The 57671-nt window shown below is 41.0% G+C and carries 55 protein-coding genes and 1 riboswitch (2 of these 56 cut by a window edge); of the genes, 18 read left to right on the forward strand and 37 right to left on the reverse strand.

What is annotated here, in order from left to right; all coding sequences use genetic code 11:
• The 5 genes from J4G36_RS13310 to J4G36_RS13330 form a co-directional block, all read left to right on the forward strand.
• Window positions 1-1145 carry the 3' portion of an FAD-dependent oxidoreductase gene (locus J4G36_RS13310; RefSeq protein ID WP_210470890.1) on the forward strand. The gene continues 229 nt to the left of window position 1, outside the view, so only the last 1145 of its 1374 coding nucleotides appear in the window; its start codon lies beyond the left edge, outside the window; the stop codon is at window positions 1143-1145.
• A 48-nt stretch (window positions 1146-1193) separates the two neighbouring features.
• A complete protein-coding gene (locus tag J4G36_RS13315) occupies window positions 1194-1979 on the forward strand; it encodes an AAA family ATPase (protein WP_210470891.1) in 786 nt (261 codons plus the stop codon).
• Between the two features lie 537 nt (window positions 1980-2516).
• Entirely contained in the window at window positions 2517-4229 is a 1713-nt protein-coding gene (locus tag J4G36_RS13320) for a serine hydrolase domain-containing protein (RefSeq protein ID WP_210470892.1), read from the forward strand.
• A gap of 56 nt (window positions 4230-4285) precedes the next feature.
• Window positions 4286-6334, forward strand: a complete 2049-nt coding sequence (locus J4G36_RS13325) for a glycoside hydrolase family 3 protein (RefSeq protein WP_210471093.1) — start codon at window positions 4286-4288, stop codon at window positions 6332-6334.
• Window positions 6335-6352: 18 nt separating this feature from the next.
• On the forward strand, window positions 6353-7621 hold the full coding sequence (locus J4G36_RS13330; protein ID WP_210470893.1) for an exo-beta-N-acetylmuramidase NamZ family protein: 1269 nt from the start codon (window positions 6353-6355) through the stop codon (window positions 7619-7621).
• A gap of 52 nt (window positions 7622-7673) precedes the next feature.
• Here J4G36_RS13330 and J4G36_RS13335 read toward each other — a convergent pair whose 3' ends face one another.
• The gene (locus J4G36_RS13335) at window positions 7674-8603 is read right to left on the reverse strand and encodes a manganese-dependent inorganic pyrophosphatase (RefSeq protein WP_210470894.1); all 930 of its coding nucleotides are present in this window, start codon (window positions 8601-8603) and stop codon (window positions 7674-7676) included.
• 99 nt (window positions 8604-8702) lie between these two features.
• Window positions 8703-9137, reverse strand: a complete 435-nt coding sequence (locus tag J4G36_RS13340) for an Rrf2 family transcriptional regulator (RefSeq protein ID WP_210470895.1) — start codon at window positions 9135-9137, stop codon at window positions 8703-8705.
• A gap of 163 nt (window positions 9138-9300) precedes the next feature.
• On the opposite strand from J4G36_RS13340, the gene hmpA reads away from it, so the two are divergent.
• Window positions 9301-10488, forward strand: a complete 1188-nt coding sequence (hmpA, locus tag J4G36_RS13345) for an NO-inducible flavohemoprotein (RefSeq protein WP_210470896.1) — start codon at window positions 9301-9303, stop codon at window positions 10486-10488.
• Between the two features lie 348 nt (window positions 10489-10836).
• Here the strand turns inward: hmpA and J4G36_RS13350 are convergent, their stop codons facing one another.
• From J4G36_RS13350 to J4G36_RS13365, 4 genes are all read right to left on the reverse strand, one after another.
• Window positions 10837-11028, reverse strand: a complete 192-nt coding sequence (locus J4G36_RS13350; protein WP_210470897.1) for a hypothetical protein — start codon at window positions 11026-11028, stop codon at window positions 10837-10839.
• Window positions 11029-11339: 311 nt separating this feature from the next.
• Window positions 11340-12134, reverse strand: coding sequence for an alpha/beta fold hydrolase (locus J4G36_RS13355; RefSeq protein ID WP_210470898.1), 795 nt, complete (start codon window positions 12132-12134; stop codon window positions 11340-11342).
• A 164-nt stretch (window positions 12135-12298) separates the two neighbouring features.
• A complete protein-coding gene (locus J4G36_RS13360; RefSeq protein WP_210470899.1) occupies window positions 12299-12811 on the reverse strand; it encodes a type 1 glutamine amidotransferase domain-containing protein in 513 nt (170 codons plus the stop codon).
• A gap of 61 nt (window positions 12812-12872) precedes the next feature.
• The gene (locus J4G36_RS13365; protein ID WP_210470900.1) at window positions 12873-13463 is read right to left on the reverse strand and encodes a DNA-3-methyladenine glycosylase; all 591 of its coding nucleotides are present in this window, start codon (window positions 13461-13463) and stop codon (window positions 12873-12875) included.
• A 93-nt stretch (window positions 13464-13556) separates the two neighbouring features.
• Between J4G36_RS13365 and J4G36_RS13370 the strand changes: the two genes are divergently transcribed.
• Window positions 13557-13847 carry a nucleotide pyrophosphohydrolase gene (locus J4G36_RS13370; RefSeq protein ID WP_210470901.1) on the forward strand — a complete coding sequence of 97 codons (291 nt, stop codon included), beginning with the start codon at window positions 13557-13559 and terminating at the stop codon, window positions 13845-13847.
• 195 nt (window positions 13848-14042) lie between these two features.
• On the opposite strand, the gene J4G36_RS13375 is transcribed toward J4G36_RS13370, so the two are convergent.
• The 11 genes from J4G36_RS13375 to J4G36_RS13425 form a co-directional block, all read right to left on the reverse strand.
• Window positions 14043-14933 (reverse strand): glycine betaine ABC transporter substrate-binding protein, encoded by an 891-nt coding sequence (locus tag J4G36_RS13375; RefSeq protein ID WP_210470902.1) that lies wholly within the window; start codon window positions 14931-14933, stop codon window positions 14043-14045.
• A gap of 16 nt (window positions 14934-14949) precedes the next feature.
• On the reverse strand, window positions 14950-15591 hold the full coding sequence (locus J4G36_RS13380; RefSeq protein WP_210470903.1) for an ABC transporter permease: 642 nt from the start codon (window positions 15589-15591) through the stop codon (window positions 14950-14952).
• Window positions 15588-16559 (reverse strand): ABC transporter ATP-binding protein, encoded by a 972-nt coding sequence (locus tag J4G36_RS13385; protein ID WP_210470904.1) that lies wholly within the window; start codon window positions 16557-16559, stop codon window positions 15588-15590. Before J4G36_RS13385 ends, J4G36_RS13380 begins: the two co-directional genes overlap by 4 nt.
• Before the next feature lie 23 nt (window positions 16560-16582).
• A complete protein-coding gene (locus J4G36_RS13390; RefSeq protein WP_210470905.1) occupies window positions 16583-18322 on the reverse strand; it encodes an ABC transporter ATP-binding protein in 1740 nt (579 codons plus the stop codon).
• A gap of 41 nt (window positions 18323-18363) precedes the next feature.
• Window positions 18364-19011 (reverse strand): uracil-DNA glycosylase, encoded by a 648-nt coding sequence (locus tag J4G36_RS13395; protein ID WP_210470906.1) that lies wholly within the window; start codon window positions 19009-19011, stop codon window positions 18364-18366.
• 72 nt (window positions 19012-19083) lie between these two features.
• A complete protein-coding gene (locus J4G36_RS13400) occupies window positions 19084-19419 on the reverse strand; it encodes a DUF6054 family protein (protein ID WP_210470907.1) in 336 nt (111 codons plus the stop codon).
• Window positions 19420-19547: 128 nt separating this feature from the next.
• Window positions 19548-20774, reverse strand: coding sequence for an MFS transporter (locus J4G36_RS13405; RefSeq protein WP_305792228.1), 1227 nt, complete (start codon window positions 20772-20774; stop codon window positions 19548-19550).
• Window positions 20775-20980: 206 nt separating this feature from the next.
• Window positions 20981-21937: a siderophore ABC transporter substrate-binding protein gene (locus J4G36_RS13410; protein ID WP_210470909.1), complete on the reverse strand. Its 957-nt coding sequence runs from the start codon at window positions 21935-21937 to the stop codon at window positions 20981-20983.
• Between the two features lie 15 nt (window positions 21938-21952).
• Window positions 21953-22717, reverse strand: coding sequence for an iron ABC transporter ATP-binding protein (locus J4G36_RS13415; RefSeq protein WP_210470910.1), 765 nt, complete (start codon window positions 22715-22717; stop codon window positions 21953-21955).
• On the reverse strand, window positions 22714-23664 hold the full coding sequence (locus J4G36_RS13420; protein WP_210470911.1) for an iron chelate uptake ABC transporter family permease subunit: 951 nt from the start codon (window positions 23662-23664) through the stop codon (window positions 22714-22716). Before J4G36_RS13420 ends, J4G36_RS13415 begins: the two co-directional genes overlap by 4 nt.
• Entirely contained in the window at window positions 23657-24607 is a 951-nt protein-coding gene (locus J4G36_RS13425) for an ABC transporter permease (protein ID WP_210470912.1), read from the reverse strand. Before J4G36_RS13425 ends, J4G36_RS13420 begins: the two co-directional genes overlap by 8 nt.
• 276 nt (window positions 24608-24883) lie before the next feature.
• Between J4G36_RS13425 and J4G36_RS13430 the strand changes: the two genes are divergently transcribed.
• Window positions 24884-26602, forward strand: a complete 1719-nt coding sequence (locus J4G36_RS13430; RefSeq protein WP_210470913.1) for an ABC transporter ATP-binding protein — start codon at window positions 24884-24886, stop codon at window positions 26600-26602.
• Window positions 26603-26694: 92 nt separating this feature from the next.
• On the opposite strand, the gene hflX is transcribed toward J4G36_RS13430, so the two are convergent.
• The 3 genes from hflX to putP all read right to left on the reverse strand — a co-directional run bounded on the left by hflX (window position 26695) and on the right by putP (window position 30258).
• Window positions 26695-27966, reverse strand: a complete 1272-nt coding sequence (gene hflX / locus J4G36_RS13435; protein ID WP_210470914.1) for a GTPase HflX — start codon at window positions 27964-27966, stop codon at window positions 26695-26697.
• Between the two features lie 87 nt (window positions 27967-28053).
• Window positions 28054-28752: a VOC family protein gene (locus tag J4G36_RS13440; RefSeq protein WP_210470915.1), complete on the reverse strand. Its 699-nt coding sequence runs from the start codon at window positions 28750-28752 to the stop codon at window positions 28054-28056.
• Window positions 28753-28773: 21 nt separating this feature from the next.
• Window positions 28774-30258, reverse strand: coding sequence for a sodium/proline symporter PutP (gene putP, locus J4G36_RS13445; RefSeq protein ID WP_210470916.1), 1485 nt, complete (start codon window positions 30256-30258; stop codon window positions 28774-28776).
• A 172-nt stretch (window positions 30259-30430) separates the two neighbouring features.
• On the opposite strand from putP, the gene J4G36_RS13450 reads away from it, so the two are divergent.
• Window positions 30431-30901: a nucleoside deaminase gene (locus J4G36_RS13450; protein WP_210470917.1), complete on the forward strand. Its 471-nt coding sequence runs from the start codon at window positions 30431-30433 to the stop codon at window positions 30899-30901.
• A gap of 51 nt (window positions 30902-30952) precedes the next feature.
• Window positions 30953-31318 carry a DUF2188 domain-containing protein gene (locus J4G36_RS13455; RefSeq protein ID WP_210470918.1) on the forward strand — a complete coding sequence of 122 codons (366 nt, stop codon included), beginning with the start codon at window positions 30953-30955 and terminating at the stop codon, window positions 31316-31318.
• Between the two features lie 42 nt (window positions 31319-31360).
• Here the strand turns inward: J4G36_RS13455 and J4G36_RS13460 are convergent, their stop codons facing one another.
• The gene (locus J4G36_RS13460) at window positions 31361-32989 is read right to left on the reverse strand and encodes an AMP-binding protein (RefSeq protein ID WP_210470919.1); all 1629 of its coding nucleotides are present in this window, start codon (window positions 32987-32989) and stop codon (window positions 31361-31363) included.
• 129 nt (window positions 32990-33118) lie between these two features.
• The gene (locus J4G36_RS13465; protein ID WP_210470920.1) at window positions 33119-34681 is read right to left on the reverse strand and encodes an FMN-binding glutamate synthase family protein; all 1563 of its coding nucleotides are present in this window, start codon (window positions 34679-34681) and stop codon (window positions 33119-33121) included.
• 91 nt (window positions 34682-34772) lie between these two features.
• On the opposite strand from J4G36_RS13465, the gene nfsA reads away from it, so the two are divergent.
• The 4 genes from nfsA (at window position 34773) to J4G36_RS13485 (ending at window position 38261) form a co-directional block, all read left to right on the forward strand.
• On the forward strand, window positions 34773-35504 hold the full coding sequence (gene nfsA, locus J4G36_RS13470) for an oxygen-insensitive NADPH nitroreductase (protein ID WP_210470921.1): 732 nt from the start codon (window positions 34773-34775) through the stop codon (window positions 35502-35504).
• 87 nt (window positions 35505-35591) lie between these two features.
• Window positions 35592-36755, forward strand: a complete 1164-nt coding sequence (locus J4G36_RS13475) for a class I SAM-dependent methyltransferase (RefSeq protein ID WP_210470922.1) — start codon at window positions 35592-35594, stop codon at window positions 36753-36755.
• Window positions 36756-37062: 307 nt separating this feature from the next.
• Complete coding sequence (locus J4G36_RS13480; protein ID WP_210471094.1) at window positions 37063-37389, forward strand: nucleoside triphosphate pyrophosphohydrolase; 327 nt, start codon at window positions 37063-37065, stop codon at window positions 37387-37389.
• A gap of 260 nt (window positions 37390-37649) precedes the next feature.
• Window positions 37650-38261 carry a class I SAM-dependent methyltransferase gene (locus J4G36_RS13485; protein ID WP_210470923.1) on the forward strand — a complete coding sequence of 204 codons (612 nt, stop codon included), beginning with the start codon at window positions 37650-37652 and terminating at the stop codon, window positions 38259-38261.
• A gap of 37 nt (window positions 38262-38298) precedes the next feature.
• Here the strand turns inward: J4G36_RS13485 and J4G36_RS13490 are convergent, their stop codons facing one another.
• The 15 genes from J4G36_RS13490 to J4G36_RS13560 all read right to left on the reverse strand — a co-directional run bounded on the left by J4G36_RS13490 (window position 38299) and on the right by J4G36_RS13560 (window position 54190).
• Entirely contained in the window at window positions 38299-40239 is a 1941-nt protein-coding gene (locus tag J4G36_RS13490; RefSeq protein WP_210470924.1) for a GTP-binding protein, read from the reverse strand.
• 117 nt (window positions 40240-40356) lie between these two features.
• Window positions 40357-41514, reverse strand: a complete 1158-nt coding sequence (locus tag J4G36_RS13495) for a PLP-dependent transferase (RefSeq protein WP_210470925.1) — start codon at window positions 41512-41514, stop codon at window positions 40357-40359.
• 85 nt (window positions 41515-41599) lie between these two features.
• Window positions 41600-41708: riboswitch (SAM riboswitch) on the reverse strand.
• 127 nt (window positions 41709-41835) lie between these two features.
• A complete protein-coding gene (locus tag J4G36_RS13500) occupies window positions 41836-42384 on the reverse strand; it encodes a hypothetical protein (RefSeq protein ID WP_210470926.1) in 549 nt (182 codons plus the stop codon).
• Window positions 42385-42423: 39 nt separating this feature from the next.
• Window positions 42424-43080 carry a Dph6-related ATP pyrophosphatase gene (locus J4G36_RS13505; protein ID WP_210470927.1) on the reverse strand — a complete coding sequence of 219 codons (657 nt, stop codon included), beginning with the start codon at window positions 43078-43080 and terminating at the stop codon, window positions 42424-42426.
• 79 nt (window positions 43081-43159) lie between these two features.
• Window positions 43160-43660: a PCYCGC motif-containing (lipo)protein gene (locus J4G36_RS13510; protein WP_210470928.1), complete on the reverse strand. Its 501-nt coding sequence runs from the start codon at window positions 43658-43660 to the stop codon at window positions 43160-43162.
• 63 nt (window positions 43661-43723) lie between these two features.
• Window positions 43724-44296, reverse strand: coding sequence for a 5' nucleotidase, NT5C type (locus J4G36_RS13515; protein ID WP_210470929.1), 573 nt, complete (start codon window positions 44294-44296; stop codon window positions 43724-43726).
• Between the two features lie 11 nt (window positions 44297-44307).
• The gene (gene ribD, locus J4G36_RS13520) at window positions 44308-45405 is read right to left on the reverse strand and encodes a bifunctional diaminohydroxyphosphoribosylaminopyrimidine deaminase/5-amino-6-(5-phosphoribosylamino)uracil reductase RibD (protein ID WP_210470930.1); all 1098 of its coding nucleotides are present in this window, start codon (window positions 45403-45405) and stop codon (window positions 44308-44310) included.
• Entirely contained in the window at window positions 45398-46153 is a 756-nt protein-coding gene (locus J4G36_RS13525; RefSeq protein WP_210470931.1) for a GTP cyclohydrolase II, read from the reverse strand. Before J4G36_RS13525 ends, ribD begins: the two co-directional genes overlap by 8 nt.
• Before the next feature lie 151 nt (window positions 46154-46304).
• On the reverse strand, window positions 46305-46883 hold the full coding sequence (locus J4G36_RS13530; RefSeq protein ID WP_210470932.1) for a nitroreductase family protein: 579 nt from the start codon (window positions 46881-46883) through the stop codon (window positions 46305-46307).
• Window positions 46884-47209: 326 nt separating this feature from the next.
• Complete coding sequence (fumC, locus tag J4G36_RS13535; RefSeq protein WP_210470933.1) at window positions 47210-48595, reverse strand: class II fumarate hydratase; 1386 nt, start codon at window positions 48593-48595, stop codon at window positions 47210-47212.
• A gap of 176 nt (window positions 48596-48771) precedes the next feature.
• Window positions 48772-49698, reverse strand: a complete 927-nt coding sequence (locus J4G36_RS13540; protein WP_246880616.1) for an HD-GYP domain-containing protein — start codon at window positions 49696-49698, stop codon at window positions 48772-48774.
• A gap of 133 nt (window positions 49699-49831) precedes the next feature.
• Window positions 49832-51142, reverse strand: a complete 1311-nt coding sequence (locus J4G36_RS13545) for an ABC transporter permease (RefSeq protein WP_210470935.1) — start codon at window positions 51140-51142, stop codon at window positions 49832-49834.
• On the reverse strand, window positions 51132-51830 hold the full coding sequence (locus J4G36_RS13550) for an ABC transporter ATP-binding protein (RefSeq protein ID WP_210470936.1): 699 nt from the start codon (window positions 51828-51830) through the stop codon (window positions 51132-51134). The genes J4G36_RS13545 and J4G36_RS13550 overlap by 11 nt, the downstream gene beginning before the upstream one ends.
• A 263-nt stretch (window positions 51831-52093) precedes the next feature.
• Window positions 52094-53632: a flotillin lipid rafts scaffold protein FloT gene (locus J4G36_RS13555; RefSeq protein ID WP_210470937.1), complete on the reverse strand. Its 1539-nt coding sequence runs from the start codon at window positions 53630-53632 to the stop codon at window positions 52094-52096.
• Window positions 53633-53653: 21 nt separating this feature from the next.
• Window positions 53654-54190, reverse strand: coding sequence for an NfeD family membrane protein (locus J4G36_RS13560; protein ID WP_210470938.1), 537 nt, complete (start codon window positions 54188-54190; stop codon window positions 53654-53656).
• 181 nt (window positions 54191-54371) lie between these two features.
• Between J4G36_RS13560 and J4G36_RS13565 the strand changes: the two genes are divergently transcribed.
• The 4 genes from J4G36_RS13565 to J4G36_RS13580 all read left to right on the forward strand — a co-directional run.
• Window positions 54372-54992, forward strand: a complete 621-nt coding sequence (locus tag J4G36_RS13565; protein ID WP_210470939.1) for a DUF47 domain-containing protein — start codon at window positions 54372-54374, stop codon at window positions 54990-54992.
• Window positions 54993-55003: 11 nt separating this feature from the next.
• On the forward strand, window positions 55004-56002 hold the full coding sequence (locus J4G36_RS13570; RefSeq protein ID WP_210470940.1) for an inorganic phosphate transporter: 999 nt from the start codon (window positions 55004-55006) through the stop codon (window positions 56000-56002).
• A gap of 162 nt (window positions 56003-56164) precedes the next feature.
• Window positions 56165-56365, forward strand: a complete 201-nt coding sequence (locus J4G36_RS13575) for a cold-shock protein (protein ID WP_172370628.1) — start codon at window positions 56165-56167, stop codon at window positions 56363-56365.
• Between the two features lie 177 nt (window positions 56366-56542).
• Window positions 56543-57671: the 5' portion of an MMPL family transporter gene (locus J4G36_RS13580; RefSeq protein ID WP_210471095.1), read on the forward strand. It continues 995 nt past the right edge of the window; 1129 of the gene's 2124 nt are visible here — the first part of the coding sequence; the start codon lies at window positions 56543-56545; its stop codon lies beyond the right edge, outside the window.

Below are 57671 nucleotides of genomic sequence, written 5' to 3' on the forward strand. Positions count from 1 at the left end.
TTTATGCGAGTTTATTGAAAAAGTTTGGGTTGGATGGTGCAAAACTCTATTACGAAGTGAATAAAGAAGCACTTCATCTTGGACAATCCATCGCCACAGATGACGAATTAAGGACCGCAGATTCCATTCTCTATTCTCAATCGAATTTCGGAACCCAGGAACTTCGAAGAGAATTTGACGCTTATCAAGAAATCGGGATTCCCGGGGAACTCGGTAGAAATTCAGAACTTCCCGTTCCCTTTGATGCAACGCTGACTTTGAAAAACGAAAGCCAAATACATCCAGTACGATTTGGACAAAAACTAGCGCGATTGGCAGTCGAAGCCGGTGCACGAATTTTTGAAAATACGGCTGTTATCCATATGGATTTCGACAATAAATATTTATCGACTAAACATGAGCATACCGTCCATTTTAGTGAACTTGTTTTATGTACGCATTATCCCATTGAAGCGTTGCGGGGTATTCAAGTTATGAAGTTAGCGGTTGATCGTTCTTATATTGTTTCTGCAGAAGCCGATATGGCGTTACAAGGACAGTATATTTCAGTTGATTCGCCGAAAAGATCTGTTCGAACTGCGAAAGTCGATGGGAAAACTTATATTCTATTATCCGGCGCGAGCCATCCAGCGGGAATGAAAGAAAACACGGAAGCGCATTACACGCGTTTATACGATGACATGGCGGATACTTTTAAACTTTCTAGATCAAAAATCGGTTGGTCAGCGCAAGATCCCGAGACACCTGACATTATTCCCTACGCTGGAATCATTTCTTCAAGTATGCCTCATATCTATATAAGTACAGGGTACAGTAAATGGGGTCTTTCAAACTCGCTGGCTTGCGCGCGAATAATTAGCGATCAAATTGTTGGGAAAAAGAACCGTGCAACTCCACTTTTTGCACCAAGTCGTACTGGATTTGGAGCATTTGCACGCCAAGCGTTAAAATTATCGGGGCTAGTCGCAAGAGAGTTTACGATTGGCCATATGTCAAGGCGGGAAGCACCTATCTGCACACATATGGGATGCCGAACGAGATGGAATAACGCCGAGGAAACATGGGACTGTCCGTGTCATGGCTCACGCTTTAGAAAAGATGGTACCGTTCTTGAAGGCCCTGCCACAAGACCGCTAAAACGATGATTTTAATATTCCCCCTTTACGGTATACTAGTAAAAAGGGGTGTTTCAAATGACATTACGAGAAATAAGGCGTATTCGCTGGTCGAAAGAAGACCGGTATCCGTTCAATCCTGAAGTTGTTAAAAACTTTGACGCACTACATTTGACGGCACCCGTGACGATTATTGCAGGCGATAATGGAAGCGGCAAAACGACGCTTCTTGAAGGAATCGCTGCTGCTGCGGGTAGTATATTAATCAGCGGTGAGCATATGGAAATGGATCGTTCTTTTTCACCGGCATTTGAATTAGCGGACGAATTAAAACTAATTTGGTCTGTGAAAACAGGCAACGGGTTCTTCTTCAGAGCATCCGATTTCATTACATACACACGCAGTCTCGCAAACATTCGAGAAGAAGCACGAATTACAATGGAAGAAATTAAAAAACGTGATCCAAACTCACTAGAAGTATTGCCCTATGCACGTACTTATTATGAGCTTCGTCACTTGTACGGCGAAGGTCTGGATAAAAGATCTCACGGTGAAAGCTTTCTTGATTTATTTCAAGCGCGGTTTAAACCCGATGGCTTCTACATACTTGACGAGCCCGAGGCACCGTTGTCGCCGAACAGGCAACTTAGTTTGCTGGCCATGTTGCATGATATGGCCAACGAAGGGGCGAAGTTTCTAATCTCGACTCACTCCCCGATTCTCATGGCCTATCCCGGCGCGGATTTGTATGAGATCCAGGATGGCGAACTTGTTAATCGCTCGTTTGATGAGATTGAACATGTTCAGTTAACGCGAAACTTTTTGAATGAACCTGGGAGATATTTACGGCATTTGTTGGATTGATAAAGGTAAACCGAGTATGATCATTGAAATTAGCTTTGGCGCTAGGGAAAGATTGAACTATATTTTTCTGCACTTGGTGGATGCTTCCAAGGCGCCATCGCTAGTAAGTTTTGGTAGATTGGTTAGTTTTCTTTAAAAGGATGTTTAGATGGAAAAATGAATGTGAAACTAAATAGATAAGTCCTTTTGTTTACTCTGGTATATTTCAGGCGTAAACTTTTTTATTACGCCCTCTCTGAAGTTTTATATGGTGTGAAATTTTGTTTCACTATTTTTATTATATTGTGCAACCTTACTTTATTTAACTTACATAGATAATACTTCCCTCAAACCCTTGAGAGGACAAACTTCTCAGCTACTTCCCCAACTTGTACATGTGTCGTTTCTCCCGGTACTTTTAAATCATAATTTCATTTTTTATTGAAAATTACAGTTCTCAAGTGGCATAGACAGTTTTTTTACTATCCTATATCTTTGAGTTGTTGGAAGTTTTTAATTCTTTTGTTTATTCCACTAAAACTTATTAGGAGGAGACGTATGCGACGCAATGCAATGTACTTTTCGATGGCTGCGGTCTTAACCACTACATTACTATTCAATACAGGGGCCGCTACGAATGCTGCAAATGGAAAGATTCATAGTCCTACTAGCGAAAAGCATGACAGTAAGATCCTAACCTCAAAACCGCATCCTAAATTTACTTGGGGTAATTCTGGTCCATCATCCCCGGTTCTTCATCCCGGATCAGTTAAAGGTGCCGGCATGATGGAAGGACCATTACTGGAGATTGATTCAGTTATGGATGGACTGATTGAAAATGGCACAATGCCAGGTGCGGTAACGTTTGTCGCAAGACGCGGACACATTGTACAACATGAAGCCTATGGGCACGCTGTATTGTATCAAGATGACACCGGAACAGAGGTGGATAACCCCATTTCTATGGACAAGGATACAATATTCGATCTTGCTTCTATCAGTAAAATCTTTACAACTACTGCCGCAATGATTCTTTATGAAGACGGCCACTTTAATTTGGATGATTCGGTGGCAACCCATATACCCGAGTTTGCACAAAATGGAAAAGGCGATGTAACAATCCGTCAATTGATGACACATACTTCAGGTTTTACTGCTTGGGTTCCCTTGCACACGATTGGAGATAGCCGGGAAGATCGCCTACAGTACGTGTTTCAATATCCATTGGCAAATTCACCAGGAACGAAATACACATATAGCGATTTGAACATGATTACTTTAGGAGAAATTATTGAACGAATTTCCGGCAAACGTCTGGATGAATACGTTAAAGAAAATATTACCAAGCCTCTCAATATGAAGGATACGATGTACAACCCTTCTGAAAAACTGAAAAAACGTATTGCCGCAACAGAATATCAGCCAGAGATAAACAGAGGACTTGTCTGGGGCGAAGTTCATGATGAAAATGCATGGTCACTTGATGGCGTTGCGGGACATGCCGGGGTTTTCTCTACCGCAAATGATTTGGCAAAACTTGCACATATGTATGTAAATGATGGGCGCTACGGAAGCAAACAGCTGCTTAAGCCTGAAACAGTTCAATTGTTGGTTGAAAATCAAATACCTGAATTCCCTGGAAATGAACACGGCTTAGGATGGGAACTTTCTCAAATCTGGTATATGGATGGATTATCAGAAGCCTCAACACTTGGACATACTGGCTATACGGGAACATCAATTGTCATTAATAAAAACAATGACACAATTGCTATATTATTGACCAATCGCGTTCACCCGACTCGTTCAACTGTTTCAACCAACCCTGCCAGACGGCAGTTCGCTAGGCAAGTTGCTGATGCCATCCCTGTTTCTATGCCGAACAAAAAAGATGGCGCATGGTTCTCGGGATATGGTGGTCTATTGGATAGAAGCCTAACTGCAGAAGTCAATCTGGATACGGACGCTACACTTTCATTTGACACTTGGTATCGAACAGAACGTGGCTATGACTTTGGAGTTGTTGAGGTGTCGAGTGATGGTGTGAATTGGGATACTGTAGTGGATCCATTTACAGGTAGCAGCGGTGATTGGCAATCCGCTGAAGCACGAATCCCTGCAGGCACTACCCACATCCGCTTCCGATATGATACAGACACTTATAATAATGGGCGCGGCTGGTATGTAGCCAATCTCAAGCTAACAGGACTAGGTAACAAAAACTTGCTACTTGATGTAAGCGGTGATGGCTGGACAAAACGTAATTATTAAAAATTAGAGGAGGAAAAGAATTGACTTTTTTTCGAAAAGGGCCATTTATTTTAGTAATGATATTCGCCTTGTTGATGAGCTCTATTAGTCTCATGGGGAATGTTGTTAAAGCGCAAGCTAACGATAATATTAAGGACCTGATTATTTTTCAAAACATCCCTGAATCAACGATTGAAGTGGAAAATAATCAAATTGAACTTAAGGCCGTGCATCTATATGATGATGGACATTTTACAAAGACTTCCGAAAATTTGACGTGGCATTCCAAAAACAAAAATGTGGCATCTGTGAATGAAAATGGTGTCGTAACATTCACAGGACAAAACGGTCGCTCATTTATCACTGTGACGGATGGCAATTTTAGAGACGAAATCGCCGTTCACCACAAAGCAAATAAACCAATTAAACAGCAAGTGATTAGAGAAAAAGGTGATCGCTACAATGTAATCGATCGAGCAATCAATGGTATGACATTAAATGAAAAAATTGGCCAGATGCTTATGCCTGATTTCAGAAACTGGAAAGGTCAAAACGTGACGAAAATGCTTCCAGAGATTGAACAGTTGATCCAAGAGTACCATCTTGGCGGGGTTATATTATTCCGAGAGAATGTTGTTACAACCGAGCAAACAGCAAGACTTGTAGCAGATTATCAAGAAGCTACTGAAAAATATGGGCTGCTGATGACAATTGACCAGGAAGGCGGAATTGTAACACGTCTTCAATCAGGGACGGACATGCCTGGAAATATGGCACTTGGAGCAACACGCTCCCCTGAAATTGCACATGATGTTGGACGGGTCATCGGGGAAGAATTAAATGCACTTGGAATAAATATGAATCTTGCACCTGTTTTGGATGTCAATAACAATTCAGATAATCCGGTAATCGGTGTCCGATCCATTGGTGAATCACCGGATTTGGTGGCGGAAATAGGTGTCGCCTATACGAAAGGTCTACAAAGTACAGGTGTTGCGGCTACTGCAAAGCACTTCCCAGGCCATGGCGATACGGCAGTCGATTCGCATCTTGGGTTACCTGAGGTGCCACATGATAAAGAACGATTGATGGAAGTAGAGCTTTATCCATTCCAAAAGGCAATGGAAGCAAAGATTGATGCAATCATGACTGCGCATGTTACGTTTCCGAAAATTGATGATACGAAAGTGATTTCTAAAAAAGACGGAACGGAAATTTCTTTGCCAGCCACACTGTCATATAAGGTTCTAACCGAATTGATGCGCGAAGAAATGGGCTATGAAGGAGTCATTATTACTGATGCATTGAATATGAACGCGATATCCGATCACTTCGGTTCGGTTGATGCGGTTATCCGTACTGTTAAAGCAGGGACAGACATCATATTAATGCCTGTAGACCTAGAAGCCGTTGTCGATGGTTTGCTTGACGCAGTTGTGACAGGTGAAATCAGCGAGGAACGCATTGAAGCTTCGGTAAAACGAATCTTGACATTAAAAATAGGGCGCGGCATTCTGAAGACTGAAAATCCGCAGCCTATCGAAGATGTCGTGGCCAATGCCGAAGCTGTTGTTGGATCCGATGCACATAAACGAGTCGAAGCAGTAGCAGCTAATCGCTCGATCACACTTGTTAAAAATGAAAATGTACTTCCTTTGAATGTTGCGAACGACGAACAAGTTATTGTTGTAGGGAATTCCTATATTGAGAGTTTGTATAACTCAGTCAAGATTCATCATGAAAACACAGTGCTTATTAAGGCTTCAGGCCCGTTAACTGATGCACAGCTCCAGCAGTTACGGGGTGCAAGTGTAGTCATTGTCGGAACGACTACGTCAACTGTTAGCGCCCGTGATCCTAATAGTGCACAAATGCGAATGGTGAATCAGCTGATTGAACTAGCAGATGCACCTGTCATCGGCGTAGGAATACGTAATCCATATGACATAATGGCATTCCCTGAAATTGATGCTTATCTGGCACAGTATGGATTCAGGGATGCAAGTTTCAAGGCTGCGGCTGCAACGCTTTTTGGGGAAAATAATCCTACAGGACAGCTTCCAGTAACCATACCGGGTCATAACGGTGGCGTTTTATATGATTATGGTCATGGACTTTCATATTAAAAAGGGGTGGAATAAGATATGAAGAAAACGTTTGTAACACTGTTTGCCTTTCTATTGGTACTCAGTTCCCTTACTGTAGCTTTTGCGGATAAAGGGGATATTGCCAAAGGGAAAGATAAAGGCAAGCCTAATAAATTTAAAATCGGTGTCGAGGTTCTACTTGATGAACAAAAGGATTTGATCAAAGGGAAACGTGTTGGTTTGATTACAAATCCAACAGGCGTCGATCAAAACCTGAACAGTATTGTTGACCTATTATACAATGATCCCGATGTTGAGTTAACCGCATTATACGGTCCCGAACATGGTGTCCGCGGGGATGCGCAGGCCGGGTCGTATGTCGACTATTACATTGATGAAGCAACAGGCTTACCCGTTTACAGTTTATATGGAAAAACTAGAAAGCCAACACCTGAAATGCTTGAAAATATTGATGTTCTTCTGTTTGATATTCAGGATGTAGGAACGCGCTTCTACACCTACATCTACACGATGGCATATGCGATGGAAGCAGCCCAGGAAAACGGTATTTCAGTTATTGTACTTGATCGCCCGAACCCATTGGGCGGGCAAAAAGTTGAAGGACCTGTGCTGGATCCCGACTACGCATCATTTGTGGGGAATTATCCAATCCCACTGCGTCACGGCATGACCGTTGGTGAACTGGCGACATTATTTAATGAAGAATTTAAAATTGGCGCAGATTTGACTGTCGTTCAAATGAATGGCTGGAAACGCAATATGTATTACCATGACACACCATTGCAATTTGTCATGCCTTCACCAAATATGCCAACATTTGAGACAGCGTTGGTCTATCCTGGCGCTGCTCTAATCGAAGGGACAAACGTTTCAGAAGGACGTGGAACGACTAAACCGTTTGAATTAATCGGCGCTCCTTTTGTTAATAGCACTGAGTTCGCTAAAGCATTAAATGATTTGAATATGCCCGGTGTTATGTTCCGTGCAGCCTCCTTTACACCGACATTTTCAAAGCACAGCGGGAAGTTAAGCCACGGCGTTCAAATTCACATTACGAACAAGCAACCATTTGATCCGATTGTAACAGGACTGCATATCGTAAAAACACTTCACGATATGTATCCGAATGACTTTGAATTCAGAGCTAGAAACAGTGAAGGCATTTCATTTTTCGATAACCTTATCGGAAATGGCTGGGTCATGGATGCCATTGAAAATGGAGAATCAATCAAATCAATCGAGAAACAATGGAAAAATGACTTAAAAGAGTTTGAAAAATTACGTAGAGGTTTTTTGCTCTATTGAAATAGGAAAAGAGACAACCACACGGGTTGTCTCTTTCTTATCTAAAATGACCTTATTTCAATGCGTCCGTCAACACCGGAACAATTTGCTTCTTCCGTGATACGACACCTTTTAACGTTGCCGTATTATTCATTGGTGAGACGTTGAATGCTGCGCATGCACGGTTAGCTTCGTTGCCTAGTGCTAAAATAATGGAATCATTGTTGATGATGTCGGTTACGACAAATAGGAATAATCCAAGATCTTTCGCCGCGATTACTGCATCGATTGCCGCTTCCAACTCTGGTTGTTTTTGCATGACTTCTTCAATGTCTACTGCATTCACTTGTGCAATTTCGATTTTTAAGCCGTCTTCCAATGTGAATTCTTTGGCGTCAAGCGATATGAGATCTGCAATTGTTTTATCACTTAGATCTGCACCGGCTTTCAGCATTTCAAGACCGTATATTTGCGCGTCAACCTCTGCGATTGCAGTTAATTCTTCGACTGCCAAACGATCCTCTTCAGTAAATGTCGGTGATTTAAACAATAGTGAATCTGAAATTAGTGCGGAAAGCATAAGTCCCGCAATATTTTTAGGCACTTCCACGCCGTTTTCTTTAAATAATTTATTCAAAATTGTAGCTGTGCAGCCTACTGGTTCAGCGCGGTAATAGAGGGGATCACTCGTTTCAAAGTTTGCAATGCGGTGGTGATCGACAACTTCGATGACTTGAACTTCGTCAAGGTCATCCACGCTTTGTTGTTTTTCGTTATGATCGACTAATATTACTTTTGACGCTTCTGGAGCCGCTTGTTTGATTAAACGCGGTGCTTCAAAACCAAAATACTCTAGCGCATAAGCCGTCTCGCCTGTAATATCGCCAAGGCGAACTGCTTCTGCATTCATGCCCAATTGCTTTTTTAAATAGGCATAGCTAATTGCCGAAGTGATTGAATCCGTATCCGGGTTTTTATGTCCAAAAACTAACACTTTTTCCATGCAAATATTCCTCCTGGTTATCTATCGTCACATATATATTACCACATTGGGGTATCCTGTAGAATGATATTTTGTTTCACAGCTGAATTCTGTATGCACTTACCTAAAAAGAATCGCTCTTAGTCCATCGTTGTTTTCCACAAAGTCCGCCAATGTGTAACTATCCAGCACTTTAAAATAGGCAGCGAGTGCTTCATGTAACACGCCTTTTAATCTGCAAGCGGGCGTTATTACGCAGTTATTCAATTCGCAGTTAAAACACTCGACAAGATGAAAATCATCTTCTGTTTTTCGGACAACTTCTCCAATATTTATATCGCTTGGCGCCAACTTTAATCGAATGCCCCCACCGCGACCACGTACCGTTTCAATTAAACCATGCTTGCCCAATTCATGAGCAACTTTCGTTAAATGATTTTTTGAAATGCCATACGCATCTGATATTTCTTGAACAGTCGACAACTCATCTTTACCCTTAACACCTATATATAAAAGAACACGTAAGGAAAAATCCGTGTACATCGTTAAACGCACTTTTTTATTTCACCGCACTTTCCACATTAATTATACCTTTTGTGTCAGTCACGTGAAAGAAATGTGACTGAAATCGCAACACTTTCTAAAGTTATATATTTTATATAGCTTTAGAATTCAATCTGCGTTATTCTTAACTTATCAACTGAAAGGACGTGTTACCATGCTTTCACAAGAAACGATTAACATTATTAAATCTACGGTTCCCGTACTGGAGGAACACGGAAAATCAATCACAACTGTCTTTTACAAAAATATGTTCGAAGCTCACCCAGAGCTTTTAAATGTTTTCAATCACGTGAACCAATCTCAAGGTCGTCAACAAACTGCTTTGGCAAATGCTGTTTATGCAGCAGCGGCAAATATCGATAATCTCGGCGCGATTTTACCGGCGGTTGTTCAAATAGCACATAAACATAAATCACTTGGAATTACAGAAGATCAGTATCCGATTGTCGGCCATCATCTATTAGGCGCGATTAAAGAAGTTCTTGGCGATGCGGCTACACCTGAAATCATCGAGGCGTGGGGAGAAGCATATGGCGTGATCGCGGATGCCTTTATCGGAATCGAAAAACAAATGTATGACGAAGCTGAACAACTGGACGGCGGTTGGAGAACTTTTAAAGACTTCACGATTGTAAATAAAGTCGTTGAAAGTGATGTCATCACGTCATTTTACTTGGAGCCGGCGGACGGTAAAAAACTTCCTACTTACAAACCAGGTCAATACTTAACCATTCGCGTCAATATTCCAGGCGAAACGAATACATTTAACCGTCAATACAGCCTATCTCAAGCATCAACTGGCGATGTGTATCGAATTTCAGTTAAACGAGAAGATGAAATTGAGCCAAACGGAAAAGTATCAGTATTCCTTCATAACCATGTGAACATTGGAGATACAGTTGAAATTAGCGTACCTGCTGGGGATTTCTATCTGGATATAGAAAGCACAACTCCTGTTACACTAATTAGTGGCGGTGTTGGAATTACACCGATGATGAGCATGTTTGAAACAATCGCAAAAGATTCACCAGAACGCCCTGTGACGTTTCTTCATTCAGCTCGAACTCGAAAACACCAAGCCTTCCATGAGCGCTTAGTTGAATTAAATGCATCTATGCCGAATTCAGCTTATAAGGCTTTGTATTCTGAAGAAGGAGATGGCTTCATCAACCGTGAATTCCTAGCTAAGCATGTACTGGAAGGCAGCGATATTTATGTGTGCGGACCCGTTCCTTTCCTACAAGCCGTCATTAGCGGTTTACATGACCTCGGAATTTCTGAAGAGAAAATTCACTTCGAATTCTTCGGACCAGCTGTAGAACTAGAACTCGTTAATGCTTAAAAAAGTAAATTAAACACAAAAAGAATCCAAATTCGAATATGAATTGGATTCTTTTTATTTTTCTATATAACAACCTTAAGGATCGGTTAGCATTGAATTGCTGAGGTTCACACCAAAAGGATTTCGGATTAAATGTTAGAGAATATAAAATATTGTTCTCGCAACATAGTATGCGCCTAAAAATATTAACAAAGGTTTTATAAAGTCTTTATTTTCCTTTTTATAAACAACAATTATGGAAATTGAAAATATAAGAGGTAACCATACAAACCAAAACAGAAAGTTGGTAAAAATAACTTCTAGAATTATAATCATTCCTTTGAACATCAGATTAGTTAATAGTACAGTTTATCGAAGTTGCTTATCTTTCTGTTGTTCATTTCTAGCTGCTTTTATATTTAGAAAAATAGTATACCCAACAGCTATGAACAGAAGTATAATCCCATAGCCAATCTCTAAATCCAACCAATACGTAGATATAATTATCGTGATAGAAACAATAATAATTAACAGTAAGCTAGACCGATGATATTTTTTCATTGTGTTTCCCCCTAACCCTAAATTGATTCTAATAATCTGGCACAGTTTATCTCACAACTGCTTTTTTTATTTATTAACCCTCATCTAAAATCTTAAGTAATGCACTAACAGCAAACAATAGAAATGCAATTTGAGTTATGACCTCTCTCAAATAGCCCGTTTAATGAATACTAACTCTACTGTAACCATAGCAGAATTACCACAAAAATCCTTTTTAAAATATAAAAAAGCACCGCTAATTGCGATGCTGATTGTTGTTCTAATTTGCTTGTTATTTTAACTTTTTTACCACTCAACTGAGCGGGTTATCATCACTGAGGAACGGCTTTCATTTGTTCGATTTTTGAAATGTAGTCAATTGAAAGTTTGTTGAAGATTTCGGGCTGTTCGATATTGCAGACATGTCCACTGTTTTTAATCTTGATGAATTCAAAAGCGTCACTTTTTTGAACCGCCTCTTCAATCGGAGGGATGAATAAGTAATCTTCCTCACCCATGAGAAATAATGTCGGTATGTCCGTCGTTGATGTCTGAAGTCGTGTTAGATAAGGATTGATGAGTTTCGTGAGAGAGAACCATTTAATGAATTCTTTCTGATACATTTTTTTTGCTTCATTGACGAAAGCTAGACGTGATTCTTCATGTTGCTTTCGTGGCATGATTATATAGGCGAATAATTTATAGAGTAACATATAAGGCACAAAACGTTTTGTGGCACGGCCAATCCATAATAATAGTTTCGTTCGAATATCAAAACGGATAATCGCGCCGCCTAGGATTAGTGACTTTACACGATCCGGATAATTATCCGCCATCGTTTGGGCAACAATCGTTCCTAGCGACATGCCGATCACATGCGTTTTTTCTACTTTTAATTCATCTAATACATCGATAACTTCTTTTGAAATATCTAAAAAGGTGTCGCCTTTTTCCCAACGACCGCCTTCAGATTTTCCATGTCCACGCAAATCGATCAGAAGGACGTTATGTTCTTTTCTAAATTCACGAATTTGTTTAAACCAAGTCGAAGAGCTGCCTCCCGCGCCGTGCACAAAAGTAACCCATGGTGCTTCTTGGCCAACTTCGTAAGTTCGATAATGAAGCATAATTTCCTCCCCTAGTCTATTAAAGATATTCTATATAAATTAATTCGTTTAAAATTTAATAATTATTTTCAGATGACACTCTATAATTTATCATATCTTAGGGGTTTATTCAAACTGAAAGAAGGCCAGTATCCTGACCTTCTTCTAACTATTTTTTGATAAAGTTATTTTTCTAGTAATTTTAAAGCTTCACGATTAAATGCTGGTATATCGTCGGGTGTTCGGCTAGTTACCAGTTGGTTTTGGCAAACAACTACTTCTTGATCTAGGTAGTGGGCGCCTGCGTATTCCATATCGACTTTAATGGATTTGTATCCTGTTGCATGTCTTCCTTCTAGGGATTTTGTCGTGATTAATAATTGAGGACCGTGGCAGATTGCGAATACAGGTTTTTCATCATCCATGAACGCTTTTGTAAATTCCACGAAACGGTCATCTGCACGTAAGATGTCTGGGGAAAATCCACCGGGTAAAAGTAACGCATCGAAGTCTTCAGGCTTCACATCATCAATTCCTTGATCTACTGTTAATGATTCGCCTTTTTTACCGGTAATCTCCACGCCTGATTCCTTCTCAATTGTTACAACTTCATGACCAGCTTCTTCAAATGCCTTTTTAGGCGCCGTAAACTCCGAGTCCTCAAATTCATTTGTGATTAATGTAGCGATTTTAGCCATGTAAATGTGACACTCCTTTGTTCGTTATACTACTGTTTACCCGATTTACATATTGGGAAACTTATCGATATTTGGAAACGTACGGATTATCTTTTTCAAAAAATCGCCACGGGTAATGAACTGCTTCGCCAGAATTCCCGATCCCGACTCTTGGTCCAGCTACAATTTCCTCAACCTTCACCCCTTCGGCAATGAAAAGCGGTTCATGTGACCAATGATGGCCATAATATTCCATGGATATGTTCATGGCCTTTGTCAATTTACCCGGACCGTTTGTCCAATCGATTTCCTTCATGTGCTCTCCGCGATTTTTACGCATCACTTCATGGCCGAGTACTGGTTCAACTGCACGGATTAGAATTGCATGCGGTGTACCAACTGGGCCGGCAACGACGTTGATAAGTGTATGGGTATGCATTTGATAGGAGTAGACAAGCCCCGGACTGCCGAACATGATTTCCGTTCTTTTGGTTCTTCGATTGTTGAAACTGTGCGCAGCTTGATCTGCTGGTCCTTGATAAGCTTCTGTTTCTACGATTTTCCCTACTAACAGGCCCGAAGGTTGTTCGTGGACGATATATTGTCCCAATAATTCTTTCGCAAGTTCTAATCCAGGTGATTCGAAAAATGATTTGTCGACTGGTTTATACATACAGAATCGCCCCCTTCTACACGCTATTATTCCCTTCATTTTGACTTACTAACACGATATAATTAAGTAAAAAGAATTGTGGGTGAGGTCATCATGGAAAAACTGCAAAAGGATATTATAAAATTCACGAAAGCCCGTAACTGGGACGGGAATCACGATGCACGAAATCTCGCGATATCCATTTCACTCGAAGCCAGTGAATTACTTGAACATTTTCAGTGGCAATCAGCAGAGGAGGCACTCGCGAAGAATAAGCAGGAAATTGCTGAAGAAGCGGCAGACGTTTTTATTTATTTGTTGCAGTTCGCTGATTTGCTAGGGATTGATCTTAAAGAGGAAGCGCGAAAGAAGATTGAGAAGAACGAAGAACGGTTTCCTGTTTGATTGCAGGTATAAAAGGTTTGCTTGCACTAAAGCAGCGTTTGCTTGCACACTTACGACATTTGCTTGCACTTAAATGACTTTGCTTGCAAGTCGGGACTTTTCTCCTAACCATCTTGGACAGCAAGTAAATCAATGATACAAAAAAGGAGTACTTGAATAGCGAACGCTTCAAGTACTCCTTTAAAACTTTGTTATTTATTCCTTAATCAAACCTTTTTCAATCAAAAATTCTCTCGCGACGTCTTCAGGTTTATCTTTATCCAAATCCACACGGGAATTCATTTTCAACATATCTTCTTCTGTAATTTTTCCTGCTAAGCTGTTTAATACTTTTTCAAGCTCAGGGAATTTTTTCAGCGTGTCTTGACGAACGACCGGTGCTGCGTCGTATTTCGGGAAAAAGCCCAAGTCATCTTTTGTTGTTGCCAAGTCGAATAGTTGAATTCTGCTATCCGTTGTAAAAGCAGGAATCACATCAACATCACCGTTTTTCACCGCTTCATACATCACATTCGGATCTAAACTTTTGGCATCTGCAAATGAAAATGGGTACGCCTTATTTAAATCTTCATACCCGTCACCTTTACGCTCGTAAAAAGCATGTGGTGCTCCAAATACGATATCTTCTTTTGACGATTTTTCCGCAAGCTCCGAGTAAGTAGCTGAGTCATAGGATTTGTCTTTTGCATAGGCAAGCGTATAGCCATTTTCAAATCCTAATGGTGCTAACCAAGTCACCTTAAATTTGTCTTCGTACCCTTTTTTCACACGGTCAAATACGCTTTCAGAACTCTCTCCAGCCTTTGACTCTTCCTTTAATACATCTTTAAGGCCCGTCCCTGTGTACTCAACATATAAATCGATTTCGCCTTTTTCTATGGCGGGTGTCAGTATCGCTACTTCACCAAGACCGTCTTCATATTTCACCTTATAATCCGTTTCAGACTCAATATAGAGACCTAGTATGTGAGGCAAGATATATTGTTCCGTCCATGGCTTTCCGCCGATGATTATTTCATCTTTCGAGCCGCAAGCACTTAGTAAAAGCACAAGTGCAAGAACGATAACTCCTGTAATTTTCTTCACATGAATCCCCCCTTAACTATTGGTTGTTGATACCTTTAGGCGTAACTCTTTTCTCCACCCACTTCAACATTAAATCAAACGCAATTGCCAACAATGCAACAGGTAGCGCCCCTGCCAGAACTAAAGCATTGTTATACGATTGGAGACCTCTGTAAATAACGTCGCCTAAACCGCCCGCACCCACAAAGGTCGCTAGCGTTGCAATACCGACAGTCAAAACCGTCGCTGTTCGAATCCCCGCCATTATGACGGGCAATGCAATCGGCAGCTCAATTTTTTTCAATATTTGGTTTGGGGTCATGCCCATTCCACGACCCGCTTCGATAATCGAATCATCGGCACCAGTCAAACCGGCATATGTATTACGAACAATTGGTAATAAAGCATAAATAACGAGTGCAATAAGTGCTGTTTTTGAACCGATTCCGATAAGCGGAACTAAAAATCCAAATAATGCAAGACTAGGTATTGTTTGCAGCACCGCTGTCACGCCAATAATCGGTTCTGCAAAACGGCGATACCTGGCGACCAATATTCCAGTAGGTAGCGCAATTAGAATTCCAATTGCAAGCGCTACAAAAGATAAATAGATATGTTGCAGAAATGCTTCCGTTATTAAATCTGAACGGCTGCTAATCGTATCGAAGAAATTACTCATACTGAAAGCGCCCCTTCCTGGTCTTTCATGGCAGCCTTCAGGAGCGTATGGTGTCCGAGATATCCGACGATCCTGTCTTGACTTGTAATGGCAAGACGCCCATTTGAATGATTATCCAGAATTTCAATTGCTTCCTGAACTGTTATCAACGCGTCGACCTTTACGCTATCTCCTGCCCAGGTTTCATCCAGTATGTCAGAGAATTCCACGAGTTTTCTTTGCGCAAAATCGCGTCTACGTGCAATTCGTTTTTGACCGATGAAATCACGAACAAAATCTGTCGCTTGGTGTTCTATTAACTCATTTGGTGAAGACATCTGTTCAATTTGACCTTCGCGCATAATGATGATTTCATCAGCAATTTCGAGTGCCTCATCCATATCATGCGTGACAAACACAATCGTTTTCCTAATCTGTTTTTGGAGCTTCCGTAACTCGACTTGAAGTTGCTCTCGGCTAATCGGGTCAAGCGCTGAAAAGGGCTCGTCCATCAATATAATATTAGGGTCGCTTGCTAGAGCACGACTTACCCCAACACGCTGTTGTTGGCCACCAGACAATTCAAAAGGATAACGACTTCTATACGTTTTTGGATCCAAATCGACTAATTCCAATAATTCATCGACCCTCGCTGAAATTCGGTCTTCTTCCCATCTCAACATTTCGGGAACCATCGCAATGTTTTCTTCAATTGTCATATGTGGAATCAAACCGATTCGTTGAATCACGTAGCCAATCGAACGTCGAAGTTCAACTTCATCTCTTTCCAAGATTGGTTGTTCATCGATATATACTTCTCCCGATGTCGGAAGTTCTAATCGATTGATCATCCGCATCAGTGTTGTTTTTCCACACCCACTCGGACCAATAATCGCAGTTAATTTATGTGTCGGGATTGTTACTGTAACCCCGTTTAAAGCTTTCGTTCCATCTGGAAACACTTTCGTTACATTATCAAATCGAATCACATCTTCACTCCTATAGACTATCGTTAGAATAGTCCTTGTCCTTGTGCAAACTCACGGTACAAATCATGTGTCGCAATGAGTTCCTCATGTTTTCCTTTACCAGTAATCTTTCCTTTTTCCAGGAAGATTAACTGATCTGCATGAATAACCGTCGCCAATCTATGTGCGATAATGAGCGTTGTTCGACCTTCCATAAGCCGTACCAGCGCTTCTTGAACATGAGTTTCTGAACCACTGTCTAAATTCGACGTAGCTTCATCAAGAAGCAATATTTCAGGATTATAAAGTAACGCCCTAGCAATCGCAATGCGCTGGCGCTGTCCACCCGATAATTTCATTCCACGTTCACCGACAAGCGTTTCAAACTGTTCCGGCATTTCTTCGATGAAATCGAGTGCATTCGCCGCTTCTGCAGCACGCTTCACTTCTTCAGTCGTCGGTCTACTATCAAGCCCATACGCAATATTATCCATGATTGAACCACTTAATAAAGGGCTTTCCTGCGAAACATACCCAATTTTCCCCCGCCACTCGGCCAGAGCAATTGTATAAATCGATTTTCCTCCTATTGACACTTCCCCATTTGTAGGCATATAAAACCTTTCCAACAAAGAAAATACAGTCGTCTTGCCGCCACCACTTGGACCTACCAAGGCGGTTACTGTTCCAGGATTCGCTTCAAACGAGATTCCACTGAGGACTTCCTTTCCGGATTCATAGGAAAAATGAACATCATCAAATTTGATTATTCCCTCTGGAACAACTTTTTCTCCCGTTGACACTTCACTTTCCATTTCAATAATATGTTGAATACGCTCAGTCGCCCCAACCGCTTTTTGAAATGAAGTGAAAAATGATGCCATCTGCGCAAACGGTACGATAATTTGAAACATGAAAAAGATAATGGCAACGAGCGTCCCCGCCGATAAAATTCCCCTGGATACTTGAGAGCCGCCATATCCTAAAATTACGACGAGAATACTCATCATCGTTAACGTCATGATGGGCGATATCACAGCTTGTATTTTCGCTTCTTTCAAACCGAAGCCAAATAATGAACGAATTGCTTTTTGTCCTTGTTCTGCTTCCGTCTTCTCCGCACGGGATGCTTTTACTAATCTTATATCGCCAAGGACACGCCCTAGATGACCTGAAAACTTTGCCATCTCAGCTTGCGTCGCCTTTGCCACTTTATGCATTATACGACCGAGCGGTATGATTATCGCCATGCTGATTGGAATACTAATGAGCATGATTAATGTCATTTGCCACGACAGGAAAAATAAAATAATAATCGATCCAACAATCGATATGACTCCGGATACAAAAGTCACAAGATGATTCGTCACCAATTCCTTCAACGTTGTTGTATCTTGTGTAATCCGGCTCATCGTTTCGCCGGTTTCATTCGCATCATAATACGAAACCGGTAGACGGAGCACTTTGTTCCACAACTTCCCGCGCAAATCTGCGACAACCGTTTCCCCTATATATGTCAATAGATAGTGGGATACGCCGCCGGTCAATGCTTGTACGATGAAAATCACAAACAAAAGTGCCGCCGTTTTCCAATTAAATAATGCATCCGCTAACGTATCCACAAGCGTTTTCGTAATAAGCGGTATGACAAGCCCAGCTATCGTCGTCGTTAGCGAAAGAATTAGTGCAAGGACTGTGACGCCAATTGGCCATTTCAACTTTTTTAGTAAAGCAAAAAAGTTTTTCGTAGAGGATTCTTTACGAGTTTTGAGTTGTTCCGACATGCTAACACTTCCCCTTTTGGCGTTTATTTTTATAATTATATCTAGGAGTTGTTATTCAATAGCCGCCCGATTTCTAACCAGTCCGCATCTAAAGACGGCCGGTGTGAAGGACGATAAAATATGGAGGCCGGATGAAAAGTCGGGACGATTGTAAATGTTTCATTCGTCCAGCTAAATTTTGTATCGTCGAGTTCTTTCAAATATTGAACTGGTCTTTCCAACAGTTGCCCGTGCAATTCGGTGACTTTCGACTCTCTCCCTAATAAACGCTGCAAACCAACATTTCCAAGCGTGACAATCAACTTCGGTTTCACAGTCAATAACTCATAGTCGAGTACCGGCGCGTGTGCCAAAATCTCTTTTTGCGTAGGTGGCCGGTTGTATTTCCGCTCTGTTAAAGTACCATCACGATTTCTTTTCGTTCCCCATCTGTAAGGTCTACTTCGCACAGCACTCGTTATATAAACATCTTCCCGCGATAAACCAATCGTAGCCAATGATTTCATCAATTCTTTTCCAGCACGCCCAATGAACGGGATGCCGTCCACGAGTTCGAATTCTCCGGGTGCTTCACCGATTAGCATAAGTTCAGGATCTATCGGGCCTTCACCGTAAATAAAACCTTCTACTGGAAATCCTTCGATGCGGTCTTTTCCAAGTTGTGCAATCGATTCTGGTATGCGGAACATCGAAACACCCTTTCCTTTTATTTTACTGTAACAAAAATAACCTCTCCACATAAAGGAAAGGTACTGGACTACTTAGATTATGAACGGATTCAGTGCATTTTCTACACTGTTAGAAAAATTCTTTCCGGCACCCCAGTCAAAACGTAAAATACCTTCAGAAGTTCCTGCAGCTACTGCATGAACATTCGTTTCACCATCAAAGTTATCGATTGTCACCGTAAGTGAAGCGCGGTTACTCGTACGCATATAATACTTTTCCAGAATAACAACATGGATAACTTTATCTTCAAACTTCCTTTCATATTGATCAACCAGTACCCCACTCACATTTCTCCCAAGCACCCAATCTTTAATTTTCTCCGTTGCCTCTGTCGGTGTTAATTTCACACGGAAATTTCGTACAGTCATTTTTATTCCTCCCGTTACTTTTAACTCTTTATACGTTTGACCATTGAAGAGGTTTCATTCGTAAAGATGCATGTGCAAAACAAAAAAGTGCCTGAACAATGAAGCGTTCAAGCACTTTATAAATGATTTTATTCTAACTCCAACTGCTTTGTCTCTGTTCCCAAGAAGACGACTGCTAAGACACCGATAATAATGGCTCCGCAGAAAATCCCGAAAATTAAACCGAAACCATATCCCGCCGCCAATAAAGAACCGACAAGCAATGGACCGAAAATACCGCCGACTCGACCAACTGCCGCGGCCATACCTGAACCTGTCGCGCGAATAGACGTTGGATATTGCTCAGGTGAATACGCATATAAGGCGCCCCATGCGCCTAAATTAAAGAATGATAACAGTGCACCTGAAACGAGTAATAAGCCAAGTGTTTCCGCATTTCCAAATATGATAGCACTTGTCGCTGTTCCAAGAAGATACGTTGCCAAGACGAATTTTCGTCCTGCTCGTTCTATTAACCAGGCCGCTGTGAAATACCCAGGAAGCTGTGCGAGTGTCATTAAAAGTACATAGCCAAAACTTTTGATCATACTAAAACCTTTCATCACCATCACACTCGGCAACCATAGGAACATTCCGTAATAAGAGAATACGACCATGAACCAAACAATCCATAACATAACTGTGCGCTTCGCGTATTTTTTCGACAACAAAAGCTTGATCTTCGCACCAGCGGATTGCTTCGGTTTACCGTCTTCTACATATTTTGGAGAGTCAGGCAAGTTTCTTCGAAGATAAATCGCGTAAAATGCAGGTAGTGCAGTAATAATCAAAGCAACACGCCAGCCAAACGATGGAATCACAAAATAGGCAATTAATGCAGCGATCAACCATCCAGCCGCCCAAAAACTTTCTAATAACACAACAACTCGTCCACGTTCATTCGCGTCTACGCTTTCAGATACCAGTGTCGATGCCACTGGCAGTTCCCCACCTAGGCCAGCCCCAACAAAGAAACGTAGTATTAAAAAAGCAGTTAGCGTCATCGTTAATGCAGACAAACCACTTGCGACTGAGAATAAAACAAGCGTGATCATAAATACATTCTTTCGCCCAATCCGATCCGCTAATAAACCGAATCCGAATGCACCAACTGCCATTCCAATGGAGTTAACACTTCCGATCCAGCCCATTTCAACAGATGTTAAATTCCATTCAAGCGCAACGGCTGCAATCACAAAGGATAGGATTCCGACATCCATTGCATCGAACATCCATCCTGTTCCAGCCAAGCCGAGCAAGCGGTTACGTGATATTTCTTTTTTCTGCTTCAAAATCCCTCTACTCCCCGTGTTCATATTCAGGTGTCATGACACATGTCATTTTACGCCACTTATTAAACTAACACAAAGGTTTTTTAAAATAATAAGTACTAGACTTTCCGCCGAGCCTGTAAATAGGGTTCACACAAATCGGAAAACTATACGCAGATCTTCATTGCCATGAGTTTTCCATATAAAAAAGAATCGGCCTATAGAAGACCGATTCCCCATTCTTATTAATATTAAAACGCTTCTTCCATTTCATTAATCATTTCTTTCATTGAAAGAAGACCGCCGCCTGATAGATACCAGTAATCAGCGTTTAAATAAATTACTTTGCCATTTTTATAAGCATTTGTTTTCTTAACAAGATCATTTTCGATTGAATCTTTAACACTTGACTCTGTGCCAATTGCCGCATCACGGTCTACAACAAATAGAATATCTGGGTTTGTTTCAAGAATGTATTCAAACGTAATGTTTTGACCATGTGTCGATACTTCTATTTTTTCATCGGCTGCTTTGAAACCAAACACATCATGTATTAAACCGAAACGTGAATTAGGTCCATATGCACTTACTTTTCCTTCACTTCCAAGAACGATTAATGCATTTTCATCAAGATCTGACGTTTTCTCATTAATCGCAGCAATTTGCTCATCAATTTCAGCTAGTTCTGCTTTCATTTCATCTTCTTTGTTAAAGATTTTGGCAACAAGGTCCATATTCTTTTTAAATGAATCCATATAATGCGCTGTATCTAAACCAACGTAGACAGTAGGTGCAATCTCACTAAATTCTTTATAAAGATCAGCCTGACGTCCAGAGATGAAAATCACATCTGGTTTCATCGCATGGATTGCTTCAAAATCGGGTTCTTTCAAGCTACCCAAGTTTTTGTATTTTGTGTCTTCAAATTTAGACAGGTAACCTGGAACGTTTGATTGTGGAAGTCCTGCTACTTCAACACCAATTTCGTCAAGTGCATCAAGCATTCCGAAATCGAACACGACAACTGTTTCAGGGTTTTTCTTTACTTCTACCGGCTTTTTATCAAGTTCATGCGTAACTTCAATAACTTCACTTTCAGCTTTATCGCCTGTTGACCCAGACGTTTCAGGTTTTTCAGTATTGCTCCCACATGCTACTAGAAAAGCCATTAATGCAAACATCATAACTGCTAAAGATATTTTTTTCATTATTTTTCCCATCCTTTAATTAGAGTTAAAGTACACGCAAATACGGCAGTTACTTAATTGTTTAATCGGGATATCCATATCATAAATTTCTTTCAAGGAATCCGAGTTAATAATGTCATCGGTCGGCCCGTCTTTAATGACACGGCCGTCTTTCAGTGCAACGATTCGATCTGAATACACTGAAGCGAAGTTAATATCATGCAGAACGATGATGACGGTTTTACCAAGTTCATCAACAAGTCTGCGTAAGATTTTCATAATTTGTACTGAATGCTTCATATCCAAGTTATTGAGAGGTTCATCCAATAAAATATAATCGGTGTCCTGTGCGATAACCATGGCGATAAATGCCCGTTGACGTTGACCACCTGATAGTTCTTCCAAATAACGATCTTGCATGCCCATTAAATCCATGTAATCGAGGGCTTGGTCGATAATGCGAATATCTTCTGCATTTAAACGGCCTCTCGAATATGGATATCTACCGAAAGAGACAAGTTCGCGAATTGTCAAACGAACATTCATGAAATTTGACTGTTTTAATATCGAGACTCGTTTTGAAAAATCATTCGACTTCATTTTTCTTACGTTTTTTTTATCGACAAGCACCTCGCCCGTGTCCGCATCAAGAAGGCGGCTTACCATTGAAAGGAGCGTTGACTTTCCAGCACCATTCGGTCCGATAAATGAAGTGATTTTTCCTGGATGTATATTCACACTCACATTTTCAACGACCGCTTTCTTACCGTAAAACTTCGTTAGCTCACGGACTTGAATCATGTAGATCGACTCTCCTTTAATAGTAAGTAGATGAAGTAAATACCACCGACGAAGTTGATGATAACACTTAGCGTCGTCGAAAACGTAAACACGCGCTCCACAACCCATTGCCCACCAACGAGAGCGAAAATACTCATAATGGATGCACCGACAATGAGAACAGAATGCTTATATGTTTTAAAGAATTGATAAGATAAATTTGCGACGATGAGTCCGAAAAAAGTAATTGGACCCACGAGTGCTGTTGAAACAGCAATGAGTACAGATGAAATGATGAGCGTTTTTTTAACGACTGCGTCATAGGATACACCCAAGTTGATGGCCGTATCTCTACCAAGCGACAAAACGTCCAAATCATTTATCGATCGCCAACCGATAATCATTGAAATAACAATTATGGCAAGTGCCCACCAGACAAGATCTCCGCTAACATTGTTGAAGCTCGCGAACATTTTGTCTTGAACACGTAAAAACTCATTCGGATCAATTAGGACTTGCAAAAATGTTGAGATGCTCCCAAAGAAAGTCCCTACGATAATTCCGACAAGCAACAGGAAATAGATAGGTCTCTTCCCTGATTTAAATAAAAACTGGTACAACAATAGCGCAAACACAATCATTGCCGATACGGATAAAATGAAATTCACATGTTTGTTAACAATCGTCACATGCGATGAGCCTAGGAAAAAGATTCCCACTGTCTGTAAGAGTAAATATAGTGAATCGAATCCCATAATGCTCGGCGTTAAAATCCGATTATGTGTGATTGTTTGAAAGATAACAGTTGAATAGGCAATCGCTACACCTGTTATGACCATTGCTAGCAATTTAATGCCGCGACGCGGCAATGCATAATCGAAACTTCCGTTTAAACCTTGAAATAAGTAAAGGCTACAGAAAAACAAAGCAAATGAACTGAGTATAATCATTTTTGTTGAATTACGCATACGATTTCCTCCTAAACAGCAAATAGAGGAAAATTCCGCTTCCAATGACGCCTACCATTAAACTAATTGATATTTCATATGGATAAATGAGCACTCGACCCAAAATATCGCAAATGAGAAGAAATATCGCGCCAAGCAGCGCGGTATGCGGCAAAGTCTTTTGCAAGTGATCGCCTTTAAAGATTGAAATGATATTTGGGATAATTAAACCTAGAAAAGGAATCATCCCCACTGTTAAAACGACCGTTGTCGTAATTAGTGCAACAAGTATAAGACCAATATTTACGACTCGCCTGTAGGCAAGACCAAGGTTTTTCGAAAAGTCTTCTCCCATGCCAGCTACTGTAAATCGATTTGCGTACAGATACGCAATTACAATAACAGGGATACTTATGTAGAGAAGTTCAAAACGTCCTTTCATAATCATCGAAAAATCGCCTTGTAACCATGCTGACATATTTTGAATAACGTCCGCCCGATAGGCTAAAAACGTTGTTACAGATGACAGTATACTCCCAAACATTAGTCCCACTAGCGGAATGAATATCGCGTCCTTGAACTTAATCCGATCAAGTATTTGCATGAACAGCAGCGTGCCGGCAAGCGCAAATGCAAATGCGACAATCATCTTCTCAATTGTTGATGCGTTCGCGAACAAGAGCATTGAAACAAGAATTCCAAGCCGTGTTGCATCGAGCGTACCAGCAGTTGTCGGGGAAACAAATTTATTTCTGCTCAGCTGTTGCATAATGAGTCCCGAAATACTCATACCAGCACCTGCTAGAATGATTGCAACGAGTCGGGGTAAACGGCTGATCAAAAATATTTCAGTCTCTTCCGATTTAAAATCTAGTAGACTCATCGGGGTTATATGGCTAACTCCTACAAATAAAGATAAGAAGGATAGGCCTATTAATGCGACGATCAAATAACGTTTTCTCATGGATAGCCTCGATATCGGTTATTTAAATCTAATTGAGAATACTGCATTGAAAACCATTATCAATTAGACTCAATCTTAATTATAGCACCGGTTAATTCGTTGTCAATTATAATTGAAAATGATTATCAATTAGATTACTATGGACTATATGAGAATAGTATCCAAAAAAAGAAGGCGCTAATTAATAACAAATACATTTCGCATATTGAATATAAATGTCGTTTTAAATGACATAATCCGCTATACTAACTTTTACTGAAGGGGGACTAAAACATTTTGTTAAAACAATTCTTTTCTTATTATAAGCCACACAAACGACTGTTTATCATCGACTTTTCGAGCGCCGTATTCGTTGCTTTGCTTGAACTTGCATTTCCATTGGCGGTTCAATGGTTTATTGACGTTTTATTGCCAGGGGGCAATTGGGGTAAGATTGTAACAGTCAGCATTCTATTACTTCTGATTTACATATTAAGTACATTTCTTCAATATATCGTCAGTTATCTTGGCCATAAACTAGGCATTAATATTGAAACCGATATGCGTCAACAACTTTTCAATCATGTGCAACGGCAATCGTTCAGATTTTTTGATAATACGAAAACTGGACATATCATGAGTCGTATCACCAATGATTTGTTCGACATCGGAGAACTTGCCCATCATGGTCCTGAAGATCTGTTCATCGCGATTATGACACTTGTTGGTGCATTTATACTCATGTACAATATCAATCCAGAACTTGCTATCATTGCAATCGTCATCGTACCGCTTCTTGTCGTGCTCGTTACATTCTGTAACATTAAAATGAACCAAGCATGGACGAATATGTACGGTAAAATTGCAGATGTTAACGCTCGTGTGGAAGATAGCGTATCTGGTGCGCGTGTTGTCCAATCTTTTACAAACGAAGAATTTGAAATCTCACGTTTTGAAACGGATAACGGGAACTTTAGAATCGCAAAGCTTGTTGCTTATAAAGTGATGGCTTGGACGCATTCGAGTATGTATATGATGACTCGATTAATGACTTTAGTCGTTCTCGTTGTCGGTGCCTGGTTTTCATTTAACGGAAAACTAACTTACGGTGAACTTGTTGGGTTTATTCTCTTTGTTAATATTCTCATCAAACCCGTTGATAAAATTAGTGCATTACTGGAACTTTATCCAAAAGGAATGGCTGGTTTTCGCCGCTTCCGCAATTTACTCGATCAAGAACCTGAAATTGAGGACCATCCCAATGCAATTACTGTTGATCATTTAACAGGCGATATCGTCTTTAAAGATGTTTCGTTCAGTTATGACAACACAAAAGCTGTTTTAAATGACGTTAGCTTAAGTATTCGTGCAGGCGAAACGGTCGCTTTCGTTGGACCATCTGGTGCCGGTAAAACAACGATTTGTTCATTAATCCCTCGATTTTATGATGTGAATGAAGGGTCTATTTCAATTGACGGGATTGATGTTCGTGAAATGACGCAAAAATCGCTTCGTGCGCAAATCGGTATCGTTCAGCAGGACGTCTTCTTATTTACGGGAACCATTAAGGAAAATATTGCTTATGGGAACTTAGAGGCTTCTGATAAAGATATTTATGAGGCGGCGCGTAAAGCCCATCTGGAGGAATATATTGCTTCATTGCCACAAGGTTACGAAACTCAAATTGGCGAACGAGGATTAAAACTTTCGGGCGGACAAAAACAGCGACTCGCAATTGCACGGATGTTCTTGAAAAATCCTCCGATTCTAATTTTAGATGAAGCGACATCTGCACTGGATACAGAAACAGAGCGGATTATTCAGCAGTCACTCACTGAACTAGCTGAAAATAGAACGACACTTGTTATAGCCCACCGACTTGCAACAATTCGTGATGCAAACCGCGTCATTGTTGTCACTGAGGATGGTATCGCGGAAGATGGCACGTATACTGAACTGCTCGAAAAAGACGGGATTTTTGCGCATCTGCATAACATTCAATTTCAAAAAGTTTAACTTTCGATTTTTTGGACAGTATAAGTTCATCCCCCTTTCTCAAAAAAATGCACCGCAAACGACCTCCCCCGGTCTTGCGGTGCATTTTCCCTTTAGTAGCTCGTCACAAACTCTTCGAAACGTTCACGGTCATACACTAACATTTCAACAGTCATAACTGTTCCGTCTTCGTCGTACGAAGTTGTTTTCACATTTGCTTTGTCATTTAAATAAGCGACAACATCTCCACGGTCAAATGGTACGAGTAACTTACACGTAACATATTTATCGAAAACATGCTTTTTAATTAAATCGACAAGCTGGTCTAAACCTTTGCCGTCTTTTGCCGACAACCATACATTATTTTCATTTACTTGCGGATACTGAACTTCCGCCAAATCAGATTTATTGAACACGTTTATCGTCGGAACATTTTCCACGCCTACATCATTCAAGGTTTGATCGGTAACATCCATCATGAAGCGATATTCAGGGTGTGAAACATCAACCACTTGAAGCAGAAGATCCGCATCGCGGGCTTCTTCTAACGTAGAACGGAATGCTTTCACCAGGCTATGCGGCAGTTTACCAACAAAACCAACTGTGTCAGTTAGCAGAAACTCTTTATTGTCCGGCAGTTTGACATTCCTTACAGAAGTATCAAGTGTCGCGAATAACATATCCTTTTCAAACACTTGTTTTTCTACCGAAACATTCATCTTTTCGAGAAGTCCGTTCATAAGCGTTGATTTTCCAGCATTCGTATAACCTACGAGTGAGACGACAGGCAAACCGCTTCTTCTACGCTGTTTCCGTTGTGTTTCACGCTGCGCCCCAACACTTTCTAAATCGCGTTTCAACTTGGCAATTTGATCCTCAATCACTCTTCGGTCAAGCTCAAGCTTCGTTTCACCGGCTCCTTTGTTCTGGAAACCGCCGCCCGTTCCGCCGCCTTGCCTGCTTAATGACGCACGAAGGCCAATTAAACGAGGCAACATGTATTGTAATTGCGCTAAATCCACTTGCATTCTAGACTCTCTAGAACGAGCCCGTCTTGCAAATATATCAAGTATCAGCATGGTTCGATCGATTACTTTACATTCTAGCCCATTTTCCAAATTTCGGATTTGGGATGGCGATAATTCATCATTGAAGATGATTAAATTCGCATCTGTTTCTTCAAAGTAATTTCTAATCTCACTAATTTTTCCCGTCCCGACGTAATGAGAAGGATTTACACGCTCCATATTTTGTACGACGGTGCCAACGACTTCCACATCAATCGCTTCAGCCAGATTTGCAAGTTCCTCCATCGAGTATTCAAAATGATCATCTGTCTGAACTTGTACACCGACTAGCACGGCACGTTCGACTAATATATCCAATAAAACGACTCCCTTCAACGACTTACCTATTGTAATTTTACCATATCCATTTTCTTGCAACAAACGAAGGGATTCTATTACTTAAGCTCATACATGCTCAATGACTACTTCTATCAGTCTTTCTTCTTTTACTTTGTGTTCCTGTCTAATGAATTTTAGGTCGGCATTTGGTAATGCAATTGTGTTGTCTGAATGCGTCGTCGATAATAAGGACGCCCATTCTTTAGCAACTTGGGTAGGGTCATTCACAGTGAATATGCATTCCGTAATGACCAGTTTTTCATTGTCCGGTAAAATGGTTCCATCCTCGCGCAACTCAGTTAAACGCGCCTCATCACCTTTTTCCCATTCAATGAAAAATGGCAAGGGCAAATTAGCTGACGGCTGTTGGTTGATAAATAGCATTTTCCATTTTCGACTATCTCCTCTTGCTGTCTTTCTTTCGGCATGAATCACGCCAGATGTTTGATAACCTCGCGCACGGATATTCGTATCGAAAGATTCAATGTTATCGACTGTGAGACAAATCGTACCCCAAGCATCCCCACCGGATACATCCCGTAACAATAAATTAACCAGTTGATGATCCGATTTTTCCGCTATGTGTTTATTTTCTACAGAAAGCCATTCAATATACGCATTTCTCACGTACATAAGTGCGTTATGCGTTCCCCATTTTTCATGACTACCGCCAATTACCGCATGCCACCCAATTTTACCTTGTTCATTGACTACTTCTTCGGGAGATTTCTCTGTGAAATAAACAACATGATCAAGTTTAATCATTCCCATCCCTCTTTCAATAAATTATCTTTCCCTAGTCAGTTTTTCTAATGTATCCGTAAATTCTTGTTCGATTATAGGGTTCTTTTTATAGGTCAATAAACTAACTAAATATGTCACAAGAAGACATAAAATGAATCCGGGAACAATTTCATAAAGCGTATCAGAAAGCACTTTTATATTCCCCCAAATAATGACTGTTATCGCACCGACGACCATACCTGACAATGCCCCTGTAGTTGTAATTTTCCGCCAGTATAACGATAACAAAATAATGGGACCGAATGACGCCCCAAACCCAGCCCATGCGAACGACACGAGTTTCAGGATTGTATCATGATCTCCCCAGGCCAAGATTGCGGCTACGATGGCAACTAACAGGACTGACATTCTCCCTAAAAACACATATCGTTTATCCGGAGCATCTTTCTTAATAATGGCTTTATATAAATCCTCAATCAGTGCGGAGGACGTAACAATAAGCTGTGAAGAAATCGTGCTCATAATTGCAGCTAAAACAGCAGCGAGCATGATTCCGGCAATGAATGGATGGAAAATGATTTGACCTAACGCGATAAACACAGCTTCAGGATCAACCAACTTCGTCCCCGCGTTTTGTTGGTAATAAGCAATTCCAACAAGCGCTGTTGCAACAGCGCCCACCAAACTCAGGATCATCCAACCGATTCCAATTCGTCTAGCGTGTTTCGTCTCTTTAACAGATGTAATCGCCATAAATCGAACAATAATATGCGGTTGTCCAAAATAGCCCAGTCCCCAGGCAACCGAAGAAAGAACGCCAAGGACAGTCACACCAGAAACCATATTCAATAAGTTTGGATTCACTTCCCGAATACTTGCAGCTGTTTCTCCGAATCCGCCTGTCATAAAAATCCCGAACAATGGAACTAGAATCAGCGCAAGAAACATAATAAGACCTTGTACAAAATCCGTATAACTAACCGCTAGGAATCCACCGAATAGCGTATACGCCAAGACAACAGCCGAAACAATTAGGAGGCCGGTATGGTATTCGAGTCCAAACGAGCTTTCAAAAAAAACACCGCCCGCTACCATTCCCGATGAAACGTAAAACGTAAAAAATAGTAAGATGATGATTCCCGAAACAATTCGAAGAAGCCCGGACTTGTCTTTTAATCTGTTTTCCAAAAAGCTTGGAATTGTGATGGATTCATTTGAAACTTGGGTATATACACGTAATCGCGGTGCAACGAACAACCAATTTAAATAAGCCCCAACTGTTAATCCGATAGCAATCCAAGCACCGGCTAACCCATTCACGTAAATGGCACCTGGCAGGCCCATGAGTAACCATCCAGACATATCAGCTGCTCCAGCACTAAGTGCAGTAACTGCCGGGCCCAAAGATCGGCCACCTAACATATAATCTGTCAGATTTGATGTTCTCCGAAAAGCATAGTACCCGATGATTAACATCGCGGCCATGTACAAAATAATTGCAATTAATTGATAGGTGTCGTTAGACAAGATCATTCACTCCTTTATGTTCTATAATTACTATTAAAACAGTTTTTCCTTCCCAAAGATATATGATTTTCGCAACTCTGCTTCAGATGTATAGTACACTTGTAGACAGAATTTGTTTATTTCCCCTAAATTCCCCGGGAAATATACAAGAAACGACAAGGAGGAAATAAATATGAATCATACTAAATGGCTCGATAAAACTGTGGAAATGGCAATCGAGAATGTGCGAAACGGCGGTGGTCCATTTGCGGCAATCGTTGTGAAGGACGGCGAAATTATTGGCACTGGAACTAATCTTGTCCACGTCAACAATGACCCTTCAGCCCATGCTGAGCTACTCGCAATTCGCGAAGCCTGCACGGCGCTTTCATCAATTGATCTTTCTGACTGTGTTTTATACGCTAGTGGCGAACCCTGTCCGATGTGTTTAGGCGCTGCCTATTGGTCCGCTGTCGGAAATATTTACTATGCATGCAGCAAATCTGAAGCTTTAGAAGATGCTAATTTCGAAAATCCACTTGCCGCATTCTTTTCCGATCAAACTAAGGAACCTGAAAACAGAGAAGTTCCCTTCATTCAAGTGAAAACAGAGAATTGTCTTGCCCCGTTTCACGAGTGGAATCGTAAAAACTCGCATGCTTAAGTTTTGATTTCTTTTCCAATGGGTATCGTAATTCCAAGGAGGCGATTCACGATGCCCTGGAATCAGAATGATTATCCCGCGTCGTTTAAAAACCTTGAACCAGATGTTTGTCGTAAGACAATCGAAATTGCAAATGCACTTTTAGATGAAGGCTATGATGATGGACGCGCCATTCCCATCGCAATGTCAAAAGCGCGTGAATATGTTCACGGCGACGACGGCAATAGACCTGAATATGAAGTGATTTCAAAATCAAATCAATGGATTTTCAAAAAAGTGGCTGGCGACAGAGCAATTTTCAAAAAAGACACGAAAAATGATTTATTGGAGAAAGCGAAGTCCTATGTGAATGAACAAAATGGTATTTTGATCATCTATCACGAAGACGGTTCGCATGAAGATACCTTGTATGATTGAAATAAGCGTATCCCTAGCTATCTAGGGAATACGCTTATTTTGTTAGATTTTCCCTTCGGACATTTCCTGCAACTTAAACTTCATAATCTTGCCCGAAGCTGTCATTGGATATTCATCGATAAATTCGATGTACCGCGGAATTTTATGAAATGAGATCTTACCTTTGCAAAACGCCTTCACCGAATCCTTACTAATTTCAGCACCTTCTTTCGGGATAATCCACGCCATCAGTTCCTCACCGTATTTCGGGTCGGGAACGCCGACAATTTGTACATCCGCTATTCCCGGATGCGTGTAGAGGAACTCTTCCACTTCTCGCGGATAAATATTTTCGCCGCCGCGAATGACCATATCGCGAATTCTTCCCGTAATACTGTAATAACCTTCCGCGTCTTCAATGGCGATATCTCCAGTACGCAACCAGCCCTCTTCATTAATAACATCATTTGTAGCTTCCTCGTTATTATAATAACCCTCCATAACATGATATCCACGCGTCCATAATTCACCGGGTTCACCGATTTCGACTTTCTCTTCAGTAACAGGATCGACAATCTTCACTTCTACATTCGGATGCGGCTTGCCGACAGTTGCTACTTTCTTTTCTATCGGATCGTCTGTCCTTGTCTGTAAAAAGACGGGCGACGTTTCCGTTTGACCGTAGCAAATGGTAATTTCGCTTGCGCCCATATCATTAATTACCCGGCGCATGACTTCAATCGGACAGGTTGACCCAGCCATTATTCCTGTACGCAGTGAGGAAGTATCATACTTGTTGAAATTCGGATGATTTAATTCGGCGATAAACATGGTTGGAACGCCGTGGAGTGCTGTACACTTTTCATCTTGAACCGCTTGTAAAACTGTTTCCGGATTAAATTGTTCGATAATAATCATGGCAGATCCATGGGTCACTGCTGCCATTGTTCCAAGAACGCATCCGAAACAATGGAAAAACGGGACCGGAATACAGACTCGATCATGTTCGGTCAATTTCATGATGTCTCCAATTTGTTTCCCGTTATTGACGACATTATTATGCGTCAACATGACCCCTTTCGGAAAACCGGTCGTGCCCGATGTATACTGGATGTTAATGACATCATCAGGATGAAGCCCCTTCAAATGCTCGTTTAGAATACCATCTGAAACGCCGTATGCATGCGCCATGAACTCTGACCATTTATACATCCCTTCTTCGCCGCGTTCAGACATTAAAATCACTTTCTTTAAGTGTGGGAATCTCTCACTTGTAATAACGCCTTGTTTACTATGTATAAGTTCGGGACAAATCGAACGAATGATATCGATATAGCTCGTCCCTTTAAAACTTTCATCTAGTATTAGCGTTGTTGCTTCAGACTGCTTAAGTAAATATTCTAATTCCGCTGCTTGGTAATTCGTATTGACTGTGACCAGAACAGCCCCCATTTTGCCTGTCGCAAATTGACTTAGTAACCACTCCCGTTTATTGTCAGACCAAATGGCAACATTATCGCCCTTCTTAATGCCCATGCCAATAAACGCCTTCGCAAGCATGTCCGTCTCTTCATCAAATTCCTTGTATGTTTTACGAATGCCATGTTCTGGATACACATAAGCTTCTTGATTCGGATATAGTACTGCCTGCTCTTTAACAATTTCCCCTACCGTCTTTTGCAACAATGCCAAGACCATCCCCCCATTTCTAATTTCAACTGTAAGTCTACTTTATCACAAGATTCTAAATGTTTGTAGCACATTTTATTTTCGATCACAAAAAACGCCTCACCATTTAGCGGTGAAGCGGATTTATATATATTACTCGACAGGAAACACTCTTCCCCGATCATCTTTATACACGACATGTTCTCGTTTAAATTTAGTCGGCGAATCGAGCCCCGCCGCTGCTGCAATTCGAAATAAGCCTTCCCGCATTGTTAGAATATAATTTGTCACGCGGAACTTTTTCTCTTCAACAACAAGCCCTTGTTGTAATTTCGGATCAGTTGTCGCGACGCCTGCGGGACAAGTATTTGTATGACAACGTTCCGCCATGATGCAACCGACTGAAATCATGAACCCGCGCGCAATTTGAACAAGATCGGCCCCCATCGCTAAAACAATCGCCGCACGGTCAGGCGTTGTTACTTTACCAGAAGCAATGATTTTCACGCGGTCACGCACTTCGAATTTTCGCAGCGCATCGTCTAATAGAATGAGTGCGGAACGAAGCGGCAAACCGACTCCGTCAGCCAAATCTTGATAAGTCGCCCCAGACCCGCCTTCAGCACCATCTAAGGAAATGAAATCCGGTCCTAGTCCTGTTTCGTGCATGAATGAGGCAAGTTCTTCTGCGTCTTGCTTCCCGCCAATAACCAATTTAATGCCTACTGGTTTTCCTGTGTGATCACGAATTTTATCAATAAAGTCGAAAAGAGTCGGATAATCGCTGAACTGATGGAAACGATTCGGACTGTTAATGGTTACAAATGGGACAACGTTTCGGATTTCCGCGATTTCTTCCGTCACTTTCTCCCCTTCGACATGGCCCCCGCGCATCTTCGCACCTTGCGCTAATTTAATTTCAAAAGCTTTCACTTCCGGAATCTCCGCTTTTTCGCGCAAACGTTCCCAGCTGAATTCCCCGTCTTCCGTTCTATATCCGAAAAGACCTGAACCGATTTGTGCGATAATGTCGGCACCGCCTGCCAAATGATGTTTGGATAACCCACCTTCGCCTGTGTTCATCCAAGCCCCATTTGCCATTCCAATCCCTTTCGACAAAGCGGTAATCGCGTTTTCGCCAAGTGCCCCGTAGCTCATGCCTGATTGCCCTAGCAAACTGCGCACGTGAAAAGGATGTTCACAGTTTGGGCCGATAATCACCGCATCCTCTTCTGGCAACAACCATGGCAGCGCAGGAACTTCTTCACGGTGCTCTTTTCTAACGAATAAACCATCATCATCTACTAAATAGCGCATCGTATCGACAAGTGTTTCATTATCAACGCGCATTTCTTCATTCTGTTTTGTAAACATCGCATTTCGAATAAAATAACCTGACTCATTGAAATCACGTTTGGATCCAAAACCGATAACGCTGCTTAAATATTTTCCAGGGAGAACCATATGCAAATATTCTTCACGATTAAACGGTTCCCCGTCATTATCATCATTGAATAAGTATTGCCGAAGCTCCGGTCCGGTTTTCTCTAGCATATAGCGCATACGGCCTAAAATCGGAAAGTTTCTTAAAATAGCATGTTGTTTTTGCTTTCGATCTAGTAAGTATAGAAAAATCACAATTCCAATTGGAACAATCACCAGAATCGAGATGACAATCATCGTCGTAATCGATACCCCTTCAACAAACCAATTCATCTCCCCACACCCTTCCCAAGCTATAATAGTAGTTTACCCCGGATACAGTCTGGTAATCTTGAATTATTGATTAATTTGGGAGGGAATTATTTTGACCATTAAACTACTAACCAGCCATGCTTCTGTACGAAAATATAAAGATGTTACATTGTCGGAAAATGAGCTTCATGAAATCGTGCGTGCGGGGCAACATGCCGCAAGTTCAAACTTTGTACAGGCTTATTCTGTCATTCATGTAACCGAACCAGAAACGCGAGCGGAACTTGCGCGCTTGTCAAAAAATCCACAGCAAATTTTATCTGCTGGCGCGGTTCTTGTATTGTGCATGGATTTTTACCGAGTGAAAAAAGGCGCAAACTTATTAGGGAAAGAAATTGACTTCTCTCTTGCCGAACATCTACTTGTCGGTGCGACGGACGTTGCTTTATTCGCACAAAATATTGCCATTGCAGCGGAATCGAAAGGTTATGGAATTTGTTATATCGGCGGCGTTCGAAATGCACCTGAAGAAATTAGCGAACTTTTAAATCTCCCAGAAGGCGTTGCCCCGATGTATGCGATGACGATTGGTGTGCCCGATGAAGCGAATGAAGTGAAGCCAAGACTTCCGGTCGAAGCGATTATTCACGAAAATAGTTATGACGCAAAAAAGTATGACCATATCATTCCAGCTTATGATAAAACAATGAATGATTATTACATGAGCCGCGGTTCCAACCAAAAAGCCGCTGCATGGTCCGACTCTATGACCGCATTTTTAGGCGAACCTCGACGCACGCATATGAAAGACTTTTTGAAGAAGCGTGGATTTGAATTTAAGTAAATTTACATCGAGCGCTCGACAATCAAAATCCCACTAAATAGTGTAGAATACTGACTACATCAATGTTTCATTAGGAGCGACTTGACTATGCAATTTGAAGAATTAGTAAATACACTTATAGAACGACTATCAAGCGGATTGTTTATAAGCGGTACGATTAGCCAACCCCGCGTGAAATCCGATGAACTAAAACGCCTTCGGCTTAAACCAGTTGAGCTTCAGGGCGAACTGCATATCCAATTTGAATATCAATACGAGCGCATTTTAAATCATGAAAACATTCCTGTGAACGACATGCACGATAAATTGAAAGAGCTGTTGGAGCGATTCCGACAGGTGCATCTGGAGTTTTCGAATGAAAAAGTTCATATCCAAATTTCAAAAAAGTTTAAAGTACTGTGGAAATCCGAAAAGACGACATCGGAAAAAGTCGTTGATTTATCGCATAATCGCAAGAAAAACTACTTGCTCGATGAAAATACGCCCTATCCGTTTTTAATACGACTCGGTGTTCAAACACCTGAAGGTAAAGTGCGGAATCAGCATCATGATAAATTTAGGCAAATTAACCGATTCGTCGAATTCATCGATGACAGCCTTGCCCACTTGCCAACAGATCGGACCATCCGAATTCTCGATTTCGGTTCCGGAAAGTCGTATTTAACATTTGCGCTTTATCATTATTTACGTATTGAAAAAGGGTTGGATATTAAAGTTACGGGGCTTGATTTAAAAAAAGAAGTGATTGAGGAATGTAGCTTAATTGCAAAAGACCTTAACTACGCGGACCTTGAATTTCTTGTCGGTGACATTAATGACTACAATGAGGAAACTTCTGTTGATATGGTCGTTACGCTGCATGCGTGCGATGTTGCGACGGATATGGCCTTAGCTCGCGCGGTTAAATGGGACGCAAAAGTTATTTTAAGTGTGCCTTGCTGCCAACACGAACTTTTCAATCAGATCAAATCGCCGGCGCTTGATGTTATGCTTAAGCATGGGCTCATCAAAGAGCGCTTCTCTGCACTCGCAACAGATTCAATTCGCGCGGAATTGTTATCGCTTGTTGGTTATGAAGCGCAATTACTCGAATTCATCGATATGGAACATACGCCGAAAAACATATTAATCCGCGCGTATCAAACAGGTCGTAAAGCGACAGATGATGAATTTACTACCTATAAGGACTTTCGGGATCTTTTGAATGCGACTCCTTTCTTGGAGAATGAATTGAGAGAGCTATTACCGTGAAACGGCGGATCGTAAAAGCATCGGTGGAATAACCGATGCTTTTTTTATATTGACTTTAGTCGTTCGTGAAGGCTGTTTTGGTCGTTTGCATATAGACTTTGGTCGCTTCATTACGCGCATTGGTCGCCTGCATATGGTCTTTAGTCGTTTAGAGACGCACTTTGGTCTTTTGTATATCGACTTTAGTCGTTTCAGGTGGCGCTTTGGTCGTTTGGCTAATAATCGTTGTACAACAATTCTACCAATTATTGAAAGTCGTGCTATTATTATAGGAAGATGTCTGTTTATTCATAAAGGAGTTGTGGATATGCCGGTTTATAACAAACTTGTACGCGATCGCATTCCAGAAATCATCGAGATGTCGGGAAAAGTTTTTACGACTCGTATTCTTGAAGAAGATGACTATTTGATTGAAATTAATAAAAAGATGCATGAGGAACTTGCTGAATATGAAGAAGCTACGTCAAACGAAGATTCGGTCGAGGAACTAGCAGATTTGCTTGAACTTATTTATGCTGCGGCGAACACTTACGGGACCACCATTGAAGAGCTGGAGAAAATTCGCATCCATAAAGCAAAGATACGCGGTGGATTCGAAGAACGTATTTTTCTCGTGGATGTAGAAGATGACTGAAACTATGCACGGACCGCATGCACATTTCGAAAAAAATACTTAGCTGCCGACGATTATTTTCGTAGGCAGTTTTTTAAATAGGTAATTCGTGGGAAGTCAGCAACATAGTGCTAATTCGCTACAAATAGTGTATACTAGATTAGTTGATTTCAAGCACAATACTGTAGCCAACGTTAACTTTGGTCAACACAAGTCCGTTTAGTCGCATGGCTAACGTGGGCTTTTTCTTATGCAATAATATATGAATTGAGGGATTGTTAGTGAAGGTACAAGATTATGATCGATTGCTTCGTATCAAAACAACGGGAATGCGCAGCGGATTGAAGAAGTCGGCTCACCATCATCGTTATGAAGCGACGCCATATTCAGCATTGGATGAACTTTTCTTCGAGTATGATTTAAAGAAGTCAGATGTCGTTGTCGATTTCGGATGCGGAAAAGGGCGGGTTCCCTTTTATATTCACAGCCGCTTCCAGACGCTTGTGAAGGGTGTCGAGATGAGTGAAGAACTTCATCAGAAGGCGCTCAAGAATAAAGCGAATTACCGTCAGCGGGTAAAACGCGCAAAAGGATCTATCCGCTTTAAAAATAAACTGGCTGAGAACTATAAAGTAAAACCAGAAGACAATCGTTTTTACTTCTTTAATCCGTTTTCAATTGAAAACTTCAGAAAAGTTGTGAATAACATTTTACTTTCTGTTGAAGAAGAAAAGCGCACAGTCGATCTAATTCTCTATTACCCAACGATAGAATACATTCGTTTTCTGGAAAGAAGCACGCCTTTTAAAGTCGTACAAGAAATTCGCGTGCCTAAGAAATACGAAAAAGATGATCATAAACGATTTTTGATTTATCGATATGAAGCTGAATAAACATAGAAACCGAGCCCAATAGCTCGGTTTTTTATTTTCACAAACAATGCATCGCAGCTATTACTTCATGCCACGGGACAGTAAATCCTTTTCCCTTGGCGCAGAATATGGAGGACGATGTGTACGCTAGATCGGCATTTTTGTCGTAGCCAATTTCTTCGATTACTTGTTCAGGGTTGTGACAACGATCATAACCGCCGAATTGCAATGACAATGCCCCTTTTCCATTGGTAATGGATGCAAATGTGGGACTGTAATTCATGAAGGTGGCGACGGGTACGCGTCCTTTAATGATTGTTTTGTCGCCAACTGTTTCTGGTGACTCAAATGTACCGTGCGCTTTTTGGATGTCAGTAAGGATACGACCCATTACATCAATATCTACTTTAATTTTGAAATCATAATAGGGTTCGAGTAAAATGTTTTCTGCCTGTTCTAAACCCTGTCGCAATGCGCGAAAGGTCGCTTCACGAAAATCACCGCCAGAAGTATGTTCATTATGGCCTCTACCAGTTAACAGTGTGATTTTGACATCTGTTAAAGTGGAACCTGTTAATAAACCATGATGATTTCGTTCGAATAAATGACTGTGAATCAGGTTTTGATTCCCAACGGATAAATCATTGGCATGACAAATGTTATCGAATGTGATGCCGCTATTTCGCTTAGCCGGTTCAATTTTCAGGTGCACCTCAGCATAATGTCTTAAAGGCTCAAAATGACCGTAACCAATGACGGATGTCGCGATTGTTTCTTTGTATAAAATATCTGGGTCACTAAAAGAAACCGCGTAAGAAAAACGTTCTTTCACAATTTGTTCGAGAACCTCAAGCTGGATGATACCCATCACGTGAACATGGATTTCTTTAAAGTGTTCATCCCAAATGACACGTAGTGAAGGATCTTCAGCGTCTAATTGTTTAAAACAAAGTAACATTTCTTTCGGATGAATCGATGAATCATAGACAACTTTAGATGTCAGTGTCGGCACTAACTCGAAACTCGCCTTCTCCTTTAATCCCCCTACCCCATCACCGACATAGGCATTTTTCAAACCCGCCACAGCGAATAGTTGACCGGCATTCACTTGATTGACTGATTCGAAATTACGACCATTATACAGTCTGATTTGTGTAATCTTCTCAGTCTGCGATCCAATTTTCACATCATCTCGCACGGTTAGTAAACCGCTAATTGATTTTAGATAGGTGATACGGTTTCCATTTTCGTCATGCCTTATTTTGTACACGCGTGCCGCGAAATCACTGTCGTTACAATACCCTGTTTCGGTTAATTGATCCAACAAATCGAGGAACTCTACCACACCTTTGTCATGCAAAGCCGACCCTGCTGAACAGGCAAAGAGTTGATGATGTTGAATCATGTCTTTTGCCTTTTTCAGCCACAGATCCTTGTCGTACCCTTTTTCCATATAATGTTCAAATAAGTCTTCATCGCGTTCTGCAATGAATTCAATTAACTCTTCTACCATTACGCCTTCAGCAAAACTATCCGTGAAGTCATAAACATCCTCTGTTAAGTTTTCTCGAATCTCTTTAATGACATCGGCAACAATCGTTCCTTCACGGTCGATTTTATTCAGAAAGAAAAAGGTTGGCACTTTGTGTTTTTTCAGCAATTGCCACACCGTTTCAGTATGCCCTTCGACACCGTCTGCCGCGCTAATGATAACGACCGCGTAATCCATCACTTGTATCGCGCGTTCCATTTCCGGCGAAAAGTCTACGTGACCCGGTGTATCGATGATTGTGTAAGTCGAGTTGTTGTATGTAAATTGAGCTTGATCGGCAAATACGGTTATGCCGCGGTCCCGCTCGATATTATGGCTGTCGAGAAAAGCGTCTTTGTGATCTACGCGGCCCCTCTGCCCAATGCTGTTTGTATGATAAAGTAGCTGCTCGGAAAATGTTGTTTTCCCGGCATCTACATGCGCTAGAATTCCGATTGTTTTGTACATCATAACCACCCCTTTGTTACATGCTCTTGCCTTTAGTATATCATCGCTGTGATAAGAATAATTATGAATACACAAAAACCGAGCAATTCCGCTCGGTTTTCATATCCATTTATTTCACTATGCAAACGCTTTTTGATGTTCAATCACTTTAAATGCCTGATTCAAATCCGCGATTAAATCAGAAGCGTGCTCGATGCCGACGGACACGCGGAGCAGGCTATTTGATAAGCCGTACGATAAGCGAATATCTTCAGGAATATCCCCATGTGTTTGTGTCTTCGGATAGGTGATAAAACTTTCAACACCACCTAAACTTTCTGCAAATGTGAAGAGCTTTAACGCTTTCAGAAATGGTGAAACTAGTGCTTCTTTGGCGATTGTAAAACTCAACATACCGCCCCGCCCTGGATAAAAGACGTCGTCCACGAGTGGATGGCCTTGTAAAAAGGGCACGATTTCTTTCGCATTTAGCTCATGTTTATCCATTCGAAGGGCTAGTGTTTTCATCCCCCTGATTAAATTCCAACAATCGAGTGGTCCCAACACCGCTCCGATTGAGTTCTGCAGAAATGCGAGTTCCTCGTTAATTTTCTCACCTTTGGAAACGACCAGCCCTGCTAGAACATCATTATGTCCTGCTAAATATTTCGTCGCACTATGAATAACGATGTCTGCGCCTTCTTCCAAAGGCCTTTGAATATACGGCGTGTACAGCGTGTTATCAACGATACAAAGAAGTTCATGGTTTTTCGTTATAGCGGAAACTTGCTCAATGTCCGTCTCTTTCATTAATGGATTTGTCGGTGTTTCAATGAAAATTGCTTTCGTGCTTTCCTGAATTAACCCTTTTAATTCATCGGTAGATTCGCCGTCCCAATAACTGAACGTCAACCCATACTTCGCTTCTAAAATTTCAAACAAACGGTACGAACCGCCGTAAATATCACGTGAAGCGATGATGTGATTATCTTTTTGAAATAACGAAAAGACGAGTTGAATGGCGCTCATTCCTGAACTGGTAGCGAAAGCCCGCTCTCCTTTTTCCAGTAATGCCACTGACTTTTCCAACACAGCACGCGTTGGATTGCCTGTTCGCGTGTAATCGTATCCCGATAATAAGCCGATCTCTTCATGACGAAAGGCTGTTGAAAAATAAACTGGCGTGCTCACCGCCCTAAAATGTTCATCACGCTCATTGCCTATTTGCACGAATTCTGTTTCTCGATGATAAGTCAATTGACTTTCTCCTTTTGGAATGATGCCTATACTAAACATCTTCCACTTAGTATTTTGTCTTATTTAAAAATAGAAATAGCCCTCTTCTTGGAAATGAGAAGAGGGCAATAATATACAGGTCCTCCTCTTATCTTCCAGATTATAAAATCTGTAGGATGTAGCACCATCACAAACAATGTTTGCAGGTTGCCGGGCATCACAGGGCCTATTCCCTCCGCCACTCTCGATAAGAGACTAACTATTCAATTGAGTTTTCAAAATTTTGCATTTGTTATTAACGAGTATCATAAAAAAGAACTTAGGTCATGTCAAGCCCATTTTTCAAATTATCTTATTTTATCGAACAGTAGGATATGGCAATCATTTCTCTTTAAGCTCTGCTTTGAATAAATAACTTAGGTCTCTACTTTTAATATCTTCCAAATCGCCATCGGTTCCTTTTAATATGTCGCTGGAACCAGTGTACCAATACGCCAAATAGACGGGTTTATCGGTTTTGACAGGGATCTTTCCTTCAAATGTTTTAGCGCTCGATGATCCCCCTTGAAGTGTTTTCATTTCTTGTGTCGTCACGCCACTTGGGTGTCCAAAAAGAATCTTTCCTTTTTCACTGTCTGTAATGACAGCGAAACTCACCGCGCGATCTTTAGTGTCTAAATTGACTGGATTAGGTGGGGGATGGTTTTGAATAAACTTGCCGTTTTCATATTGCTCAATTGTAAAATAGAGTTCATAGCCTTCCGGAATTTGACCGACGATTTCAAAATGCTCAGCCCATTCACCACCTGAATTCTTTATGAGAATCGATTCTTCCTCTGTTAATATTCGGTCTGAGATCATCAAATCGTTTGAGCAAGCTGATAGCGCTAAAATTAGTAGTAGTGCAGAAAGTAATAGAAGTCTTTTCATTTAGTCCCTCATTTCGTTCAAATTAGGAAAAACTTTTGTTCATTCCAATGTCACGTCTAAAAACACATAACCATCACGTTCATGTTGACCTGAAAAAACGATTGGCACTCGTTCGCTAAATATCGGGCCATCCACAACGACGGTATGAAATTCACCAGCTTCCCCGCATGAATCAATGCCTTGTGCCTCTAGTTCATCTATTAATTCTTTTGTGAATTTCCTTCCGATAAATTCGCTCGGCATCATAGTTGTATTCACTACGACAATGTATGCCTCAAAACCTGCTTCTACGAAATCTTTGACGACTTTTTTTCGCGGCTCCATCCATAGTGGATGAACTGCTTCCATACCGACTTTCGCGCAAGTTTCCCGAATCCATGTTAAATGGTCTTCTAAATCGATGTCACCGAATACACCGTGATGAATTCCAGCATCTTTACACTCTTTCATCGCATCTAAAAACTGTTCAGCGTATCCGTTCCAATCCGCCCCGCGAGTCATAAGCGGAACGCCTAAACGCTCTGCTTGCGCTTTGATTATTGCTATTGGAAGTGCATGCGATTTCAATCGTTCCTGGTCTTCTTCAAACATCGTCCATACTCTTTTTGGAATGGCTCCGGATTGTAATGCCCGGTAATAAGCCATTGCGGAATCCTTGCCGCCGCTCCATGATGCTACAAACGGTAATCCTATCATTCTTTTTACCCCTTTTTAGATTATTATAACATTGCAATTAAAAAACACAGGCACCTTTTTAGTGTCTGTGTTTCCTTAATTATGACGGCATTGGCGTGTCTGTTGGTTTCGCGTAGCCTTCTTTATAGGTTTTATCAATAATCGTTCGAATTTCTTTTAGTGATTTGCCTTCTTGTGTCATCATGACTGAATCCACCGCGGTATCCAAGCATACTTGGCAACGTGTGCTGTGATCATCCCACACGACTGAACCATCTTCACGGATTTCATCAATAAAACAGTTCATATTACTTCCGTGATTTGCACTTTCCCCGCAACCGCAGTAGCACGGCATCCATTCAATTATATCGGTTGCAGAGGCAGCGACTTGATAGACAAGTCTCATATCCTCGGGTTTGTCATCAAGAAATGCTGGTAAAATATCGACTGAAGCAGTCACTTCTTGGAGATCACCATTTGGTAACTGATGCTGTTCGCCTACTGCCAAATCATGTTTTTCGTGCGTTGTATTCGTATTTTTTCCACATGCAGAGAGAACGAGAATCGATGCGAGTACTATCAATAGCATTGTTTTTTTCATGGTACCTCACTCCTAATTGCATAGTTGTCCTTCTAGCATAACCAAGATTGTCGGGTTTAGGGGTTACAAATCTGTGAAACTGAGTATATCAATTAGTTCAGACCAGTTTTCGATTCTTGGAATGTCTAAATGCTTATTGTAGGATTGATTTTTTGCATACAACTTTAATGGGCGGTTTCTAAGCGTTTCTAAAACGGCAGGCTTGTCATCGAAATAGTAATCAAGTTCTAAATCATTGATAATATGAACCTTATCTTCATCATTCATTCCGTAAAAAAATCGGTCTTTCTGAACTGGAAAGTTATTTTCAATCATCCATTCCATCGTACGCTGACCATGTTCTTTCGGCCTGGCCGTAATATAATAGATCTCATGTCCTTCTTTTTCAAGCCACTGCAATGTTTCCACTGCATCCGGATACGGCGGACACGCTGTGTAATAGATTTCCTCTAATAAACTGTTCCACATTTCGCTTCCCTGCTCGGCAGTCATGCCAAAAAGTTCGTGAATTTCAACTTTATCCAACCCATGAAAGAGATCAACTTGCACATCTCGATTCAATTTTTTATTGTAGAGTTGAAAAGCATGTTCTCTCAGGTTAATCAAAGTGTCATCGATGTCAAAACCAAATTTCATAGTAAACTCCCTTAGTTTGTTTTATATTTCGGATAGCCCGTGAACTTGAAATCTTTCCCGATTTGAGTAATTTGGAGATTTTCCAAATCTACAGCATCACGCATGAGTTCGACGCCAGCACCTTCAAGAAATGTAGGTGCCTGTGAGCCTCCAACTAATTTTGGAGCGATATAAATTTCTACTTTATCGACGAGTTGGTTTTCAAGGAATGCAGCGTGAATGGTACCGCCCCCTTCAATCAAGACTGAGGAAACAAGCTTTTCACCTAGAATACGGGCGACGTCATTTGGGTCCACGTGCTTGATCCCTGAAGTGTGATAAATTAAAACGCCTCGTTCTTCCAATATCGCCTTGGCTTTTGGGTCGTATTGATTTGCCGTAAAAATCCAAGTGGGTGCTTGGTCATCAGTTACAACCTTCGAATCCAGCGGAATTCTTAATGTAGAATCTAGAATGACGCGAATCGGATTCCTTCCATTCGGTATCCTAGTCGTCAATTCGGGATCATCTTCAATTACCGTATTTACGCCGACTAAAATAGCCATATGTTCATTGCGCAGCATATGTACATCACTTCTCGCCTCTTCAGAAGTAATCCACTTGCTGTCAGCTGTATGTGTAGCAATCTTCCCATCTAATGTGCTTCCAGCTTTCATCGTCAGAAATGGCTTTTGTTCAACGATGAACTTGTTAAATACTTCGTTCATCATTCGAGATTCCTCTTCCATCACACCAATGATTACTTCTATCCCCGCATCTTCCAACATCTTAACACCGTTACCAGCAACGACAGGATTCGGATCCAATGTGGCGATAACTACTTTCTTTATGCCCGCCCCAATAATCGCCATCGCGCACGGTCCCGTTCGCCCAAAATGTGAACATGGTTCAAGCGTGACATAAATCGTTCCTCCGCGCGCATGCTCACCAGCCATTCGGATGGCATGAACTTCTGCATGCGGTTCACCTGCCCTCAAATGCGTGCCGACGCCAACCACTCGATTTTCATTCACAATGACCGAACCAACGAGCGGATTCGGATCAGTCTGTCCTTTCATTGCACGTGCATTAGTAAGCGCCAGATTCATGTAAAATTCATGGTTAGTCATTTAGACAATCTCCTTCCTCATCCAGATGTCCCGATCGCTGAACTTTTGTCTTCAAATATTTCTCATTAAACGCTGATTTATCGCCCCATAATGGTTCTCGTCCTGAAATAATAAGACCAGCATTCTGTAACGCTTCTAGTTTTTTCGGATTATTTGTCATGAGTTTGACAGGTTTTGTTCGTAATGTCTTTAGAACTCGGATTGCATCGTCGTAATTTCTGGAATCATCGACAAACCCAAGACTTTCATTTGCTTCCACTGTATCATACCCATTTTCCTGGAGCACATATGCCATCGCTTTACTGAATAAACCGATTCCACGTCCTTCATGATTTGCCAAATAAAACAACGCACCCGTCCCATGGTCTACAATTTTTTTCATGGATTGCTTTAATTGATAACCGCAATCACATTTTTCACTTCCAAATATGTCGCCCGTATGGCAAATCGAATGCAAGCGGATTAGCGCATCCTCAGCGTTTTCAAGATCGCCATAAACAAGCACGCTCGACTGCTGACACTCAGCTAAATTCTCGGACGAAAGCTGATCAAAGATGTCTTGAATATTCTCTGTTACATGATTGTGGCTCAGCCAACAATACCACTTGAAAATGACCGTTTCTCCACATAGATTCACAGGGAGATTGATGGGACCTACCAGGTAGATGGCACCCTCATCAGTTTTAATCATTTGAAGTTTTTCAAATAAAATCTCGAGCGCTTCTGGCTCCAGTTTCCCTTGCAACATAAAAATCATTCCTTTTATTTATTTGAATAACTTCTATATAGAAGGATAGGAGCATTCAGGTAAAAATAACGTCTACCTTATATGTATGAAAAACGTGCTCTTTAGCAACCTTATTTTGCCTAGAGCACGCCATTATTTTACCGATTCCGCTTCATCGATTATGAATCACTGTTATTAGTTCGCGAATATCTGACCGTTCTTTAGCTTTCGGTATATGTTTTGGATAGCCAATCATCATCGTCGCGACAATCTTCTCACCAGGTTTCACACCAATTCCTTCTCTGAATACGGGATTATACACCCAATCATTCGTGCGCCAAATCATCCCAATTCCTCGCTCCCACGCTGCAAGTTGGAAGTTTTGGATAAACGCAGAAACTGCACCGTAGTCTTCATCCCACGTTCTTTGCCGCGGGTCTTCAGGCATAATAATAACAAGTTGGAGAGGGATGTCTTTGTAATATTGTGCTTTGCGTAACGTTTTTTCGGAAACTACTCCATCAACTGTAGGTTGCGAATCAATATATGCCCTAGCAAATACTTCTTTGCCTTCACCTGTATACAATTGAAAACGCCACGGCTGTGTTAACTTATGGTTTGGCGCCCATTTTGCAATATTTAACAACTCAATGATCTCTTCCGGATCAATAGGATCCTCTTTGAAAGACTTGATTGTTCTTCGGCTCATAATATTTTGTTCTACCGCATTTTTTCCTGCTTCATAACTCATAAAAAAACTCCCCCTCAACCGATTTCTAACACGTACAATTGAAAACCATTCTCAATTACACTGGTTTTATTATAGCATTACGGTAAATAATAGCAAAAGAGAGTGATAAGCCGCCAAAGCACCTTGAATTGTCGGCACGGTTGAGAGGAGTGGCGTGTCCAAAGTAGTGTTTTGCGGATATAAGTGTTTATTTGACGGATATGCCAGGTTAAATGTCGGATATAATGAATTATTTGTCGGATATCCGTGAATCTAACTTGAAAATAGTTCAACACAAAAAAAGACAACCTCATCTTAATTGATAAGGTTGTCCTGCATATATTAATTTACGAATTACTCGTCATTTTCGATGGATCAACGTATTCGTCGAATTGCTCTTCTGTTAACAAACCTGTAGCAAGCGCAGCTTCTTTTAGTGTTGTGCCGTTTGCATGTGCAGTTTTCGCGATTTTTGCTGCGTTTTCATATCCAATGTATGGATTTAGCGCAGTGACGAGCATCAATGAGTTATTCACGTGATGTTCGATAACTTCACGGTTCGGTTCAATTCCTACCGCACAGTTGTCATTGAAGCTAATCATTGCATCCGCTAGTAGTGTTACGGACTGCAAGAAGTTGTAAATGATAACCGGTTTGAATACGTTTAGTTCAAAATTTCCTTGGCTCGCTGCAAATCCGATTGTTGCGTCGTTCCCCATTACTTGCGCAACAACCATTGTGATGGCTTCACTTTGAGTCGGGTTTACTTTTCCTGGCATGATGGAGCTGCCTGGTTCGTTTTCTGGAATTGTAATTTCACCAATACCTGAACGCGGACCGCTTGCTAACCAACGTACGTCGTTTGCAATTTTCATAATGTCTGCCGCGAGTGCTTTAACCGCACCGTGAACATAGACGACTTCATCATAGCTTGTCAATGAGTGGAATTTGTTTTTCGCAGATGTGAATTCGATGCCGACTGCACTGCTGATTTCTTCAGCAACACGGTCACCAAATCCGGCAGGTGCGTTCAATCCAGTACCAACTGCAGTTCCGCCGATTGCTAGTTCTTTCATTGATTCGACGCTAGCAGCGATCATTTTCTCCGTTTTTTCGAGCATGCGGTGCCATCCGCTAATTTCTTGACCAAGCGTTAACGGCGTTGCGTCTTGTAAGTGCGTACGGCCGATTTTAATAATATCCGAGAATTCCTCAGATTTTTTTGCGAAGGTTTCTTTTAGTTTTGCTAGCGCAGGAAGTAGTTGCTCTTGTACTGCGATTACGCCGGCAACGTGAAGCGCTGTCGGGAATGTATCATTCGAACTTTGAGATTTATTTACATCGTCATTTGGATGCAGACGCTCTTCTTCATCCCACGCTTTGAGTAATTGGTTACCGCGGTATGCGATGACTTCGTTGACGTTCATGTTCGACTGCGTACCGGATCCCGTTTGCCATACAACGAGCGGGAAGTTGTCGTCTAGTTTTCCTGCAATGATCTCGTCTGCAGCCGTTGAAATCGCATTCAATTTAGCATCGGAAATGGCACCATTTGCATGGCTAGCAATCGCTGCTGCTTTTTTCAGATGTGCAAAAGCGCGAATCACGCCAACTGGCATTTTCTCGCCGCCAATTTTAAAGTTTTGTTTACTGCGCTGTGTTTGCGCACCCCATAGTTTGTCCGCTGGAACTTGAATTTCACCAAATGTATCATGTTCAATACGATAATCCATCTTTCATCCGCCTTCCATTATGTATCATTACATTCATTTCTATTATAACATGACTTTTTAGTATGTTAACTTCATTCAGAGAATGGTTGTTAAAAATGTGGAACTACTAAATAGTTTACCTAAATATTTTTTGTTCAAAAAAGACTATCAACTAAACACTTTGATAGTCTTTTATATCATTCCCATTTATAATTCTTTCTCTTTAAAACCTCGATAAACGCGTCGACGATTTTCGGGTTGAATTGTTTCCCTTTTTCGTTAACGAGCTCTTGGATTGCATCTTTAATAGGTAGTGCTTTTTTGTAAACACGATTTGTTGTCATAGCGTCAAAAGCATCGACAACGGCAACGATGGATGCTTCAAGGGTTATTTCATCGGCTTTTAGTCCATATGGATACCCACTTCCATCATATCGTTCATGGTGTTGCTCAACGATGATGGCTGCATCTTTTAACCATTCGACTTTATGTTCACGCATAATTTTTGCGCCTTCAATTGTATGTGTTTTCATTATTTCCCACTCGCAAGCTGTTAATTCACCAGGTTTATTCAACACTTCTATCGGAATTGCACGCTTTCCTATATCGTGAAAGTAGGCACCCCATCTAAGGATGCGAATGTTTTCTTTTGGTAACCCCAGGTGTGTCCATACTTCAAGTGAATAATCTTTAATGCGATTACAGTGATTATACGTATATCCATCAAGCGCATCTATTGCGTCTGCTTCTTCTTGAAGTAATTGAGTTTCAAAAAATTCCGGTTCAAATTCTTCATATGAGGTTTTAATTAATAACTCGGCATCCGTATTGCCGTATAAGAATAGTGTGTTTTCATAAAGAGAAGCGTCAATTGTTTCGCCGACTTTCAAAAGACGACTCTTGCCGTCATATCGAACTTCGACGCTACCGTTTAACAAGGTATATGTTTCAACAATAGGTAGAGCAGTATTTTTATTGTATTGGACCCATAGGATATTGTCTTTTTGCAACGAATAAAGCGCATTGGATAAACCATTCCATCTTCCAAGTAAGATTACTTCTGCATATCCGAGACGTAGGGTTGGGTATCCGTTTATGGTGTTATATGACTTGTTTTCTGACAATCTAATTAAACATCTCCTGCAGATTTTGACATATTTTATCGAATTTTGCCTGCCTCTCATTAATTATATCAAGGGTTCGGCGGAATTCATACGTAAATATCTGCAGTTTATTGACAAACAAACTATGTTTTTATTATAATTCCGTTCTTAATGCATTTATTACATCGATCTTTGTCGCCTTTCTTGCTGGACGCCACCCAGAAATCATTGCAACACCAATACTGATGGTAGAAGCGATTACGACAAGTTGCCATGGGATAATTGAAAATATGACTTGCATGTCTCCGAAGTCCTCTTCTCCCAATGCTGCCGTTACGATAATCGGTAGCACAAAGTTTGCGACAATGCTGACACCGTATGAAATCACGATGGCAAGGAATGTTCCTAATATCCCAATCCATGCGCTTTCCATCAAGAATAGTCGCTGGATCAATTTTGGATTGGCCCCAATCGCTTTCATTACGCCAATTTCACGCGTTCGTTCCGTCACTGCCATCGTCATTGTATTGAATATCCCGATGGATGAAATTAAAATTGCAATGGTTCCTACGAATATAAGCCCTGCTTTTAAAGCAAAAAAGAATACATCGAGTTGATCTAACTCTTCTGTGACGGAATACACACTATGTCCTTGGTCTTTTAGCGTTTTTGTAATTGCTTTTACGTTTTCCAAATTATCGGCGTAGACCATTACGTTATTATAAAATAGATGCATGGCATCTGGATGATTGTCTAGCTCTACTTCCGCGTTATCGGTATAGATTTGTTCGATTGTTGGGATAAGCGATGCATTTGTATAGATGTTTTGATCTGTAAACCAATCTCTAGCAGGCGGTGTCGCGACACCGACGATTGTTAATTTCAATTCGTCCTCCTCGAACAAATTACCATTGAAATCGCCTAATCGGACTGTAAATTGTTCACCGATTAAATTTCCTTCGTAGCCTTTGAAACCATCTTCCCCTTCCTCGATCTCAACTTCGCCATTTGCCTCTTCTTCTGTGAGGAGGAATTGACCAAAGTGGTTGCCGACAACAACTTCGTTCGGGTTTTCCGGCAATCTTCCTTCAGTTAGTTTAAAACCTACTTTTCCCTCTTCAGTAAAGTCGGTCGCTATAACGCCATTATTGCCTTTCATATTTTTATAACTGGTTTCTGTTTGCACACTTAATTCTTGTCGATTCACAACCGCATTCACGTGTTCGATTTTTTTAAACTCATCGGCTATTTCCTGTGACATTTCACTGGCATACACTTGAATTTCGGTTACTTTCCCATGCGATAAGACCTCTTTGGTGATTGTGTCGTGAATTCCAAAGCCGACCGATGCGAGCACGATGAGAAATGCTGTACCCATCGTTGCGGCCAGAACCGTCATAAACACACGTAATCTGTTTTTCGAGATATGTTGTCGAACGAAATCGATTTGATCTTTAAATTGCATGTTGAACGACTCCTTCCGTTAATATACCGTCGCGCATGGTGTATACCCGATTGGCTGTTTGCGCAACTTCATCATCATGTGTGATGATGACAAATGTGATGCCTCGGTTTTTATTCAGTGATTGAATGAGTAATAGAATATCTTGCTCCGTTTCAGAGTCAAGGCTTCCAGTTGGCTCGTCGGCTAAAATGATGGGTGGATCTGTAATAAGTGCGCGTGCGATACTAACACGTTGTTGCTGCCCGCCTGATAATTCGTTTGGATAATGGTCTTGAACTTCGGTTAGGCCTACGTATTTCATTAAGGTTGTCACTTTTTCTTTACGTACCGCCTGTTCAATTCCTTGAAGCTTTAGCGGCAACTCCACATTTTCAAATGCATTCAACCCAGGCATGAGTTGAAAGTTTTGAAAGATAAACCCATAATTGCTTAGTCTAAATTCTGCGTTGTCCATTTCATTAAAAGTAGATGTTTCAATGCCATTTACTTTAATTTCTCCGCTTTCTGGCGTCATGAATCCCGCAAGTATATGTAAGAGCGTCGATTTCCCCGAACCACTTTTCCCGACGATTGAAACAATTTCTCCATCGTTGACATTGAAATTCACATCTCTTAATACTGGAATATGTTTCTCTTTTCCTTTTTTACCGATTTTGAATGAATGATTTAATCCTTTGATAGTAATCATGCTTTCCCCTCCATCTGATACTGATTTTAATTATAGTCAGGGGTTCTTAAGGTAATGTGAGGATAAAAATGAAGAAATTCTTAAGAATTGAGATGAATTCGTATATTGCGCGGAATTTGTTAACCGTAGAGAGGACTTCAAAATGTAATGGGAGGAGTTCGGGTGGAGAGAGCACTAATGTTGAGTCCAGAAACAACTACTGTTTTTCCCCCAAATATAAAAAACGGAACCCGACTTATCAGGTTCCGTTTTCGATAAAACGATTATTTTTCTGTCGTTGCAACTTCTGCTTCAACCGTGTCGTTGTTTTGCACTGCATCTGTTAGTTGATCGATGCTCGGGCGAAGATTGTGTTTGCCAGCGTAGCTTTCAAGCATTTCTTTTACGTCAATACCTGAAGTGGCTTTTAATGTTTCTTGTAGCGTCGACATTAGATCGGTTGCGTATGATGTGACTTTATTCGCACCGCCACCTTCACCGCCACCGGTATCAACGACTGTAATTTTGTCGATGTTTCCAAGTGGGCTAGCAATTTGCTTCGCGTACTCAGGAATCATTTCTATGACCATATCGAGCATTGCTGCTTGACCGTATTGTTCGAACGCTTCCGCGATTTTACGTTTCGCTTCGGCTTCAGCAAGACCTTTCAGACGGATAATGTCTGCTTCAGATTCACCTTGTGCACGTTGTGAATCAGCTCTTGCCTGACCATCGAGACGAACTTTTTCTGCGTCAGCTGTTGCTCTAGCTTCAATTCCGTATTTCTCGGCATCTGCTTCGGCCATTTGTCTAGATTTTGCAGCGGCTGCATTTTGTTCGATTGCATAACGATCCGCGTCCGCTTTTTTCTTAACTTCGGAGTCATACTGTTTCTCACGACGTAGGATTTCATTTTCTTCTAGTTCGATTTGCTTTTGACGCTCGATGATTTGAATTTGCATCTCTTGCTCCATAACTTCTTGTTTGGAACGAGCGGATTGCAATTCGTACGCTTGGTCCGCACGTGCTTTGGCGCGGTCTTGCTCGAGGCGATATTCTGCAACCTTCAATTGATTTTCTTTTTCTGCTTCTGCAATTTCAGTTGCACGTTCAAGCTCGGCTTTCTGTGCTTCTTTTGATGCTTCCGCGTTTTTAATGCGTGTCTCTTTTTGTGCTTCAACTGTTGCGATATCTGCATCCCGTTTTACTTGTGCGATACGCGGTTTTCCTAGTGAATCAAGATAGCCGTTTTTATCGCGAACGTCTTTTATTGTAAATGAAACAATGATAAGTCCCATTTTCGATAAATCCTGTGATGCGACCCGTTGTACTTCTTGGGAGAACATATCACGATTTTTATAAATTTCTTCAACGGTCATTGATCCTAAAATGGATCTCAAGTGTCCTTCTAGTACTTCTTTCGCTTCATTTTCACGATCTTCTTTTGATTTCCCCAAAAACTGTTCTGCTGCTGTAGCAATTTCAGTAATTGAACCACCAATTTTAATAATCGCTGTTCCATCCGCCATTACGGGAACGCCTTGTTCTGTATATACTTCAGGCGTTGTTACTTCAAGCTTACTCGATAAGAGACTAAGCGGTTTAGCTTGTTGGAAAATCGGAAATACAAATGTACCTCCGCCGCGGATGATTTTTACCCGGTTTCCTGAATCGTCTTTATGTACATTTTTGGTCCCCAGGTAACTTCCTGTTACGATTAGTGCTTCGTCTGGGCCAACTGTTTTGTATTTTGAAATGTACACAAGAATGACTGCCAATAAAATAAATGCGACTACTCCAATTACTATCCAAATTCCTGGCATGGTGTTTCCCCCTCTTATTTTTTATTCTGCGAAACGGAATGGTTCATATTCTTTTACAATAAGCGTGCCTTCTTTCACATCAATTACAAGCACTTCTTTTCCGTAATCGATGGCACTGTTTTCATAACCAGAAGCACGTTTTGAAATAAGTCCATTCACTGTTTCAATGACGACCTCACCGAATCCATCGACTGGTACGGGTACAATGACTCTACCAACTTGCCCAGATAATGAAGCTTCCGTGTAGGCGAGTGATACTTCTGCTGATGAAAGCGGAAGTAAAACAAAAAAGTAAAGTAATAAATCAAGTACAAAGGCAATGGCTAAAGCTACAATTATAATGACGCCACTGTTCCAGTCCATGGTGAGTTCCAAAATATATCCGGAAGCAGCCGTGAATGTTAAAAATGAAAGCACAACCGCTGGATCCAAAAATGGACTTACTTCACCGATACCTTCGGCGATGTCACTGAAAAAGACGTAAATAATTGTAATGAGACCTAAAATGATTAACGCGTACAAGTAAAATTGCACGATTGGTAAACCAAATAGCTCCATTTCCCACACCCCTTTACCCTACTATACTCTTCATCAACTATAGATACGTATGAAGTTAGCGAAAGTTTCAAATTAAAATAATTTGTTTTGATAAATCTGCTATAGTTTTGCTTCGCAAGTTTTATTGTTATAATTAGGCTGTACATAATTATATTCCGATAATACGGATGGAGGCTTTGAAATGTTCAGTTTACGAAAAACAGATCCTTTTTTCACGGCTTTATTGGCAATCGCGGAGCATGTGCAAGAAGCAGTTCACTATGCGCATGACTTCAAAATTAATAACGCTGCGGATTTGAAAGAAGTTAGTATAAAACTTAAAAACTATGAGCGATCGGGCGACGACTTAGTCTATGAGTTGACGACGAGGCTCAACACATCGTTCATGACACCTATTGAACGTGATGACATTTTACATCTTTCCATCAAAATGGATGATATTCTTGACGGGATTGAGCACTTTGCTGCGCATCTTGAAATGTTTTCGTTAATAGATATTGATGAATATGTTCATTCGTTTATGGAGAACATCGTCAAAAGTACAGATGAAATTGTTAAAGCGCTAGAATTACTTTCAAAAAGAAAGTTAGTCGAAATGAGAGAACATGCCATTGCGATTAAAAAATTGGAAAGTATTTGTGATGATATTTACAGAACTTCTATCAAACAACTTTTCATCACAGAAAAAGATCCAATTCGAATCATCCAATTTAAAGATATTTATGAACAACTTGAAGATGTTGCGGATTATTGCGAAGATGTTGCGAATACAATTGAAGCAATTATCATGCGCAACGCGTAAGGGGGCGCCAAATGTCTACCATACTGGTCCTTACAATACTCGTCGTCATATTTGCATTAGCATTTGACTTTATCAATGGATTCCATGACACGGCAAACGCAATCGCGACTTCTGTTTCGACGCGTGCGTTAAGACCGCGAACCGCTGTTTATATGGCGGCTATTATGAATTTTATCGGAGCCCTGACATTTACCGGCGTGGCAAAGACAATTTCCAAAGACATCGTTGACCCTTTCGTCCTTGATAACGGAGCGCTCGTCATTTTAGCAGCGCTCACGGCAGCGATTGCTTGGAACTTGATTACTTGGTATTTTGGAATACCGTCGAGTTCTTCACACGCTTTGATTGGTTCGATTGCCGGCGCTGCTATTGCTGCCGCGGGATTCGGTATTTTAAATTACAGCGGATTTATAAAGATTTTACAAGCGCTTCTTATTTCACCGTTTATCGCTTTATTCGTTGGATTCATAATGATGTCGTTATTTAAGGTCGTGTTGAAAAACAGAAATTTATTCACGGCGAATACGCGAATTCGTTATTTACAAATCGGTACCGCTGCCCTTCAAGCATTTACTCATGGAACGAATGATGCACAAAAAGCAATGGGTATCATTACAATGGCTTTGATTGCCGGTGGACTGCAGGCAGGCGACGATATCCAACTTTGGGTTCGAATTGCCGCCGCAACGGCTATGGGACTCGGAACTTCTATTGGCGGTTATAAAATTATTAAAACAGTTGGCACAAAAATCATGAAGATCCGTCCAGTAAATGGAGCCGCCGCTGATTTATCATCCGCCGGAATTATTTTCGCCGCTACACTTCTACATTTGCCAGTGAGTACGACGCATGTTATTTCTTCCGCTATTATGGGCGTTGGAACTGCGCAAAGGGTTCGCGGAGTTAACTGGGGCGTGGCACAAAGGATTGTTTTAACATGGATTATTACGTTGCCAATTTCAGCATTACTCGCTGCAATTGTTTATAAAGTACTTGCATTGTTTTTTTAATTTAAACATTTCCCTTGCATTCTTTGTATATCCCTGTTATGATAAAGAAGAATTATTTTTGTTCGACAACATGATGGTCTCGAAAAATCTTGACCGCTTCAAGACTTGAGCAAGGATAGTAACACAATGTGTGTAAATATTACACACGAGGAGGAAACAAACATGGAACAAGGTAAAGTAAAATGGTTTAACGCAGAAAAAGGTTTTGGATTTATTGAACGTGAAGATGGCGACGACGTATTCGTACATTTCTCAGCTATCCAAGGCGAAGGATTCAAGTCTCTTGAAGAAGGCCAAGACGTGACTTTCGAAATCGAGCAAGGCGAACGTGGACTTCAAGCTTCAAACGTTGAAAAAAACTAATTTGAACTAACCATTCAAAAGCCATCCCCTTAGGGGGATGGCTTTTTTTCTTTGATTTATATATATTTATGTTGTTTTTTACCAATATTTCATTCTCAAAAAAGGACATTCCGGACTTTATCCGTTACTATTATAGAAGAATAGAATTCTATTTCCATATAGAAAGGATTGACTACTTTGCGCACACTTGCTCGCTTTGTTACAAATAGCTATAAATATATAATTATTTCTTGGATTGCTATTTTTGTGATCATGGCAATTTTCGCGATTCGCCTACCCAGCATGTTACAAGGTGACGGCTTTGAAATGAACGGTGAACACGCTGCTGTCATGGATACGATTTCAGATACATTTGATATGCCTACTGAAACCATGCTGCTCGTATTCGATCAAGTAAATGATGAGAAAGTTTCATCGACGATTGAAAACATCGAAAGTCTTAAGTTGACCTCGGCTATTGATTCGCCATTAGAGGATGAATCGCTTTATAAAGAAGATGTGTCATATGCACTTCTCCACTTCGGGGATGAAAACGATAATATGTCCGATGTCGTGACCGATATTCGGGATGTCATCGGGGATCAGTCGGGAATCACTTTGACCGGTGCTTCCGCGATTTCAAAAGATATTAACACAGCCAGTCAGAAAGACCTGATTACGGCTGAAGCGATCGGGCTACCGATTGCGATTATTGTGTTGCTGTTCGCTTTTGGGACAGTTGTTGCATCAATGGTTCCACTTATGATTGGAATCGTCACCGTCGTATCGTCATTCGGTGTTTTGACGATTCTAGGTGCACAGATCGATTTGTCCATATTCGTGTTAAATATTATTCCGATGCTTGGACTTGCGCTTAGTATCGACTTCGCATTATTGTTCATTAGCCGATATCGTGAAGAACGGGTTAAGAGCGATATACTTGAGGCGACAACTACCACGATTATTACTGCTGGACGCTCGGTTATTTTTTCAGCGTTTTGCGTGTTTATCGGGCTAGGTGCTATGTTATTGATTCGCGTGGACATCTTTCAAAACATTGCGGTTGGTGGAATGATTGTCGTCGCAATGGCGGTTCTTAGTTCGGTGACGTTGTTACCTGCCGTCCTAATTGCACTTGGCGATCGAATTGAAAAACTGCGCATTTTAAAAGTAAGTTCGAACGGCTCGAATGCTTGGCGTAAGTTTGCAAATGCAGTGATTAAACGTCCTATTCTTATTACGATTGTTGCTGTTATTTTACTTGGCATTGCGGTAATTCCTGTAAAAAACATGGAACTGTCGATACCTGAAATTGATTCACTTCCGG

The sequence above is a fragment of the Sporosarcina sp. 6E9 genome, from assembly GCF_017921835.1.
Taxonomy (GTDB): Bacteria; Bacillota; Bacilli; order Bacillales_A; family Planococcaceae; genus Sporosarcina.

Excerpts from the sequence above, each read along its gene's own strand:
- J4G36_RS13315 (WP_210470891.1), top strand. The coding sequence starts at position 1,194 with ATGACATTACGAGAAATAAGGCGTATTCGCTGGTCGAAAGAAGACCGG.
- J4G36_RS13320 (WP_210470892.1), top strand. The coding sequence starts at position 2,517 with ATGCGACGCAATGCAATGTACTTTTCGATGGCTGCGGTCTTAACCACT.
- J4G36_RS13325 (WP_210471093.1), top strand. The coding sequence starts at position 4,286 with ATGATATTCGCCTTGTTGATGAGCTCTATTAGTCTCATGGGGAATGTT.
- J4G36_RS13330 (WP_210470893.1), top strand. The coding sequence starts at position 6,353 with ATGAAGAAAACGTTTGTAACACTGTTTGCCTTTCTATTGGTACTCAGT.
- J4G36_RS13335 (WP_210470894.1), bottom strand. The coding sequence starts at position 8,603 with ATGGAAAAAGTGTTAGTTTTTGGACATAAAAACCCGGATACGGATTCA.
- hmpA (WP_210470896.1), top strand. The coding sequence starts at position 9,301 with ATGCTTTCACAAGAAACGATTAACATTATTAAATCTACGGTTCCCGTA.
- J4G36_RS13350 (WP_210470897.1), bottom strand. The coding sequence starts at position 11,028 with ATGAAAAAATATCATCGGTCTAGCTTACTGTTAATTATTATTGTTTCT.
- J4G36_RS13355 (WP_210470898.1), bottom strand. The coding sequence starts at position 12,134 with ATGCTTCATTATCGAACTTACGAAGTTGGCCAAGAAGCACCATGGGTT.
- J4G36_RS13360 (WP_210470899.1), bottom strand. The coding sequence starts at position 12,811 with ATGGCTAAAATCGCTACATTAATCACAAATGAATTTGAGGACTCGGAG.
- J4G36_RS13365 (WP_210470900.1), bottom strand. The coding sequence starts at position 13,463 with ATGTATAAACCAGTCGACAAATCATTTTTCGAATCACCTGGATTAGAA.
- J4G36_RS13370 (WP_210470901.1), top strand. The coding sequence starts at position 13,557 with ATGGAAAAACTGCAAAAGGATATTATAAAATTCACGAAAGCCCGTAAC.
- J4G36_RS13380 (WP_210470903.1), bottom strand. The coding sequence starts at position 15,591 with ATGAGTAATTTCTTCGATACGATTAGCAGCCGTTCAGATTTAATAACG.
- J4G36_RS13390 (WP_210470905.1), bottom strand. The coding sequence starts at position 18,322 with ATGTCGGAACAACTCAAAACTCGTAAAGAATCCTCTACGAAAAACTTT.
- J4G36_RS13395 (WP_210470906.1), bottom strand. The coding sequence starts at position 19,011 with ATGTTCCGCATACCAGAATCGATTGCACAACTTGGAAAAGACCGCATC.
- J4G36_RS13400 (WP_210470907.1), bottom strand. The coding sequence starts at position 19,419 with ATGACTGTACGAAATTTCCGTGTGAAATTAACACCGACAGAGGCAACG.
- J4G36_RS13405 (WP_305792228.1), bottom strand. The coding sequence starts at position 20,774 with ATGAACACGGGGAGTAGAGGGATTTTGAAGCAGAAAAAAGAAATATCA.
- J4G36_RS13410 (WP_210470909.1), bottom strand. The coding sequence starts at position 21,937 with ATGAAAAAAATATCTTTAGCAGTTATGATGTTTGCATTAATGGCTTTT.
- J4G36_RS13415 (WP_210470910.1), bottom strand. The coding sequence starts at position 22,717 with ATGATTCAAGTCCGTGAGCTAACGAAGTTTTACGGTAAGAAAGCGGTC.
- J4G36_RS13420 (WP_210470911.1), bottom strand. The coding sequence starts at position 23,664 with ATGCGTAATTCAACAAAAATGATTATACTCAGTTCATTTGCTTTGTTT.
- J4G36_RS13425 (WP_210470912.1), bottom strand. The coding sequence starts at position 24,607 with ATGAGAAAACGTTATTTGATCGTCGCATTAATAGGCCTATCCTTCTTA.
- J4G36_RS13440 (WP_210470915.1), bottom strand. The coding sequence starts at position 28,752 with ATGATTAAACTTGATCATGTTGTTTATTTCACAGAGAAATCTCCCGAA.
- J4G36_RS13450 (WP_210470917.1), top strand. The coding sequence starts at position 30,431 with ATGAATCATACTAAATGGCTCGATAAAACTGTGGAAATGGCAATCGAG.
- J4G36_RS13455 (WP_210470918.1), top strand. The coding sequence starts at position 30,953 with ATGCCCTGGAATCAGAATGATTATCCCGCGTCGTTTAAAAACCTTGAA.
- J4G36_RS13465 (WP_210470920.1), bottom strand. The coding sequence starts at position 34,681 with ATGAATTGGTTTGTTGAAGGGGTATCGATTACGACGATGATTGTCATC.
- J4G36_RS13475 (WP_210470922.1), top strand. The coding sequence starts at position 35,592 with ATGCAATTTGAAGAATTAGTAAATACACTTATAGAACGACTATCAAGC.
- J4G36_RS13480 (WP_210471094.1), top strand. The coding sequence starts at position 37,063 with ATGCCGGTTTATAACAAACTTGTACGCGATCGCATTCCAGAAATCATC.
- J4G36_RS13490 (WP_210470924.1), bottom strand. The coding sequence starts at position 40,239 with ATGTACAAAACAATCGGAATTCTAGCGCATGTAGATGCCGGGAAAACA.
- J4G36_RS13495 (WP_210470925.1), bottom strand. The coding sequence starts at position 41,514 with ATGTTTAGTATAGGCATCATTCCAAAAGGAGAAAGTCAATTGACTTAT.
- J4G36_RS13500 (WP_210470926.1), bottom strand. The coding sequence starts at position 42,384 with ATGAAAAGACTTCTATTACTTTCTGCACTACTACTAATTTTAGCGCTA.
- J4G36_RS13505 (WP_210470927.1), bottom strand. The coding sequence starts at position 43,080 with ATGATAGGATTACCGTTTGTAGCATCATGGAGCGGCGGCAAGGATTCC.
- J4G36_RS13510 (WP_210470928.1), bottom strand. The coding sequence starts at position 43,660 with ATGAAAAAAACAATGCTATTGATAGTACTCGCATCGATTCTCGTTCTC.
- J4G36_RS13515 (WP_210470929.1), bottom strand. The coding sequence starts at position 44,296 with ATGAAATTTGGTTTTGACATCGATGACACTTTGATTAACCTGAGAGAA.
- ribD (WP_210470930.1), bottom strand. The coding sequence starts at position 45,405 with ATGACTAACCATGAATTTTACATGAATCTGGCGCTTACTAATGCACGT.
- J4G36_RS13525 (WP_210470931.1), bottom strand. The coding sequence starts at position 46,153 with ATGTTGCAAGGGAAACTGGAGCCAGAAGCGCTCGAGATTTTATTTGAA.
- J4G36_RS13530 (WP_210470932.1), bottom strand. The coding sequence starts at position 46,883 with ATGAGTTATGAAGCAGGAAAAAATGCGGTAGAACAAAATATTATGAGC.
- fumC (WP_210470933.1), bottom strand. The coding sequence starts at position 48,595 with ATGGATTATCGTATTGAACATGATACATTTGGTGAAATTCAAGTTCCA.
- J4G36_RS13545 (WP_210470935.1), bottom strand. The coding sequence starts at position 51,142 with ATGCAATTTAAAGATCAAATCGATTTCGTTCGACAACATATCTCGAAA.
- J4G36_RS13550 (WP_210470936.1), bottom strand. The coding sequence starts at position 51,830 with ATGATTACTATCAAAGGATTAAATCATTCATTCAAAATCGGTAAAAAA.
- J4G36_RS13555 (WP_210470937.1), bottom strand. The coding sequence starts at position 53,632 with ATGCCAGGAATTTGGATAGTAATTGGAGTAGTCGCATTTATTTTATTG.
- J4G36_RS13560 (WP_210470938.1), bottom strand. The coding sequence starts at position 54,190 with ATGGAGCTATTTGGTTTACCAATCGTGCAATTTTACTTGTACGCGTTA.
- J4G36_RS13565 (WP_210470939.1), top strand. The coding sequence starts at position 54,372 with ATGTTCAGTTTACGAAAAACAGATCCTTTTTTCACGGCTTTATTGGCA.
- J4G36_RS13570 (WP_210470940.1), top strand. The coding sequence starts at position 55,004 with ATGTCTACCATACTGGTCCTTACAATACTCGTCGTCATATTTGCATTA.
- J4G36_RS13575 (WP_172370628.1), top strand. The coding sequence starts at position 56,165 with ATGGAACAAGGTAAAGTAAAATGGTTTAACGCAGAAAAAGGTTTTGGA.